This window comes from Psychrobacter urativorans (genome assembly GCF_904846695.1).
Classification (GTDB): domain Bacteria; phylum Pseudomonadota; class Gammaproteobacteria; order Pseudomonadales; family Moraxellaceae; genus Psychrobacter; species Psychrobacter urativorans.
Map to the genome: position 1 here is coordinate 1 of NZ_CAJHBR010000018.1, position 57,671 is coordinate 57,671.

Annotated in this window: 41 protein-coding genes (1 of these 41 running past the window's edge); 25 read left to right on the top strand and 16 right to left on the bottom strand. The window is 41.6% G+C overall.

Annotated features, from left to right (window positions below; translation table 11 throughout):
• The first annotated feature begins 162 nt into the window (after positions 1-162).
• Positions 163-600: a hypothetical protein gene (locus JMY09_RS11195; RefSeq protein WP_201623679.1), complete on the top strand. Its 438-nt coding sequence runs from the start codon at positions 163-165 to the stop codon at positions 598-600.
• Entirely contained in the window at positions 591-3,239 is a 2,649-nt protein-coding gene (locus JMY09_RS11200) for a DEAD/DEAH box helicase (RefSeq protein ID WP_201623680.1), read from the top strand. Before JMY09_RS11195 ends, JMY09_RS11200 begins: the two co-directional genes overlap by 10 nt.
• Positions 3,240-3,615: 376 nt before the next feature.
• Here JMY09_RS11200 and JMY09_RS11205 read toward each other — a convergent pair whose 3' ends face one another.
• Positions 3,616-5,052 (bottom strand): dihydrolipoyl dehydrogenase family protein, encoded by a 1,437-nt coding sequence (locus JMY09_RS11205; protein ID WP_201623681.1) that lies wholly within the window; start codon positions 5,050-5,052, stop codon positions 3,616-3,618.
• A 380-nt stretch (positions 5,053-5,432) separates the two neighbouring features.
• Positions 5,433-7,040 carry a glutamine-hydrolyzing GMP synthase gene (gene guaA / locus JMY09_RS11210; RefSeq protein WP_201623682.1) on the bottom strand — a complete coding sequence of 536 codons (1,608 nt, stop codon included), beginning with the start codon at positions 7,038-7,040 and terminating at the stop codon, positions 5,433-5,435.
• Positions 7,041-7,415: 375 nt separating this feature from the next.
• On the opposite strand from guaA, the gene JMY09_RS11215 reads away from it, so the two are divergent.
• Positions 7,416-9,485: a YadA-like family protein gene (locus JMY09_RS11215; protein WP_201623683.1), complete on the top strand. Its 2,070-nt coding sequence runs from the start codon at positions 7,416-7,418 to the stop codon at positions 9,483-9,485.
• A gap of 177 nt (positions 9,486-9,662) precedes the next feature.
• On the opposite strand, the gene JMY09_RS11220 is transcribed toward JMY09_RS11215, so the two are convergent.
• The 4 genes from JMY09_RS11220 to JMY09_RS11235 all read right to left on the bottom strand — a co-directional run bounded on the left by JMY09_RS11220 (position 9,663) and on the right by JMY09_RS11235 (position 13,885).
• A complete protein-coding gene (locus JMY09_RS11220) occupies positions 9,663-10,823 on the bottom strand; it encodes a MalY/PatB family protein (protein ID WP_201623684.1) in 1,161 nt (386 codons plus the stop codon).
• Between the two features lie 866 nt (positions 10,824-11,689).
• Positions 11,690-12,703, bottom strand: coding sequence for an SEL1-like repeat protein (locus JMY09_RS11225; RefSeq protein WP_201623685.1), 1,014 nt, complete (start codon positions 12,701-12,703; stop codon positions 11,690-11,692).
• 64 nt (positions 12,704-12,767) lie between these two features.
• A complete protein-coding gene (locus JMY09_RS11230; RefSeq protein ID WP_201623686.1) occupies positions 12,768-13,001 on the bottom strand; it encodes a hypothetical protein in 234 nt (77 codons plus the stop codon).
• 95 nt (positions 13,002-13,096) lie between these two features.
• Positions 13,097-13,885: a crotonase/enoyl-CoA hydratase family protein gene (locus tag JMY09_RS11235; RefSeq protein ID WP_201623687.1), complete on the bottom strand. Its 789-nt coding sequence runs from the start codon at positions 13,883-13,885 to the stop codon at positions 13,097-13,099.
• A 218-nt stretch (positions 13,886-14,103) separates the two neighbouring features.
• Between JMY09_RS11235 and rlmF the strand changes: the two genes are divergently transcribed.
• Entirely contained in the window at positions 14,104-15,111 is a 1,008-nt protein-coding gene (gene rlmF / locus JMY09_RS11240) for a 23S rRNA (adenine(1618)-N(6))-methyltransferase RlmF (RefSeq protein ID WP_201623688.1), read from the top strand.
• Positions 15,112-15,305: 194 nt separating this feature from the next.
• On the top strand, positions 15,306-15,431 hold the full coding sequence (locus tag JMY09_RS14705; protein WP_265088018.1) for a hypothetical protein: 126 nt from the start codon (positions 15,306-15,308) through the stop codon (positions 15,429-15,431).
• Here JMY09_RS14705 and JMY09_RS11245 read toward each other — a convergent pair.
• From JMY09_RS11245 to dnaA, 6 genes are all read right to left on the bottom strand, one after another.
• Positions 15,420-16,031, bottom strand: coding sequence for a manganese efflux pump MntP (locus JMY09_RS11245; protein WP_201623689.1), 612 nt, complete (start codon positions 16,029-16,031; stop codon positions 15,420-15,422). The genes JMY09_RS14705 and JMY09_RS11245 overlap by 12 nt on opposite strands.
• A 266-nt stretch (positions 16,032-16,297) precedes the next feature.
• A complete protein-coding gene (locus JMY09_RS11250) occupies positions 16,298-17,800 on the bottom strand; it encodes a DUF6880 family protein (protein ID WP_201623690.1) in 1,503 nt (500 codons plus the stop codon).
• A 438-nt stretch (positions 17,801-18,238) separates the two neighbouring features.
• Entirely contained in the window at positions 18,239-20,860 is a 2,622-nt protein-coding gene (gene gyrB, locus JMY09_RS11255; RefSeq protein ID WP_379606718.1) for a DNA topoisomerase (ATP-hydrolyzing) subunit B, read from the bottom strand.
• Between the two features lie 621 nt (positions 20,861-21,481).
• The gene (gene recF, locus JMY09_RS11260; protein ID WP_201623692.1) at positions 21,482-22,774 is read right to left on the bottom strand and encodes a DNA replication/repair protein RecF; all 1,293 of its coding nucleotides are present in this window, start codon (positions 22,772-22,774) and stop codon (positions 21,482-21,484) included.
• Positions 22,775-22,965: 191 nt separating this feature from the next.
• Positions 22,966-24,141, bottom strand: a complete 1,176-nt coding sequence (dnaN, locus tag JMY09_RS11265) for a DNA polymerase III subunit beta (RefSeq protein WP_201623693.1) — start codon at positions 24,139-24,141, stop codon at positions 22,966-22,968.
• Positions 24,142-24,312: 171 nt separating this feature from the next.
• The gene (dnaA, locus tag JMY09_RS11270; protein ID WP_201623694.1) at positions 24,313-25,797 is read right to left on the bottom strand and encodes a chromosomal replication initiator protein DnaA; all 1,485 of its coding nucleotides are present in this window, start codon (positions 25,795-25,797) and stop codon (positions 24,313-24,315) included.
• A 713-nt stretch (positions 25,798-26,510) separates the two neighbouring features.
• On the opposite strand from dnaA, the gene rpmH reads away from it, so the two are divergent.
• The 8 genes from rpmH to JMY09_RS11310 all read left to right on the top strand — a co-directional run bounded on the left by rpmH (position 26,511) and on the right by JMY09_RS11310 (position 33,960).
• Positions 26,511-26,645 carry a 50S ribosomal protein L34 gene (gene rpmH, locus JMY09_RS11275; protein ID WP_007394757.1) on the top strand — a complete coding sequence of 45 codons (135 nt, stop codon included), beginning with the start codon at positions 26,511-26,513 and terminating at the stop codon, positions 26,643-26,645.
• A 224-nt stretch (positions 26,646-26,869) separates the two neighbouring features.
• Positions 26,870-27,241, top strand: coding sequence for a ribonuclease P protein component (gene rnpA / locus JMY09_RS11280; protein WP_201623695.1), 372 nt, complete (start codon positions 26,870-26,872; stop codon positions 27,239-27,241).
• 1 nt (position 27,242) lies between these two features.
• Positions 27,243-27,620, top strand: coding sequence for a membrane protein insertion efficiency factor YidD (gene yidD / locus JMY09_RS11285; RefSeq protein WP_201623696.1), 378 nt, complete (start codon positions 27,243-27,245; stop codon positions 27,618-27,620).
• Positions 27,621-27,818: 198 nt separating this feature from the next.
• On the top strand, positions 27,819-29,507 hold the full coding sequence (yidC, locus tag JMY09_RS11290; RefSeq protein ID WP_201623697.1) for a membrane protein insertase YidC: 1,689 nt from the start codon (positions 27,819-27,821) through the stop codon (positions 29,505-29,507).
• Positions 29,508-29,734: 227 nt separating this feature from the next.
• Positions 29,735-31,177, top strand: coding sequence for a tRNA uridine-5-carboxymethylaminomethyl(34) synthesis GTPase MnmE (gene mnmE / locus JMY09_RS11295; RefSeq protein ID WP_201623735.1), 1,443 nt, complete (start codon positions 29,735-29,737; stop codon positions 31,175-31,177).
• A gap of 157 nt (positions 31,178-31,334) precedes the next feature.
• On the top strand, positions 31,335-31,802 hold the full coding sequence (gene nrdR / locus JMY09_RS11300; RefSeq protein WP_201623698.1) for a transcriptional regulator NrdR: 468 nt from the start codon (positions 31,335-31,337) through the stop codon (positions 31,800-31,802).
• 52 nt (positions 31,803-31,854) lie between these two features.
• Positions 31,855-32,910, top strand: coding sequence for a bifunctional diaminohydroxyphosphoribosylaminopyrimidine deaminase/5-amino-6-(5-phosphoribosylamino)uracil reductase RibD (ribD, locus tag JMY09_RS11305; RefSeq protein WP_201623699.1), 1,056 nt, complete (start codon positions 31,855-31,857; stop codon positions 32,908-32,910).
• Between the two features lie 387 nt (positions 32,911-33,297).
• On the top strand, positions 33,298-33,960 hold the full coding sequence (locus JMY09_RS11310) for a riboflavin synthase (protein ID WP_201623700.1): 663 nt from the start codon (positions 33,298-33,300) through the stop codon (positions 33,958-33,960).
• Between the two features lie 209 nt (positions 33,961-34,169).
• On the opposite strand, the gene JMY09_RS11315 is transcribed toward JMY09_RS11310, so the two are convergent.
• Positions 34,170-37,022, bottom strand: coding sequence for a response regulator (locus JMY09_RS11315; protein ID WP_201623701.1), 2,853 nt, complete (start codon positions 37,020-37,022; stop codon positions 34,170-34,172).
• Between the two features lie 565 nt (positions 37,023-37,587).
• Between JMY09_RS11315 and fmt the strand changes: the two genes are divergently transcribed.
• The 9 genes from fmt to JMY09_RS11360 all read left to right on the top strand — a co-directional run bounded on the left by fmt (position 37,588) and on the right by JMY09_RS11360 (position 51,445).
• Positions 37,588-38,616 carry a methionyl-tRNA formyltransferase gene (gene fmt / locus JMY09_RS11320; protein ID WP_379606717.1) on the top strand — a complete coding sequence of 343 codons (1,029 nt, stop codon included), beginning with the start codon at positions 37,588-37,590 and terminating at the stop codon, positions 38,614-38,616.
• Between the two features lie 69 nt (positions 38,617-38,685).
• On the top strand, positions 38,686-40,230 hold the full coding sequence (locus tag JMY09_RS11325; protein ID WP_201623703.1) for a transcription antitermination factor NusB: 1,545 nt from the start codon (positions 38,686-38,688) through the stop codon (positions 40,228-40,230).
• A 54-nt stretch (positions 40,231-40,284) separates the two neighbouring features.
• Complete coding sequence (locus tag JMY09_RS11330) at positions 40,285-43,533, top strand: VPA1262 family protein (protein WP_201623704.1); 3,249 nt, start codon at positions 40,285-40,287, stop codon at positions 43,531-43,533.
• A 76-nt stretch (positions 43,534-43,609) separates the two neighbouring features.
• Entirely contained in the window at positions 43,610-45,031 is a 1,422-nt protein-coding gene (gene thrC, locus JMY09_RS11335) for a threonine synthase (protein ID WP_201623705.1), read from the top strand.
• Between the two features lie 438 nt (positions 45,032-45,469).
• On the top strand, positions 45,470-46,567 hold the full coding sequence (locus tag JMY09_RS11340; RefSeq protein ID WP_452596421.1) for a LysM peptidoglycan-binding domain-containing protein: 1,098 nt from the start codon (positions 45,470-45,472) through the stop codon (positions 46,565-46,567).
• A gap of 79 nt (positions 46,568-46,646) precedes the next feature.
• Positions 46,647-47,900, top strand: a complete 1,254-nt coding sequence (dprA, locus tag JMY09_RS11345; RefSeq protein WP_201623707.1) for a DNA-processing protein DprA — start codon at positions 46,647-46,649, stop codon at positions 47,898-47,900.
• A 98-nt stretch (positions 47,901-47,998) separates the two neighbouring features.
• The gene (locus JMY09_RS11350; RefSeq protein ID WP_201623708.1) at positions 47,999-48,724 is read left to right on the top strand and encodes an L-threonylcarbamoyladenylate synthase; all 726 of its coding nucleotides are present in this window, start codon (positions 47,999-48,001) and stop codon (positions 48,722-48,724) included.
• A gap of 435 nt (positions 48,725-49,159) precedes the next feature.
• Positions 49,160-50,152 (top strand): TIGR01777 family oxidoreductase, encoded by a 993-nt coding sequence (locus JMY09_RS11355; RefSeq protein WP_201623709.1) that lies wholly within the window; start codon positions 49,160-49,162, stop codon positions 50,150-50,152.
• Positions 50,153-50,350: 198 nt separating this feature from the next.
• Positions 50,351-51,445 carry a metallophosphoesterase gene (locus JMY09_RS11360; RefSeq protein WP_201623710.1) on the top strand — a complete coding sequence of 365 codons (1,095 nt, stop codon included), beginning with the start codon at positions 50,351-50,353 and terminating at the stop codon, positions 51,443-51,445.
• Positions 51,446-51,590: 145 nt separating this feature from the next.
• Here JMY09_RS11360 and JMY09_RS11365 read toward each other — a convergent pair whose 3' ends face one another.
• Positions 51,591-51,770 carry a hypothetical protein gene (locus JMY09_RS11365; protein ID WP_201623711.1) on the bottom strand — a complete coding sequence of 60 codons (180 nt, stop codon included), beginning with the start codon at positions 51,768-51,770 and terminating at the stop codon, positions 51,591-51,593.
• A gap of 261 nt (positions 51,771-52,031) precedes the next feature.
• Between JMY09_RS11365 and JMY09_RS11370 the strand changes: the two genes are divergently transcribed.
• Positions 52,032-53,168: a metallophosphoesterase gene (locus JMY09_RS11370; RefSeq protein WP_201623712.1), complete on the top strand. Its 1,137-nt coding sequence runs from the start codon at positions 52,032-52,034 to the stop codon at positions 53,166-53,168.
• On the opposite strand, the gene JMY09_RS11375 is transcribed toward JMY09_RS11370, so the two are convergent.
• A complete protein-coding gene (locus JMY09_RS11375) occupies positions 53,145-54,455 on the bottom strand; it encodes an alpha/beta hydrolase (RefSeq protein ID WP_201623713.1) in 1,311 nt (436 codons plus the stop codon). The two genes, JMY09_RS11370 and JMY09_RS11375, sit on opposite strands and share 24 nt — an antisense overlap.
• 87 nt (positions 54,456-54,542) lie before the next feature.
• Positions 54,543-55,979, bottom strand: coding sequence for an alpha/beta hydrolase (locus tag JMY09_RS11380; RefSeq protein ID WP_201623714.1), 1,437 nt, complete (start codon positions 55,977-55,979; stop codon positions 54,543-54,545).
• A 642-nt stretch (positions 55,980-56,621) separates the two neighbouring features.
• Here JMY09_RS11380 and grpE point away from each other — a divergent pair.
• Positions 56,622-57,227, top strand: coding sequence for a nucleotide exchange factor GrpE (gene grpE / locus JMY09_RS11385; RefSeq protein WP_201623715.1), 606 nt, complete (start codon positions 56,622-56,624; stop codon positions 57,225-57,227).
• Between the two features lie 241 nt (positions 57,228-57,468).
• Positions 57,469-57,671, top strand: the beginning of a protein-coding gene (gene dnaK, locus JMY09_RS11390; protein ID WP_201623716.1) for a molecular chaperone DnaK. 1,741 nt of this gene lie beyond the right edge of the window; the window shows 203 of its 1,944 coding nt (coding positions 1-203); it begins with the start codon at positions 57,469-57,471; the stop codon falls past the right edge of the window.

Below are 57,671 nucleotides of genomic sequence, written 5' to 3' on the forward strand. Positions count from 1 at the left end.
TGAACCCTATTGAGAAAAAATGGGCTCAAGTGAAGTTTCTACGCCAAGGGTGGATGGAAAATGACTTATCCAAATTATTTTATGATGTTTGTCCTAGCTATAACATTTTTGTTTTGAACTGACTATATATCTCTGTATGGAGAGATTGATATAACGCAAGAAATGCCAGGACTAGGATGCGGATTTCAATTTTGTAAGTTGTCTAATGAACCATTATTCAATTCTGATGGTCGAATTCGTTCTGATGTCACTTTTGAGCAGTTATCAGAATTTGTCTGGTTTATAGAAACCGGAACTGGCTTAAATCAATCTAATTTACAATCTATAGATAAGAAAAAAAGTAGTACACATTATCTAGGACAGTATAAAGATCGAGCAATATTTTTGCTTTATAACGAAATTCTAAAGGATAAATCTGACACTGGCGGTAATGTCCTCAACAGTAGGACTCTTGAACTATTAGAAGAGGCTTCACCAGACTTTAAAAGACAAAAAGTTATTTACGGTGCTCGCACACGATTTGATAAAACAAAACTAGCCAGACTCAATATTACTTTTCACCAACTCCCTTACGAATTGGCGGTTAAAACATGGTTCTAAATAATAAATCACTAAAAAACTATCAGGAAATCTTACTTGAGGACTATTCAAGTTATTTATCTCGCTGTAGAGAACTAAGAGATCCCGCTGCTGCTTTTGCAGAATCTACCAAACTGATGACTTCAGGTTTAGCTCAACCTTACTATCCATTACCAGAGATGGATCATGTTCCTTATGTCTGTCTTCGAGTACCTACAGGTGGTGGGAAAACTCGTATTGCAGGACAATCTATTAAATGTGTTAACGATGCGTTCTTAGCTACAGAGCATTCGTTAGTACTCTGGCTAGTTCCCTCAGATCCTATACGTGAACAGACGCTATATGCGCTTAAAACCGAGGGAGAGTTACTTCATCAGGATATGCGTGACCTCTTTGGTGCGGTTAACGTATTAGATATCAATGAAGCACTGTATATGCAGCCTGCTACGCTGAATACTGGCAATACTATCGTTGTCGCTACCATGCAAAGCTTTAAGCGTGATACAGCGGACGGCTTACGAGTTTATCGTCAGAATGGTGCACTTATGCCACATTTTGAAGGTGCAAGTACCGAACAAAAAGGTGAGCATTCGTTAGTAGACGTTATTCGCTTGAGACGACCCTTCGTCATTGTGGACGAAGCGCATAATCAAGGTACTCAATTAGCATCTGATACTCTTAAACGCTTTAATCCTAGCTGTATTTTAGAGCTTACCGCCACACCAGATAGATCTCATCAGCCCTCTAATGTATTACGTAGCATTTCTGCCGCTACTCTACAGTCAGAGGATATGTTGAAGCTGCCCTTAGAGTTAGCTATTCATCCAGAGTGGCGCGTTTCATTGACAGAAGCGATCGCTCGGTTACGTCAGCTAGAAAAACATGCTGAACAAGAGAAACAACTTACTGGAGAAATAATAGATCCAGTAGTGATGCTAATTCAGGCCGAACGAACTGCTAAAGAAAAAGAAACATTTACGCCAGACAAAGTAAAAAAGCACTTAATTGATGACTTTAATATTCCCGAAGAATCAATAGCTATCGCAACTGGCGCTGTTGATGAATTAACAGGTAAAAGGCTAGGCGACCCTGACTATCCGCAGTTTATTATTACCGTTGATAAACTACGTGAAGGCTGGGACTGTCCGAATGCATACGTTTTATTTTCTTTTAGAAACACAACTTCTGCTACAGCTGTAGAGCAGGTACTCGGTCGTATATTACGTATGCCTCACGTTGTACGAAAAAACACAGAAGCACTTAATCGTAGTTATGCTTATGTTGTTTCAAATGAGCTTGCTAGTACCGTTCAGAATTTAAAAGATGGTTTAGTTCAAAGTGGTTTTGAGCGTTTAGAAGCGAAAGACCTAATAGTCGCTCGTGGCGAAGAAACTAGTGGAGATTTATTTTCGCAACCTACCGATTTGATTATTCCACTACCTGAGCATGATGGGTTTTTGTCTCTTCCTGATGAAGACTCAGTTTTAGCGTTACCAAAATCTTTGCGTGATAAAATTGAAATTTCACCAGAAACCTCTACATTGACCGTAAAACAGGGAGCGACTTCTAAACAAATTCAGCAGATATCAGAAACTTTTAAACGACCCGAAGTAGCAAAATCGGTAAAGGAACAACTTAATACTGCACTTGCAATTCAAGCAGCACCACCCACGCAAGAATTAACGCCTGCAGAAAAAGGAGTCTCGGCTAAAATACCTTTACTTAGTTATACTCAATTTAGTTTTTTTGATATTTTTGATGAAACTCCGTTATTAGATGCTGACTGGGAGATTTCAGATTTTGATTACAAGCTAACAGATGGTGAATTTTCTCCAGACATAGAGACTATGCGCCGCGCTTCATTAAGTATTTCTCAATTAGAAAAAGTAGAGTGTGATATTTATGATCAAATGGATAGCCAACTAGCGATTTTTGGTAAAGAGGAAGGCTGGCAAGTAACAGATCTCGTATATTGGCTAGATAGAAATCTATATTTTCCGTATTCAGAACGTGATGTAAAAGTTGCTTGGTTGAATGCTGCCGTTTCTTACTTAATGAATGAAAAGAATTTCACATTAGATGAATTAGCTTACCGTAAGTTTCGTTTACGAGGTGCATTACAACGGAAAATGGCTGCGGGACTAGTAGAAGTGAAACAGCGTGTTTTCGACGACTTATTTTCAGATGAAGATAAATTTGAAGTTAGAAACGAGCATGCTATTACTTTTGAGCAAGGTCGATATGGCTATGACAGTGTTTATAATGGTTTGATTCCTTTGAAAAATCACTTTTTTAAAGTTATTGGTAATTTAAAAGATAAAGGAGAGGAGTTTGAGTGCGCCGAATACATTGCACATCAAATGCAAGGAGTGGAATGGTGGGTACGGAATGTAGAGAAGAAACCTACGTCTTTTTGGTTGCAGACAGCCTCTGATAAATTCTATCCTGACTTCGTTGTTAAGCTTAAAAGCGGTGTAATTTTAGCTATTGAATATAAAGGAAAAGATCGCTCTGTAGAGATTGGTAATCGAGATAGTATAGAGAAAAAGCGAATCGGTGACTTATGGGCAAAAAGAAGTAATGGAGCTTGCGGTTTTGTATGGGTAGAAAATAAAAACTGGCAAACATTAAAAGATGCTGCGGTGCAATACGGTTCTTAATAAGACGTTTATTATACTAGGTAAGGTATTTTCACAGGTCACTGGGTTTTGATAACCGCTTAATCTACGACCTGTAGAGCGTTTTAGCCTCGATTGCAGCGGTTATTCTTGTTTAACTACTATATTGCAGCGACTTGGCCCTTTTAGAAAATCATAGATTTTCTCTTGCGTCCGACCCAGTGTCTCTCAGACACTCGCTATTACCCTCCTCATATCGCGGTAGCAGAAACAAGGCGGGCTTTAGTCGCCGCTCTAGTGGGCAGACAAGATAATAGCGAAAAGCGAGATTAGCTCCAGAAATTTTAAACCAAAAAAAACACTCAACCAAGTTGAGTGTCCTCGCAAAACAGCAAAGCTAATTAAATAAGCCAAACCATTACTCTTCGATTTTCTTGTCTTCTACTCGTAGGTTTCTACAGATGCGTTGAGCCGCCATGCCCAAAGCTTCGGTAAACGTCGGAAAGGCCAATTCTAAATTAGCGATCTCATTAACGGTCATTTTAGTCGCCAAACAAGTGGCCGCGACCTGAATCACCTCAGCAGAGTAAGAACCGAGAACATGCGCGCCTAGTAGCTGTTGCGTCTGTTTATCAATGATAATCTTACAGAAGCCATCGGTACGCCCATCCATAACCGCACGAGGTAGATTTTCATAATCGATAATCTCAACGATGCACTCATGCTCTTCTTCTGCTTGGGCTTGCGTCATACCTACCGATGCGTATTCTGGCTCAGTAAGACTACCCGTTGCAATAGCTCGTGGAGCGTATTTCTCAGCGGTATCAGATAAAGCATTTTGCGTGGCAACTCGAGCTTGATGGGCGGCACTTTGGACGAACATACTGACGCCGTTCGCATCTCCGGCGACGTACACGCCCTCTACGTTAGTCTGCAAATAGTCATCAACTTCGATGTAAGGGCCGTTCACTTTAATATCAGTGGCCTTTAGATTTAGCCCATCCAAGTCAGCTGGCCAACCCACCATCAAGAACACCGCATCGGTCATCAGTGAGTCTACTTGCCCAACATGCTTATAGGTCACTTTTAACTGACCGTTTTCCTTGGAGATTGACTCACACCCAGTACTGGTTAGAACATTCATACCCCGTGATTTAAAGGCCTCCTCAAGCTTACGCGATATATCAGCGTCGCTCGGCGGGCTCAAGCGGTCAGCAAACTCAATGATATCGACCTGCGCGCCAAAATCAATGAGGATGGAGGCAAGCTGGCAACCCGTTGCAGAGCCACCGACTACCGTTACCCTCTCTGGCAGTTCAGTCATTGACCATAAGTCATGAAACGACAGTGCTAACTCATTGCCCGGAATAGACAGCTTTTTGGGTTTGCCACCGACGGTCAAAATGATTTTGTCGGCACTAAACTGGCATCCGTCAGCAATCTCTAAAGTGTTGTTATTGACAAAATGTGCTGAACCCACCTCATCTATTACCTCAATGCCCTGATACTCAACAATCTTGGTCAGATGCCATACCTGATTAGCATGAGCGGCAACCCGATTAGCATTGTCGATGGCGGCTTTAAAATCGACGGATGGCGCATCGCCTTGTAGTCCAAACTGAGAGTACAGCGCCGTATCCGTGCGCAGACGTGCTGCTCGAGCTAGCGTTCGAACAGGCGCTGGGCCTTCATTAAACGCAGTACCACCGAGTTTATTGGCTTCAAGCAGGGTTACTTTTGCGCCAAGTTCATGCGCTCGCAATGCTGCTTGTACCCCTGCTGGGCCGCCACCGACTACGAGGACTGTTTTCTTATTCTCTGACTCGTTACTCTCTAAATAGTTATCTTGTTTCATATTTTTTCCAATTTAAGCTATAACTTAAGGTCTGTTTGATCTGTCACACTGAGTGCTGCTGATAGCTACTGATAGCTACTGATCTATAAAAGCTGTGCTCTAGTGTCAGTGCAGATCGTCAGTAATTAAGTAAAACACACAATAATGCTGACTATTGCGCCCTTTGTGACCTTTTCTGTTAGCGTATGTTCGATATGATAGGTTACGGTAACTCAGCTAAACCTAGTTTTAAGATAGTATTAACACCATAGGCTTTAGTCGCATTTAATAAACACACAATATGATGGCGAAGAGCTAAATTGGCTATAGAAATTTTAAGAAAAAAAAACACCCAACCAAGTTGAGTGCTTTTTTATTTTAGCTAAAGGCTAGGTAGAGAATTATTCCCACTCAATAGTAGCCGGCGGCTTGCTAGACACATCATAAGTCACCCGTGATACTTCAGCGATCTCATTCATAATGCGATTCGATACGGTTTCGATCAAATCATAGGGCAAATGGGCAAAGCGCGCAGTCATAAAGTCTACGGTCTCAACCGCACGTAGGGCGATAACCCACGCATAACGGCGGCCATCGCCAACCACGCCGACAGATTTGATCGGTTGGAATACCGCAAAGGCTTGCGCCGTCTTCGCATACCAGCCTGATTTTTCTAACTCATCCATAAAGATCGCATCAGCTGCACGCAGGATATCAGCGAACTCTTTGGTTACTTCACCTAAGATACGTACGCCTAAACCTGGTCCTGGGAACGGATGACGGTTGATCATCTTCGCTGGTAAACCTAAAGTCAGACCCAATTTACGGACTTCATCTTTAAACAAATCACGTAACGGCTCAACCAATTCAAAGGCCAAATCATCTGGCAGACCACCCACATTATGATGGCTCTTAATCACGTGAGCTTTACCTTGATGCGACTTAGCTGATTCAATAACGTCGGGATAAATAGTGCCTTGCGCTAAGAATTCGATGACTTTACCATCGCTTTGCTCGCTGATTTCGCGCGCGCTATTGGCAAATACATCGATAAAGGTTTTACCGATAATCTTACGCTTAGCTTCTGGGTCAGACTCGCCAGCCAATGCCGTTAAGAATAACTCTTCAGCATCCACACGAATCACTTTTACGCCCATGTTTTCGGCGAATACTTGCATCACTTGATCGCCTTCATGCAGACGTAACAAGCCAGTATCGACGAACACACAAGTTAGCTGATCGCCGATGGCCTTATGCAACAATGCGGCGACGACTGAACTGTCTACCCCACCTGAAAGACCGAGCAACACTTGCTTGTCACCGATTTGCTTTTTCAGCTGCTCAATACGCATATCGATGATGTTATCAGCCGTCCAGCTACCCGCGCAGCCGCAAATTTCATGAACAAAACGACCTAATAAAGCTTGGCCTTGCGCAGTATGAGTGACTTCTGGATGGAACTGTAAACCATAATAATCGCGAGTATCATCAGCCATAATCGCTATCGGACAGCTTGGCGTGCTAGCAACGATATTGAAGCCTTGTGGCAAATCGATGACTTTATCGCCATGGCTCATCCATACATTTAGCTTGCCAGCTGTGTCTTCGATGCCGTCTGTAAGCTTGGAAGTGCTATCAATATTGATCGTCGATGCGCCAAACTCGTGGATGTCGCTAGCGTGAACTTTACCACCGAAGCGCTCTGCCATCGCTTGCATGCCGTAGCAAATACCTAATACTGGTACGCCTAACTCAAACACCGCCTCATTGATACGTGGGCTATTGTCAGCATGAACACTCTCAGGGCCACCTGACAAGATGACACCTTTGGCACCAAAGTCGATGATACGCTGAGTATCGATATCATAAGGGAACATCTCACAGAATACGCCTGAATCACGTACACGGCGGGCGATAAGCTGGCTGTATTGCGAGCCAAAATCAAGGATTAGGATGCGATCTTCTTTAATGGTAGGTGTGGCAGCATTAGGCGTAGTGGCAGTGGTCATAAATAGATGTCCATCAATAGATAAAATTGGTGGCCTATTTTAACAAGTTTCGGGGTAGTAATGGCGGTTGGTATGATAATTAATAATGACTATTTTTATTATTGTTTTAATTATACCTTTCATGGTTACTTAGAAATAAAGGCTTTGAACAATAACCGCTTGTAGTAAATAACTTTTAGCTATTGATTTAAATGTAATTTTTGCAAATAGTAGTAAAATAATAGTCGAATCTAACTACACAATAGTGCTAAAGTGTTAAGGCAAGTTTAACAGTACCAGCTGACCATTATGCTGTTACTTCAAGTGCTCTGACCTCTATCAGCCTTTAGCCGAATCGACTAAAGTGCCTAATACCTTTAAAAAGGATGAACGATAATGAAAATGGAATTTCTATCAGGCTCAGCACTCAAAATCAGCGCACTTTCACTAGCAATCGCTGCCATTTCTTTTAGCAGCTCCACCGTGATGGCAGCTGAGTGTCAACTGGCAAGTGGCGATTCAGGGGGAGCAACCAGCTTTGGAACAGATGCTTTGGCTTGTGGTCCGAACACTAGCGCCTTTGCTGATAACGCCACTGCAGTAGGTCAAAACTCCTTTGCGGCGGCTGAAAATGCCTTGGCGATAGGTAATACTGCTTTTGCCTCTTTCGAAAACTCTATTTCGATTGGCGCTAACTCACAGGCTGATGGTATTGACGCTGTGGCACTTGGTGGCGGTGTATCTGAAAACGGTTCGCGTGCAGGTGCGCAGGCTTTAGGTAATTCGACCACGGCAATTGGTGGCGAGAGTCTAGCGAACACTCCAGGAGCAACCGCTTTGGGCTGGCAGGCTCAGGCTTCTGGCGCTATGGCTACGGCAGTTGGTCATCAAACTACTGCATCAGGTGCTCAAAGTTTTGCTGGTGCTGAAGATGCTGTTGCTTCAGGTACTAACGCTGTTGCGATTGGTAATACTGCCGTTGCTTCAGGAGAGGATGGCGTGGCTATAGGAGGAGACCGAAGTGGTGCACGTAAAACTACCGCCTCTGGCACATCTTCAACTGCTATCGGTGCGCAAGCCCAAGCCACTCAAGCAGGTGCGACTGCCGTAGGTTGGCAGTCAACTGCCAGTGCTGAGCGAGCACAAGCTTTTGGTCATTTAGCCAATGCTAGTGGTGTACGATCTACCGCTGTAGGGGAAGCGGCAGTTGCATCGGGTGAAAATGCAGTCGCCATCGGTAACCAAGCAGATTCTGGCTCTTTCGCCGATAATACTGTGGCAATTGGTAACAAAGCTACTACTGGTTTTGGCGCTAGTGGAGCGGTTTCTGTTGGCAGTATGTCAAGCGCTTCAGGTCAGCAATCAACTGCTATAGGTGAAAACGCTAAAGCATCAGCTGGTAGCTCAGTTGCTTTAGGAGCTGAATCAAGCGCATCAAATATTTTTGCAACAGCAACAGGTGTTTCATCTCAAGCTTCTAACGCATTTAGCGCGGCTTATGGATCTAGATCAATCGCATCTGGCTTGGGTTCAACAGCAGTTGGTGATTCAGCAGCAGCAACTGGTGGTAGTAGTACAGCAGTCGGTAGTGTGGCGGCAGCTGGAGAAAATTCAGCAGCATTAGGCTCGCGTGCTAATGCCTCGAATGCCAATTCAATTGCTATAGGTAGCAATTCAACCGCAGCCAGCGAAAATAGCACTGCTATTGGCTTTTTAGCTAATGCAAATGGCACTGATGCATTGGCTATAGGGGATACGGCTAATGCAACAGGAAAATCAACTACTGCAGTAGGCGGCGAATCAGTAGCAACTGGCGCAGGAACTACAGCGATTGGGTGGCAGTCAAAAGCAACGGCTGAACGCGCTCAAGCCTTTGGACACTTGGCATCAGCAACTGGTGTACGTTCAACAGCAGTAGGGGAAGCGGCAAATGCTGGCGGTTTAAACAGTATCGCTATCGGCAACCAAGCAGCAGCTGGTAGTGATAACCAGATTGCTCTTGGTGGTGCAGGTCAACTACAAGCGAGTACCGCCTCACAAGCAGGCAGTACTAATATAGTAACTACCAATGCTAACGGCACTTTAGGGACTAGCGTTACTGTACAGTCATTAGCGACTGCCAATCAGTTAGCCAATACTAATGCGCAAGTTGCAAACTTTGGGGCAGCTACCGCTAGTAACACTAGACAAATAAGTGATTTACGCAGTGAATACAACCGTCAATCAGATCGTTTAGATGAAGCCGAAGATGGGATCGCTATGGCGCTGTCGTTAGAGACTCCAGTTATTCCTTCAGGGAAGCGCTATGCTATGTCTTTCGGTACAGGTTATTATAATAGTAGCTCAGCACTGAGCACCTCGTTTGCTGGTCGACTTAGCGATAGCATGACTATCTCAGCGGGTGCAGGAGTTGGTCTTGATACCGGGAAAGTAGGCGCACGTGGTGGCGTAACTTTTGCTTGGTAAGTAGCTGATAGACATCTAGTTAATCCCTAATGTTTAGGTAGATGGGGTTAACTGGATATAACTAATCTCGATAAAACTAGCCAAAATTAATAAAAACCCTGCACTTGCAGGGTTTTTGCTAGTAGCCGAAGCAGTATTAAGTAATGGGCAATCAGTATGAAAGTCTTATCTGCCTGATTAAGATTTTATGTCATTAAAGGCAGCATGAATACGATTTAGACCCTCTATCAGCAGCGCTTGAGGGCAAGCTACATTCAAGCGCATTTTAAACTGCCCCTCATTACCGTATTGGATACCTGCACTGAGCTCGACTCTCGCAGCGCGAAGCTGGTCATAAAGAGTCTGATCGTCTTGAGCATACGCTGAGCAGTCGAGCCATATTAGATAGGAGGCCTCTGGGCGCATAACTCTAATATCAGGCAGATGCTGCGCTAAAAAATCACAGACTAAGTCTATATTGGCTTCAATATACGTTAACGCCTGCGCCAACCATTCATCGCCTTGCTCATAAGCACTACGCATGACCTCATAAGCAAATAGATTTAGATCATGCTCGTCACTTAAGCGCTGCTGTTGGCTGATTTGTTCAATTAAGGCCTCGTCTTTAGCAAAGATCATTGAGCCTTTAATGCCGGCCACATTAAAAGTTTTAGTCATTGAGGTGATGCTCACTACTTTGTGCTCGTAGTCTTTTGCTAGGCCTAAAAACGGTATAAACTCATGACCGCTCAAGGTCAAATCTTGATGAATCTCGTCACTAACAATCGCTACATCGTGCTTTTTGCAAATCAAAAGCAGCGACTCAAGCTCATCTACTGTCCATACCCGTCCGCCTGGGTTATGCGGATTACATAGCAGAAAAAGCTTCACTTTATGCGCCACTATCTTAGCTTCGATATCAGCCAAGTCTAGCTGATAGCGTCCTTCTCCTTCTTTTAGGGCAGAGAGGATAAGCTGTCGCCCGTTATCGTCAACTTTAGTCATAAAAGGTGCGTAGATAGGGTCATTCACTAGCACGGCGTCCCCTACCTCAGTGAATATTCTCATCATCAGCGCCAAACTTGGTACTACGCCGGGGGAGAACAAGATATGTTGTTTATTCAGTGCTAACCCATAACGATTGCCATGCCAGTTAATAATTGACTCGTATAAAGCTTCAGTAGGTCTGGTATAGCCCAATACCCCATGCTGCCCCACTTGTTCAATGGTCTTTAGAATGGGCTGCGCTGCTCTAAAATCCATATCCGCCACCCATAGCGCAATGGTGTCATCGCTATAGTGCCATTTCAGCGATCCGGTATTACGTCGGTCGATTATCTCATCAAAGTTATACAACATAAGTGTTCTCTTAGCGGAGGGTTTTAGCTGATTACAGGCGCAAGTTTAAACAGGTTTATAGGATAAACCTATAAAGCAAAATGATAGTTTAGGGTATAGGATGACTGCGCTGATTACCAGTGGCTTTGTTGGGGTTACGTAGAGGTGTTATGGAATAACTAAAGAGGTCATTTATGTGCGGGTACTATAGATTTGGGATGAGGATATAGTAGCTAATCCTGCCATCTGCTATTATCTGCTTAGCCAATGGCGTGCGGACTAAAGTAGCTGGTAGCGTTGCTGTTACCTCGACACCCCTTCCAGCCACAGTCTCGCATCACCATTGTCGTCAGCAGGATAGCCGCTACTGTCAAGGCTAAACCGCTTTTTGAAGCAACCTTTGTAGATATATTAAAATTTAGCAGATTCTTTGTGGACTTTGTAGGCTGTGGCTTTAGCCCAGCAACAGCTAGGCAAAAACACTGTTTTAGGTGATGAACATCAGTTTAGCTAACAGCTGATAGGTCATGCTAAATAATATAAATAACAGCGCTGAGCTAAAAGCGCCAGCCTACGGTAGAGCTAGCCTTATAGCCCCAACAATGCATTAAAACTAAAACCTAGATATAGTAGGTTGGCGGAGCTTGCGACCCCCAACAGCTTGCTATGCAATAACCATAATTTGCCAGCATAAGAGAGTCTGTGAATATTTCTGTGCTTGCAGCATACCTCAAGACTCAAATTTCAGTGCCGCTTTTTAACTTTTCTAGTGCCAAGGCTAAACCGACTCAAAGAGTTATACTAGTTATCTATGAGTTCCACTCCGTTGCACCACACGCTACCACATCGTTTAAACATAAATTCTGCTGTATATAGACAGAACAGGATTATTTTTTTAAAGTTTTTAGGGTAGCTAACTGTTGACAGGCAGTTTGATGACCACTTTGACAAGCAAGGTTATACCAATACTTCGCCTTGCTATAATCATGTGGTTGAGTATCATCCTGATGATATAGCAGCCCTAGATGATATTGAGCCTCCATAAAGCCCTGTTCTGCTGCTTTTTGATACCAAAATATCGCCATCGCATTATTATTTTCAGTACGTTTAAAAGTCCCAGCTAGATCAGTTTGCGCTTTGGCATTGCCTTCCATCGCTAATATTTCCACGGATTTCTTATCGGTAATAGGTTTATCAGCTGATTGACGCTGGTTGAATTGAATGACTTTAGCAGATGCTGGGGGAAAGCTTTGCTTTGCAGCTTCATAATACCAATAAAAGGCTTGCTCATAATCTTGTTCAACTCCACGACCCTTTTCATACGCTAGCCCAAGGTTAAACTGTGCTTCTTTATAACTTTGCTCCGCTGCCAGTCGTAACAACATTACCGCTTTTTGATGGTCTTGCTCAACCCCTTGCCCATAAGTGTACATGGTGGCTAATAAGTTTTGCGCTTTTGCATTATCTTTATTAATTAGTAGGTCTAACCATTGTTTCGCCTTACTATAGTCTTGGGGAACGCCATAGCCACTATAGTATATTAGTGCCATCATCTCTTGTGCATATTCATAGTCTTGCCGCGCAGAGGCTTCAAACCACTTAAATGCCGCTTCGTAATCCCTTTCTACCTCTATCCCATTAAAATACATATGAGCAAGATCATATTCTGCCTCCTTATCTCCCGATTGCGCTTTTGCTTTAATTTGGCTAAGCTCAGAAGTTGAGTTCTCACTAGTGACCATAACCTTATTAGCTAATGACGACTGCGTCTGGTTGACTGATTTAGGTACTAATAATGATATTGATTGTGTCGATGGCTTTGACTGACAGCCGGTGAATAAAACGGTCATCAAAGTAGCAGATACCATAAGAGAAGCTGAAGAGAGTCGCGATGAAAACATAAATTTCCCTTAATATTTAAACACTTTATTTGTAGATATTTATATTCTTAACTTAATCTATCTATCATCTTGTGATCGCAATATTTATCAAAAGCTCTAATGTATTAGGATCAAAACTATCAGTTATTTTCAACATTTTAGTATTGCCTGTATTAGCGCTGATATCAATACCAGTCTTAAAAACTTCAAAGCCTACTAATTGAGCAAATGTTAAGGAGAAATTATTTTTACCACCCTTAAAGATTAATTGTTTCCTAACGTCATCAATCTTATTTGTTATTTTACAAATAAAAGCCATGAAAATACCCTTATAAAATCAACCAGCTAGGTACGAGTTTATTCTTAATTCAACGGTATTTTTCCAAATAATTTACTATCAGAAAAACTTACCATTTATTTCCCAACAAACTCAGCCTGACGCCTCTCAACCATAGCCATAACCCCTTCTTTAGCATCCTCAGAGTGAAACAATGGCGGCAAAAAGCTATGAATATTCGCCATAGCGACTGCTGCGCCATTACGACTGGCATCTTGCGCTGAAGATAGTAATGCTTGCACGCCAAGCGGTGCCGACTGGCAAATCTCTTTTGCTATAGTCAGTGCACGCTCATATTCTTCACCATTAGCCACCACCTCACTGACCAGATTAAGCTTATCAGCGGTCTGCGCATTAAAGGGCTTACCCGTTAATAGATACGGCATGGCTTTTTGCCAGCCAGCAGCCGCTACAAAGCGTACGGTTGCGCCACCAAAAGGCATAATGCCACGCTGAACTTCCATTTGGGCAAAGTTGCAGTTGTCACTGGCGATCACCACATCGCTATTGAGCATCAGCTCGATGCCCGCGGTAAAGCAAGTGCCTTGCACGGCTACAACGATAGGTTTAGTACGTAATTTGCCACTAATACCCCACGGATCGACTTGGTCATCAGCGAATTCAAACACCCCTTTATCTAGCTTATCTTGCAGCTCCATCAGATCAAGACCAGCAGTGAAATGCTCACCATGAGCGAAGATTAAGGCACAGCGCAGCTCGCTATCATGGTCATAGCGGGTCAATGCTTCAGACAACTGCGCAATCATATGGCTATCAAAAGCATTGCGTTTATCAGCACGATTAAAGCCAATCAAACAGATGTGATCTTGCACTTCATAACTGATGCGCTCGTTTACCGTAGTCATATTATCGTCCTTGAGAGTTTATTATTGTGCTGTACAAAGCGGTTAGCGATCTGCTCTGCTCTTGATAAATCTAGTTTTAATATAGCTAGCCCCGCAGCACAACGCAAGTGGCTTAATTGTGTACAGCATTCACCTCTATAAGCTCACGATATCTGCGTAGTTTGGCGCTAAATCTGCTACACTTGCTCGTTATCTCCCTATATCGTAAGCCCGTTACTATGACAACTCCACACAGAAATAGATCTCCAGCCTCAATCAAAAAACTAGGCCAGCTACATCCGCGTAATGCGCATCAAGGTCGCTATGACTTTGACGCTTTAACTCGCGCTTTACCTGAGTTAGCTGACCATACCATCACCAACCCTAATGGCGAGCCGACGATTAACTTCTCGGATCATCAAGCAGTACGTACCCTAAACAGAGCACTATTAGCGAATTTTTATGGCGTTAAGTTTTGGGATATTCCAGAAGGTTATCTGTGTCCGCCTATCCCAGGTCGTGCCGACTATATTCACTATGTCGCCGACTTATTAGCGCAGACCACGCATATTAATGAAGACAATACCCCACCAACAGGCAAGCAGATTCATGTGCTCGATATCGGTACTGGTGCTAGTGCTATCTATCCGATCGTTGGTAGCCAAAGCTACGGCTGGCGCTTCACGGCTAGTGATATCGACCCTATATCAGTGAATACTGCTGCGCTTATTTGTGAGACTAATCCTAAGTTAAAAGGCGCAGTGAAAGTTAAACTGCAGCCTAATCCTAAGAAGTTATTCGCTGGTATTATTGGTCGCCAAGATTACTTTGACTTAGTAGTTTGCAACCCTCCTTTCCATGCTTCAATGGAAGAAGCGGTAGAAGCCAATAGCCGTAAGCAACATAACTTGCAAAGACATCGTGGTAAAAACGAAAACGAACAGGTCAGTCGTAGCTCAAGCAAATCGGGCAATGCAGCACAAAACCTGAACTTCGGCGGTCAGCATAAAGAGCTGTGGAGTGAAGGTGGCGAGATTACTTTTTTGACTAATATGGCCAAAGAGAGTCAGAGCTTTGCTGAGCATGTTGGCTGGTTTACTACTTTGGTTTCTAAGTCTGAAAACGTTAAGCCCTTGCAGCTGTTACTAAGTCAGCTTAATGTTGCTCAAACACGCATTATTGAGATGAGCCAAGGTCAAAAGAACACGCGCATATTGGCATGGCGCTTTAATAGCGATGACGAGTAATAGTTAAACTTAGTATTGATGATCAGTATTGATAATCGGTACTGATAATCCGTACTAATTATTCATAAAAAGGTTTCACATGAAACACTAACTTTGCTATTTATCCTTGCTAGTACTGTTGCTACTGGTATTGCTACTGTTGTTATTAATAGGATTGATAGTTTATGATAAATCCTTATTAAAAGTAGTTTCACGTGAAACATAAACACCGTCTTGAATGTCAAGACGGTGTTTTTTATGGCGCTATTTATAATGCTTTTTATGGCACTGTTTATACTATTAGTTACGCTATTATCCATAGTGCTAAGCTAGCTAAATAACATTACTTTGAACCCGATAGCGATAAGCACTACCCCACCTAATATCTCTGCTTTATCTTCTAGCCAAGTACCAGAGCGCTTACCTAGATAAACTCCAAACCAGCTAAACCCAGCGGTGACTAGCGCTATTATTAGACAAGACAACCAAGCATTGAGTGCCAATAGATTCAGGGTGAAGCCCGCTGCCATAGCATCAATACTAGTAGCGATGGCTAAAGTAAACATAGTGCGATGATTGATCACGCTAAGCATTTGCTTATTATTACTATAGCTAACGCTACCCTCAAGGCTTTGAGCATCGTCTATAGCCTCTTGATCATCAGGTTTTAAGGCTTCATACAGCATTTTACCACCTAGAGCAATTAGGATAAAACCACCTATCCAAGGAGCAGCCGAGGCTAGCCAGCCTAATAATGCCGCCCCTAGTAAATAACCAATGAGGGGCATGACGCCTTGAGCAATACCAAAGTATAAGGCTGAAATAAGCGCTAAGCGCAAAATATAAGACTGAGTTTGCTTTGGTGATTTTGCACCTAGTCCTATAGCTACGGCAAAGGCATCCATCGCTAAAGCAATAGCGAGTAAAATTACTTCGATCATATTACTAGTCACTTATTAATTAAGAGTTGTTATGTTGCTGGGTGAACTGCTTAAGCTTTACTAGAGAACTCTCGTCAATAAGGTTTCATGTGAAACATTAAAATGACTTTATATAGTGAACGAGTATTCATCACTAGTTGAGATTTTTAGAAGCCTATCCCTGTAGAAGGCGCTACTTTTAAAGAGATATATTTTTAGAAAGAAAGTTATTTACAAGCCTGAAGCTCGACAAGCCTAAAAGCTTACTTGACCGAAAAAATCACCAGCTAATCACTTATTCGCTGCCAAAAATCACTTCTTTCATTATACTTTTGACTTAACAGCTCAGTATATTGCTGATGGGTAGCGAGACTATTATAACCATCTGTAGATTTATTAATAGTGCTATCTAAAGGCGATAAGCGCTTGTAATAGCGGGCAGCATAACCGTAAGCTCTACTGCGATCATTAGTCAAAATATCATCGATTAAGCTGCGATAGATAATCATTTGAATGATAGCCGTGTCTTCTGGCAAGCCCTTTAACAGCTGGGTCAAGGTTTCATAATGGATGTCTGCAAACTCATGATGACGAGTAATTGCTACTTGATTAGCTAGCTTGATCTCCCCTATTTCTAGTAACAGCAAAATTGCCGTTATGATATCTTGTTGATCCTCAGCCAGCTTATAAGCTTTTTTGCGCCAGCCTGCTTGCTCGGCTGGGCTAGCTATAGCCATGATTGCCTGTAGCCTTTTAGCAGACGACTGCAACTCGAATACTTCGCCAAGCACTTTTAGTTGCGCCTTACTGTCACCTTGCTGTTGATATATTTGGCTCAGCCAGTCCAAACGTTTTATCGCATCTTGCTGAGCCTTACTCTGCCAGTCATGGTTTAGATATTCTAGGGCTAGCTCATAGGCTTGATGATCTATCATAAAGCTAACTAGCCCATTTAGTTGTTGCGGGCTCAAAGGTTGCTGAGGATAGATAGTCCGATAAACTGCTATAAATAATGCCACATCTCCCAAAGCTTGAGCTACCCCTAACAGAGCCGTTTCGGTCTTTAGCTTTTCTTGATGGTTAGCTCGATCATGACCATAAGATAGTGGTATTCGCGGATTAGCTGCAGTGTTGATAGTATTCTCAGCACTGCCTTTACCCTTGTTTTCCGTAAATAAACTTTGATAGTAGTGTAGATAGTCGTCGATTATTCCTCGTATTTCCAACTGTGATAACAGCTGCTTAAGCCCTGCCATTAGCGCATCTTTAAAGCCGTAATCGTTATCGTCGATTAAATTTTTGACCTTTGTTTGCCATGCTTGACTCAGAATATCTTGCTCATCGACTGGCAAAATCTGTTTTTGCTGGTTATAACAATCCCTAGCAACCATCAGCCAACTCTGCGCCAGATTGCTATATATCTCTCCTATTTCACCACTAGCATCATCACAACGCTGCAAGCTCGTATTACTCGATTCAATAAATAACTCTAGTAGCTGTAGACAAGTCTCAGCTTGCTCTGGATAGAGACTCATAATGTCACTGGCTAGATACTGCAGCTCGGTGGCAAACTCACTGACTTTCCAATGATCTATATATTTATGTCGTCTGTTAAGCCCTTTTAAAGTAGTAGTCAGCTTCTTTATTAGCTTGGGTTTATCCGACTGTAATAATAGCCGCTCTATCTTTTTATCCAATAACTTATCTACCCCTTGCACTTCAGCGATAAAATTGACCAAAGTTGCTTTAGGAAGTTGCGCTAGACAGTGCTTTTGTTGCAAATTTAGCATGATAGAACCCCTACTAGTTGTCCACAATGTCGTTGATAGCTTGTTTAATAACTTATTTGATATAGTCAGTTCATTATAAAAACTCTACAGCGAGATTGAGATCAGTTTTTTGTAGCCTCTGTCAGCCTAGGCACAGCAAGCCAAAAAAACTCACCATAGTCTCGCATTATAAAGTGATGTATCTATTCTATTTGATATCGACTATAGCTTTTAACCATAAAAAAGTACTACTAAGCTCAGCTGTTTAGCGACTATCAATAGGGGGTAGCAACTAATAAGTTATTACTAACAGCGCATTATTGCCATCTGCATAGGTTATTTTAAAGCAACTAGCGGGACAAGTTATTATTATAGTGTTTCATGTGAAACAAAAAAGCCACCTTGCGAACAAGATGGCTTTTTATTATTAAGAGACTCTTCGAGCTTTATAGCTATCCGTTAGATATCTAAGTTAGATACCGTCAAAGCGTTCTCTTCGATAAAGATACGGCGCGGCTCGACATCATCACCCATCAAGCAAGTGAACATATGGTCAGCTGCGATAGCATCTTCGATAGTGACGCGTAGCATACGACGATTCTCAGGATCCATAGTAGTATCCCATAGTTGATCGGCGTTCATCTCACCTAGACCTTTATAACGCTGTACAGATAAGCCACGACGCGCATCTAACATCATTTGCTGCCAGAGATAATCAAAGTCACGTACCGGGATATCTTTGTTGATACCAGCACTAGCATCACGACGGATAAAGGCACTCTCTTCAAGCAAAGTATTCCACTCACTTGATAAACGTAGCAACTTGCTATACTCACCAGAGTTGATAAAGCTAGCATCTAGCAGGTAATTATGAGCTAGTTGATGCACATAGACGGTTATGCGTGGTAGCCACTGTGGCTTCTTCGACAACGCTTCAGTACTAGATATAGATTCACCAACGATACTAGCTTCAGAATCCCCTATAAGTGCAGGTTGCGCTGGCGCTTTTGGCTTCATACCTAGTAAGTCAGCAGTCACCGCATCCATAGTCGCCGACACTGGCGCATGAATGTCAACCAACTCAATCTCAGGATTTAGATCGCTACCAAAACGATCTAATTGCAGCTGCAACGAGTCTTTCCATGCTTGCATGGCTGACAGATCATAAGTCATATCAGTGCTAAGTTTTGGCGTATGAGTCAATGCATCTAACAATACTGCTGGATAACGAATTTGCAGACGTGCTTTGATCAGCTGAGTTTGGTTATAATCGTTTAGCAGCGTCTCTAGTGCTTGGCCTGTGATAGCGGGTGCATCCAAACTAATATGCAATCTAGTATTATCAATAGTCGACGACAATAGATAGGCTTTTAATGCTTCATCGTCTTTTAAGTATAATTCTTGACGGCCTTTCTTAACTTTATAAAGCGGTGGCTGGGCGATATAAATATAACCACGCTCGATCAACTCAGGCGTTTGACGGAAGAAAAAGGTCAATAGCAAAGTTCTAATGTGTGAGCCATCCACGTCCGCATCAGTCATGATAATGATTTTATGATAGCGGGCTTTATCAGGATTGTACTCGTCAGGACCGATACCACAACCTAAAGCAGTGATTAAGTTACCAACCTCAGCCGAGGACAGCATTTTATCAAAACGGGCACGCTCAACGTTAAGAATCTTACCCTTTAGCGGTAGGATTGCCTGAGTTTTACGACTACGACCTTGCTTAGCTGAACCGCCAGCAGAGTCCCCTTCCACAATATAAAGCTCTGATAATGCAGGATCTTTTTCTTGGCAATCCGCCAACTTACCTGGTAGACCAGCGATATCTAAGGTAGTCTTACGACGGGTCATTTCACGCGCTTTACGAGCCGCATCACGAGCTCGCGCCGCATCGATAATTTTACCAGCGATAGCTTTAGAGGCGCCTGGGTTCTCTTGCAGATAGTCGTTAAACTTATCATGCATTGCTGATTCAACAGCAGATTTAACCTCGCTCGATACTAGCTTATCTTTAGTTTGGCTAGAGAACTTAGGATCAGGAACCTTCACCGAAACAATAGCAGTCAAACCTTCACGAGCATCATCACCTGTGGCAACTACTTTTTCTTTTTTGAATAAGTTTTCACGATCCATATAAGTGTTCAAGCAACGCGTCAATGCTGAGCGAAAACCAGATAGATGCGTACCACCATCACGTTGTGGAATGTTGTTGGTGAAACACAGTACTTTTTCGTTGTAAGTATCAGTCCACTGTAACGCGACTTCGACACTAATGCCGTCATCTTGCTCACTGTTGAAATGGAATATTTCATTAACATTATCTTTGCCAGCATTGATATAGCTGACGAACTCAGATAAACCACCTTTATGCTCAAATTCATGACGCTTATCGATGCGCTCATCAGTTAGCACGATACGCACACCTGAGTTTAAGAAAGATAACTCACGCAAGCGCTTAGCTAAAATATCGTACTCAAAAATGGTGCCAGTGAACACATCGGTACTCGGATAAAATCGAATCTGAGTACCCGTTCTGTCGGTGGCTTCCATTTGTTGAATATCGCCATCTGGTACCCCATCAGTATAAGTCTGATTATAATGATAGCCTTCACGCCAGATATTCATCTCTAGAGTTTTGGATAAAGCATTGACTACTGACACCCCTACACCGTGTAGGCCGCCTGAAACTTTATAGCTATTATCATCGAACTTTCCACCCGCATGGAGGACAGTCATAATGACCTGGGCAGCTGATACGCCTTCCTCAGGATGGATATCTACTGGCACACCGCGACCGTTATCACTGACACTGACCGACTCATCTTCATGAATGATGATGTCAATCTGATCGCAATGACCAGCGAGTGCCTCATCGATAGAGTTGTCCACCACTTCAAAAACCATGTGATGCAGGCCGGTACCGTCATCGGTATCACCGATATACATACCCGGACGCACACGTACCGCCTCAAGTCCACGCAAGACTCGAATGTCTTTGGAGCTATAATCGGAGGGGTTGCTTTCAGGGGCGATAGTCTGAACGGTACTATCGGTATTTACTTGCTCATTATCGATAGATGATGACTCACTCATGTGCATTCCTTAATCAAGCCGTAATCAGCTATCCATCACCTGCTCGCCACTACGGCGAACATCATGAGGTTATCTTAGACTCAGCATAACGCTGCGATGTTTATTAGATACCTCTAATTAAGAGGTAACGAAAGGATATAAAAGCGTAAAAACACAATGTTATTATTGCGCATACTTTAGTGAGAATACCTCGATATATTTATAGACAGTATCAAGAGACATATCACGAAATAAAACCTAGTATTATCAATCATTTAGTAATTTAAATACGCTACTAAAACCTTAGTCAAAACTATAAGATAAATTGCTGAAAATAGGACAAAAATAAAGCCTTATTTTAGCATTTTTTTGTCTCTAAGTCACTGTTTGCTAGTGTTTTTATAAATATAGGCTTAATCGAATATGTTGAGGTTGTCTAGGAGTTTTTAAGTAGGTAAGTGGTAGTAAGGAAAAGTCTAGGTTAAGCCAAGATTAGCACAGGCTTAATGAGTTAGTGGCGTCAGCCAGCTAGATCATCTAGCTGACTAGTTAAATCGCTGAACTAAGTAAGTAGCTAGATTAATAATCACTAAACCAATAATTATTAAACCAATAACCACTAAACTAATAATCAGTGAGCTCACCTTGTTTCATGTGAAACACTTTAGAAGTTGGCCAATATTTATCGATCATAGGTAAGATATCAGCAGTTAGACTAGTTATAAATACTTGGCAAGGCAGCGTTGCTAAGGTCGCTAATAAAATCTCCAACGCCCTACTATCCAACTCTGCGGTTATATCATCCAATAGCACTACTGGCGTCATGCTAGCCTCAATACTGCCCTGTTTGTCGCTACTAGCTATGGTTTTATCATTATCTAGTAATAGCGGTAGCTGTGACAGTCGTAACGCTGTGATCAGTAGTTTTTTTTCACCACGTGATAAGACGTTAGCGGCTTGCTCCTTGAGGATAGGCTGTGCTGAAGTTTTAGTGGCTGACTTAGAAAAATCAGGATCAATACTCTGCTGAATATCGCTATTTATTGTGTCAATGTCAGTGCTGGCCCTAAGATCAGTTGTCGACGAAACAGCGCTTATCTCATCAAGCGCTTGCTTGCTATTATCTGAACGCCAATGCACATGAACATCTGCGCGATGACTGCCAATACGAGTATAGCCTAATTGCAAATCTTGGGTTAGACGCTCACTCAACTGCAGATCAAGAGCAATACTAGTATCGTATCCAGCCGTATAACTCAAGCTTAGTTGCTGGACATACGCTGGTAGTAGCTGAGCGATACTAGCGGCAAAATAGGGCTGCCAGGCTGTAAAGATATGCTGACGATAATGATCAATTAGCGCTGCATGATTGGCTAAGCCTTGATCCCAAGACTTTAGCTCAGACAGCTGGTTTTGCGACAAGCTTTTAGCTTGTTTCAACAGAGTGTTACGTTGCTTTAGTAAGCGTTGATAAGCCACCCACTGGGGATGAAACCCTTGTTTCATGTGAAACACTAACCAATCTAATAGCTGACGACGGCTAGCACTACCCTGCTCTAGCATATCCATAGTCGAGGGATCTATCAGTAACGTAGGTAGCTGTTCGGTAAGGATACTTTGGTTGTAAACAGTAGTTTGATTCAGGCGCAATAGCGTACTGGCGTCGCTTTGCTTTTGGATAGCAACCGTGCTGCCATCAGTGAGATGAGCATGAACCGTCACCGCTGGCTGATGATGCTGGATATAGCGTTTGGGTTGATGATGACGGAAGCTTTTACCACGCGATAATAAGAATATAGATTCTAATAAGGAGGTCTTGCCACTACCATTAACGCCAATAATGACATTGCATTTGGCTGTCTGCATATCTATTTGGTTGATATTACGCAGATGTGAGACTTGTAGACGTCCAATCATAGTGCTTTTACGCCTGTTTTTATCGATCAGCAGCTAGAGAATGAGACCACGATTAGGGTCATTACTACAGAGTAAACTTAACCACTGCCAATCTACTAACTTTCAATAAACCGCCTGTTTATCGAAACTTAAGATTATTAATACTTGAGATTAGCAGCGTTTAAGATCAGCAACTACAGGCTACTGCCCTACTATATACGCATTGGCATAATGACATACTGATGAAATTCATCGTTGAGCTGATTGACTAATACTGAAGCATTAGACTGGCTCATGTGCATTTGTAAATCGCCTTGAATAACGCCCAATACGTCCTGCAGGTAAGCAGCATTAAAGGACAGCTCCATTGGTTCGCCTTGATATTTGGCTTGGATCATCTCCACTGCTTCATCTTGCTCAGCGTTATTAGCTCGTACTTCTACCATGCCATCACTAGCAAAATTAAATACTACGCCGCGCGACTTCTCATTACTCAAGATAGCGACTCGGCGCAGCACATCAGTCATTTTCTCTTGATTAAATAAAGCCAGTTTGTCAGTGTTGCTTGGCATTACTCGGCGATAATCAGGGAACTTACCATCGATAAGACGAGCGGTAAAAGTCACCATCAAGTCTTGACTGATTTGCCCAGTACTATCTACCTCACCAAAAGGTAGACTCACTTGTAAAAACTCACGGCCAAAACTTAAAGTCACTACGTTGTCTTGGTCGCCAAGCATTTTACCTAGCTCAGTCGCCAATCGCTCAAGCTCAATGACGGCTTTACGCGGCAGGATAGCCTGCATATTTAAATCAGCGCTGATATCAATAACGCTGCGCGCCAATGCCAATCGATGCCCATCAGTAGCGACTGTAGTTAGTTGCTGCTGTGAAACGTCAAATAACATCCCTGTTAAATAGTAACGCACATCTTGAATAGCCATCGCAAACTGAGTTTTGTGAATAAGATCAGTCAGACGATTGCGACTGATAGTCAAAGGGGTGATACTTTCAGGATTACCCAAACTTGGGTAGTCCTCACTCGGTAAAGTACCTAAAGTGAAACGACTTTTGCCGCTAGTTAATAGACAGCGCTCGTTTTCTTGGCTAGCAAGGTTGATCTGTGCTTGCGCAGGTAACGATCTACAAATATCTTTTAGCTTTATCGCCGGTAAAGTAGTTGCACCAGCTTCAATACAAGCACCTGCTGGCAATTTGAGGGTTGACGTTAGCTCTACTTCTAAATCAGATGCGGTCAAAATCAGTTCAGAATCAGACAGTTGCAGCTTTATATTGCCCAAGATCACCATGTTGTGACGCTTATCGGCGGCCTTGGCTATCAAGTTAATGGCTTTTAGTAACGATTCTCTGTTAATCGATAATTGCATGCTAGATACTCTTAAGTAAAGGACATTTATTTAACGTGGTATTGTTAGTTTTTTTAGAGGTATAGCACGTTTTGTTAATAATATTACTAATCATTATAAACCATAAATAGCCGCTACAACATAGTGAAACTAACCACTATTAGTGACTATTAGAATGGCAAAATACTGAGGCTATCCAGCTTGGAGCATCATCGCTAGGGCCTTATAGTCTTTATCAACAGTAGGATCTTCTGCTCTTAACTGTGCAACTTTATCACAGCCATGCATCACCGTAGTATGATCTCGTCCACCAAAAGATTGGCCGATATCTGGGTAACTGTCACCCGTTAACTCACGTGATAGTGCCATTGCTATCTGTCTTGGCCTAGCAATAGTACGCGTACGTTTACGACCCATTAAGTCTTTTACCGTTATATCGTAATACTCAGCAACTACTTTACGGATATTGTCCATATTGACGGCTTGTACCCGCATAGCGACAATATCTTTTAGAGCATACTGCACCATCTCTAAAGTAATAGGTGCGCCAGTCAAATTAGCATTAGCAAATACTTGGTTCAATGCACCTTCTAGGCGTCTAACATTCGAAACCACATTCTGAGCTATGAATAGAGCGCATTCTTTTGGTAACACCATACCGTAGGAGGCAGCCTTCTTTTGTAGAATCTGTACCCGAGTATCAATCTCAGGAGGCTCAACAGCCACGGTTAAACCCCAAGAAAAGCGCGAACGAAAGCGCTCATCAAACTCAGTCATTTGTGAAGGATGTCGATCTGAGGCCAAAATAAGTTGCTTGTCACCACTAGTAAAATCAGCAAACAAAGTTAAAAACTCATTACTACTTTTGGTCTTACCTGCAAGAACATGAATATCATCAACAATGAGTAAATCCACTTTTTTTATTTTCTTTTTAAAATCTTCTATTTTATTGTTTCTTAATGAATAAACTAATTGATTAATAAATTTTTCAGAAGTGAAATAATAAAAACTTCTATTATTTTTTAAATAGCGTTGAGCTACAGAATGCATTAAATGAGTTTTTCCCAAACCTGATGGGCCGTATATAAATAACGGATTGTGACGATTTTTTGATTGTGGCTTAGTAAGCTCATAACAAGCTTTGTACGCTAAGTTATTAGACTTACCAGTGACAAAGGTTTCGAAGGTAAAATCAGGGTTCAGATAACTTAACGACTTAGTATCAGCAGAGTCAATAAGTGCGGAGTGCGCACTGCTCATTTGCGCATTGATACTAGAATTTACGCTGTTATTATTTGCTGACGCTAGGGTAGGGGAGTGCTCATCATTTGGAAATAGTGAGCCTGAGGCATTGAAAACATTGAAAGGATTATCTTCGATATTATTTACACTATCATCAGCATCGCGACTAATACTTTCACTATGACTAGTGTTGTCTACTCGAACAATGACTTCCTCAATGCTCCCTTGACTGTGTTTAGTCACTAATTGCTGAATATCCGCTAAGTGATTCTTTCTTATGTAAGAAACGAAGTAATCGTTGGGCGCACGGATGACTAAAGTTTGAGCTTCTTGATGTACCGATAAAGGTCTCAACCACATAGTAAAGACATTATCTTTAACGTTATAGCGCAAGTCATCTAAGCATTTGTCCCAAAGCGTGGCAGTATCTATCATGAAAAATGCTAACCTCAAAATTTAGATTTATTGTTAAATAACCAGGATTAAAAACAAGTATAAAAAATAGTAATTAAATAATGTTTTTCAACACTTTTACTGAGCTTAAGGCCGATTATCAGCCCTAAACCTTAGTTTTGGTGACTTTCAATGCGTACTATTAATCACTTTGATCATCGCTAACGCTCAGAGTAGAAGACTGGCGCTTATTGGCTAGAGTAACTTAAAAATTAGCAGCATAACTAGCTGGCTAATTTAACACAATTAGCCTGTGGATAACATCCTGTTTTTTGGGGATAACCCTGTGGATAGTTTTGGGGATAACTTTAATTAGTGAGTTACCCCCATTTCATCCACAGCTTGTCCACAAGGTTATCCATAGTTTAAGATTTTGATAATTAAAGATAATTCCGACTTATCCTCAGATTATAGGGCTCCCAATAACAACAATACTAATATATATTAATCTTTAGTTATTATGGAATTCAACAAAATCTGTGGATAACTATTTCAAAACAGTCGATAATCTATAAATCAAAATTCAATTCAGAGCGATCAAAGAATGATAACCAAGCACCCATCAAAGAGCTAATCATTAGCAGTTATCGATAACCCATTAGCAAAACTATTAATTAGTTTATTGACCTATATTTTCTGTAATGATATAATCCTGCATTATTGCGAATTTAGTCCATTATTTTGATAGGTGAGTTATGAAACGTACATTCCAACCAAGCGTGATCAAACGCAAGCGTACTCACGGTTTCCGTGCTCGTATGGCCACTAAAAAAGGTCGTCAAGTACTGGCTCGTCGTCGCGCTAAAGGTCGTCATCGCCTAACTGTGTAGATCAATTCCATACAGATATAAGATGATTATGGCTTATAGTGATTGTTGAGGCTGTGGTGATTTGAAATCTGATAGCTTTAGAATATGATAATCATTGTCCAAAACTTACTTGTAGCCCTATATTAAAAGCGCCCATATCGGCGCTTTTTTTGTCGCTTTATTTTATACTACTGGCTTTAACGCTAAGCTTATCGCTACTACTAGCCTCTACTTTAGGTTGTATTATGTCTAATAATCAATTAACGCTGTCTACTACACGCTTCACTAAGGCGCAACGCTTGCTTACTCCAGCAGCCTTTAGAGAAGTGTTTGATGCCCCTGAGCGCAAGCTACATCAAGGCCATCTAATGGCCTTTGTGCGTAGCAACAACTGTGAGCAACCACGAGTAGGTATGGCTATTACTAAGCGTAAAGTACCTACTGCAGTGATGCGTAATTTGATCAAAAGACAGATTCGTGAAAACTTTCGAGTACAAGCTTCTAAGTTAGAAAACAAAGATATAGTTTTTATAGTTAAAAAATCTGTAAAAGAATTGAATAATAAAGATTTAAAAATTGAAATAAATAATATATTTAATAAATTAAAAATCAAATAGAATGAAATTTATAAATAATTTTATATATTTTGTTTTATTTAAATTAATTATTTTTTATCAAAAAATAATTAGTCCTATAATACCTGCGCGCTGTCGTTATTATCCAACTTGCTCAAATTATGGCAGACAGGCTTTGCTTTGGCATGGAGGCCTAGCAGGTAGTTGGTTGCTCCTAAAACGAATTGGGCGTTGTCATCCTCTAGGTGGACATGGCATTGACTTTGTGCCGTTGCCACTAGCTTCCTATAAATATTTTTTTATCAGCAGCAGTAATGACGTCAATAAGCGCTCTTTTAAAACTTATGTAGGCAGTAATGTTTATCGCGACAACACTAGTTATACGGTGCGTTTGAACCAGCTAATGAGTAGATATCAATGAGCCTTGTGGATAACTATGGTAAGTTATCCACAAGTTATCCACACTGTTGGTATCATTTAGAGTGGTTTTTTAGTAAAATGATGCACATTTTATGTAAATGATTGCGGATATAGTAGTTTGTTTTTTTTGCCTGCTTATCTGTTAGTCATGACACATGCCTAATTTTTCATTCCCTAATTTTTAATGTAGGAAAGGTTTATGCAAAAGATATTTCGGGTGATGATCATCATAGCGATGCTAATCACCGCTTATCTGCTGATTTTGGCATGGCGAGATGATTATGCCGATGCACCTGCGGTAGATCCTGTGCAAGAAGCGACGAGCTCATTAGGCGCTGATATTCCATCGACTACCGGTGCAGCTGGTGATGTTCCGATACAAACGCTACCTACTAGTACTAGTAGTGCAGTAGTATCGGCAGCGGCTAAAGACGCCGGATTAATCACAGTTACTACTGATCGCTATGACATCAAAATCAGCCCAGAGGGCGGTGATATCGTCTACGCTGCACTTAAGCAGTATGATGCAACACTCGATAGTGATGAGCCTTTTGTATTGCTAGAGAACGATAGCAATCGCGTTTATGTAGCACAATCAGGATTGATTGGACCGAACGGTATCGATACCGCTGCTGGTCGAGCTAACTATAGTCATAGTGCTACTAGTTATACTATGCAAAGTGGACAGCAGACTTTGTCAGTACCGCTTACTTATCAAAAAGATGGGGTGACGATTACTAAGACCTTCACTTTTACCGCAGATAAGTACCCTATCGATGTCAGCTACCAGATTCAGAATAAGTCTGCAACTGCATGGCAAGGTCAAATGTTTGCTCAGTTAAAGCGTGATGCTAGTAAAGATCCTGGTATGTCTGATAAAGGTGCGCTAAGTATGGCAACTTACTTAGGCGGCGCTTGGGGAACTCCTGATGACCCATACAATAAGCTTAAGTTCAAAGACTTTAGTGATGGTAAGTTAGCCGTTAGTAGTGATAGTGGCTGGGTTGGTATCGTGCAGCATTATTTTGTATCAGCATGGACACCGCAGAACTTTACCGGTAGCTTTTTTAGCCGTGAAACCGCAGGCGACTACTTTATTGGTTTTAACAGCCAACCTATTAATGTAGCTACCAATAAGCAAGTCACCTTGAATGCGACTCTTTATGCGGGGCCAAAAGTACAGTCTGAGCTCAAAGATTTGGCGGTTGGCCTAAATAAGACCGTTGATTATGGTTTGTTATGGCCGATATCTAAGGTGTTGTTTGCTATCCTACAGGGTATTCATAACCTCATTGGTAACTGGGGTTGGTCGATCATCTTCTTAACTATCTTAGTTAAAATTGCCTTGATGTGGTTCTCTAATAAGAGCTACTATTCAATGGCGAAAATGCGCGCTATCGCTCCAAGATTGCAGGCTCTAAAAGAAGAGCATGGCGATGATCGCATGAAGATGTCACAAGAGATGATGGGGATTTACAAAGAAGAAAAAGTAAATCCTATGGCTGGTTGTTTGCCTATTCTAATGCAAATGCCTATCTTCTTAGCGCTATATTGGGTCTTAGTTGAGAGCGTTGAGCTACGTCATGCACCATGGATTCTATGGATTCATGACTTATCAGCGATGGATCCTTGGTTTATATTACCGTTACTGATGGGCGCTTCTATGTTCGTTCAGCAGCAGTTAAACCCACAGCCTACTGATCCTATGCAAGCAAAAGTAATGAAATTTTTGCCGATTATCTTCACCGCATTTATGTTGTTCTTCCCTGCAGGTCTAGTACTATATTGGACAGTGAATAACTTATTCAGTATGACCCAACAGTACTTGATCAACAAAAAAGTACAAGAAGAGCAGAAGCATCGTACCGTGAAAGTCCTAGAAGGATAGATATATCCGCTAATAGTAAAAAACCATCGCTACGGCGGTGGTTTTTTTTATTTAAAATCTGCTAATAAGCACAATGGTTATAAGGTAGATATCTGGCTATTTGAAGTTTGCTTTGTCAGGATTAGTCTAGCCGTCTATAATAGAGTTTTTAGCTATTGAGAGTGGTTGTGAATTCTATCGCAACGGCGGCGACGTCGACTGACCTACCTGTTTTATCTGCCCCCTCTATGACCACTACCATTGCTGCTATTGCAACGCCGCTTGGCCGTGGTGGAGTAGGTATCATCCGCCTGTCTGGTAGCAAAGCTTACGCCATCGCTTGTCAGTTGACGGGTAAGACCAAGTTTAGCCCACGCTTAGCCAGTTTTTGTCGCTTTTATCAAGCTGATGGTACGATCATCGATGAAGGGCTGGTGTTATATTTCAATGCGCCACACTCTTTTACTGGTGAGGATGTGATTGAGCTACAAGGCCATGGTGGTATGATTTTGCAGAATCAGCTATTAGCACGCGTTTTTGAGCTGGGCGCGCAGCAAGCAAACGCGGGAGAGTTCTCGTATCGAGCTTTTGATAATGATAAGCTCGATCTGGTACAAGCAGAAGCTATTGCTGATGCAATCGATGCCACTAGCGCTGCTGCTGCTAGTAGCGCTATACGCTCATTAAGTGGTGAGTTTTCACTAAAGATCAATCAACTGTTAGAACAACTGATTCATCTGCGTCTGCATGTAGAGGCGGCTATTGATTTTCCTGATGAAGAAGACGTTGATTTTCTATCCGATGGCGTTATTCAAGATAAACTGGAACAAACCCAAGCGCAGATTCAACTAGTATTAGCGACGGCCAAACAGGGTCAGTTATTACGTGATGGTATTCATGTGGTATTAGCAGGCCGACCTAATGCTGGCAAATCCAGCTTACTCAATCGGCTAGCAGGGCAAGAGCGCGCTATCGTTACTGAGATTGCTGGAACTACGCGCGATACGCTACAAGAGACAGTAGTGTTGAATGGTTTGACGCTACATTTAACCGATACCGCAGGGCTGCGTGAGACTGAAGATACGGTTGAACGTATCGGCATAGCCCGTGCTCGTACCGCTATCGCCCAAGCTGACATGCTACTGTTGGTCTATGATGTGACTCGTGATATAGAAGGCGGTAGCACCCCTATTCAATTAGCAGAGCAGCTATTTGGTGAGTTACCAGAAGCCAAACGCTTACTAATTATTGCTAATAAAAGCGACTTACTACCGCAGAATAGTGATAAAACTGTCCAGCTATCTAATGGCCTTACTGAGACAAGTCAGACAAACAATATAGTTTCCACGTTTATTCATACTGATGCTAATAACGGCCAAGGATATGAGCAAGTTAATGTTTCATGTGAAACAGGGGCGGGTATTGAAAATCTTATCGAAACGCTTTGTGCTAAAGTAGGCTTTCACCCTCCCGAAAACAGTCTTATTGCCCGTACCCGCCATTTAGATGCATTGAGACGAACACTGCTTTATTTGGATGAAGCCCATGAGCAATTGGTAGTCTTTCAGGCAGGAGAGCTAGTGGCTGACAGTTTGCGTCAAGCTCAGCATAGTTTGAGCGAGATCACGGGTGCCTTTAGCGCTGATGATTTGTTAGGTAAAATATTTGGTAGTTTTTGTATAGGTAAGTAGCGGCAGCTCACTAGCTATAGATCATCTATATGCATAATTAGTACTCATACTCATACTCATACTCATACTGTTACTCATATTGATACTTGTAGCTGACATCCATAGATGAAACCTGTAACCGGCAGTTATAATTGGCACCCATAAAAAGGAACACCGCATGCACTGTCCTTATTGCAACGCTTCAGAGACTAAGGTCATTGATTCACGTTTAGCAGCAGAAGGAGCGCAAGTACGTCGTCGTCGGGTCTGTAGTAGTTGCCAAGAGCGTTTTACTACCTTTGAGATGGTAGAAGTCGTTATGCCACGGATTATCAAATCAAGTGGCAAAATTGAACCTTATGATAATGAGAAACTACGCCGCTCTATTCAATTGCCGTTACAGAAGCGTCCCATTACTATTGATGAGCAAGAAGCTATGATTAGCCGTGTTGAAAAGCGCGTACGGCAAATGGGGGAACGCGAAATCAGTAGCAAAGTCTTAGGCGAAATTATCATGAGCGAACTGAAATCTCTAGATGATGTAGCTTATGTACGTTTTGCTAGTGTCTATCGCGATTTTCAAGATATCGATGCCTTTCATCAAGAGATAGCTAATATTCGCCCCGCTGATAAAGACGATAGTTAGTTTTCACTACTTTTTTGCCAATCGATTATTTCTTATTAAGCGTGGTGCTTGTATGTCAGTTTTTAACCTTAGTCGAAATGCTAGTGATAGCTATTTTATGATGCTAGCTATCGAACAAGGCCGACGTGGACAATATACTACTCGCCCTAATCCAGCAGTAGGCTGCGTGATAGTGCAAGCAGAACAAGTAGTAGGGCAAGGCTTTCATCCACAAGCAGGACAGCCACATGCTGAAGTATTTGCGCTCAGAGACGCTGGCAGTAAAGCGTTAGGAGCAACGGCTTATGTAACTTTGGAACCTTGTAGTCATACTGGACGTACACCACCTTGTGCATTGGCGTTGATTGAAGCGGGTATCAAGCGCGTGGTGGTCGCCGGTTTAGATCCTAATCCACAAGTAGCGGGTCGCGGGGTAAAGTGGTTACAGCAGGCAGGTATTGCGGTAACTGTTGGGGTATTGACTAGCCAAGCAGAAGCGCTTAATCGTGGTTTTCTAAAAGCAATGCGTACGCAAATGCCTTATGTACGGTTAAAGATAGCTACTAGCCTCGATGGTCGTACAGCTATGGCGTCAGGAGAGTCTAAGTGGATTACTGGTGCAGCAGCGCGCGAGGATGTACAGAAGCTACGGGCGCAAAGCGCAGCTATTATCACTGGTAGCGAAACGGTTATCACAGACAATCCACAGCTGAACGTACGCTCCACGCAATTAGGGGTAGCGCTTGCGCAAATACCGCAACCAAAGCTAGTGATACTTGATAGACGTCAGCGCTTAGCTTATGATCCAAAATCTGACTACCAGTTATGTTGTGATAGTGACACCCTCTATTGGCGTGATAACGAGCTAGCAGAACTATTAACTAGATTAGTCAGCGAGCATCATTGTTATGAGGTGCTGATTGAGGCGGGTGCTAAAGTGGCTGGTAGCTTTCTTAGTGCGCAGCTAGTTGATGAGCTAATTGTCTATCAAGCGCCTTGTTTATTAGGGGCCCAAGCTAAAGCTATGGTTGATTTTAATCCTTTATCTTTAGCGCAGCAATTACGCTTTGATTATCATAGCCATGAGCAACTTGGTTCTGACCTTAAGATCACTCTCATGCCATTGTAATTAGACAATACAATCAAAGATATAACCTCAAGGAGTTATCCACAGTAGGGGTTAAATAGTCCGTTAATGTGGATAACTACTATACTGAACATAAGGTTTCACATGAAACTGTGTATAACTTTGTTTCACATGAAACTTATAGACTATGAGTAACCGTTTATAATCAGCTCAAACCTTTACTGAGCTTAACTTTGCATAGAGGTATCAGTACCATTGCCGCTACAATTTAATTTACTAGCTATTGTGGATAACTTTTGCAGATGGCTGATTTACACAGTTAAACGCTACAAACATTCCATACTTATCCACAACTTATGCCATTGAAACGCAAGCGATGAATAAGTATGCTGATGATCAAACCAACAGCGATAATACAAAGAGGTTAATATGTTTACTGGAATTATAGAAAGTGTTGGACGTGTCAAGACTATGCAGCCTGTCGGTGGTGATATTCGCTTGGTTATTGAGGCCAATGATTTAGATTTTAGTGATATTTCACTAGGCGATTCCATCGCTTCTAATGGGATTTGTTTGACAGTAGTCGATTTAGGTAGTAACTATTATGCTGTTGATGTTTCACGTGAAACTATAGCTCGTACTGCGCTGCAGGATTTAAAAGCGGGTGATGTGGTTAACTTAGAAAAAGCGATGCTGCCTACCACTCGCTTTGGCGGACATATTGTCTCTGGTCACGTTGACGGTGTGGGGGTAGTAAGCAAGTTAAAGCAAGACGCTCGCTCTATTTACATCGAAATCGAAATTCCAGCTGAGTTGGCGCATTACACAGCAACTAAAGGCTCTATTACTCTTGATGGCATTAGCCTGACTACTAATCTGGTACGTGATAATATCGTTTGTTTAAATATTATTCCTCATACTGCGCAAGTGACTAATATTGCTAAGCACTGGTTAGTCGGCGATAAAGTCAATGTCGAGGTAGATCTGGTTGCGCGTTATTTAGAGCGTTTGTTGAATAAAAAAACAGATACTTCACCAGCCCCTAGTGCTATTACTGAGAGTTTTTTAGCAGATAATGGCTTTATGAGATAACAGATTTATCAAGTTTTAGCTAAATCAAATTCAGTTAGATCAATTAACTAATTGAATGACCAACTAGCCATCAATCAGCCTAATATACGCTGGTTGATAGCTGACTGAGCAGCAGTTATTGGCTTTTAGTAGTCTAACTGCTGGAGATCTAAGAGATTATAAGCTCTATATTCAAGTGTTAACTTTTTATAGCCTAGCGGTTACGCCTATTAATTATTAATGAGTCGCTGTAGTACCTCAATAAGTTGCTGCTTATTAATAGGTTTAGTCAAAAATTCATTCATTCCGGCCTTCCTACAAGCTTCCCTATCCTCTACAGAGTCATTAGCGGTGAGCGCTACTATAGGAATATCATTGCCTTGGGCTCGAATAGTTCGTGTCGCTTCCATCCCATCCATCACTGGCATACGACAATCCATCAAAATAAGTGCAATGCTCTGCTCGGTTGCCGCTAGCTGCTGTAAGGCTTGTTTGCCATTTTCAGCAACGATAGTCTGATAACCTAACTGATCTAACAGTTTACAGGCTACTTTTCGATTAATAATATTGTCTTCAACTACTAAGATTAAGGCTTCTATAGGCTGCTTTATAACTTGATCGCTATCACTTTGGATTTCTGTAACGTTAGGAGCTTGGAGCTCTGGTGGTACCAAAGCTTTAGGGGTTACCGGTTCGTTAGTAGTCATCAGTAATGCAGATGAGTTTGCCAGTAGCTTTGGCTGAGTTAAGCGAATGATTTCAGATAATAATAAAGTGACATCTAAAGGCTTATGCAAAAACCCATCGAACTGATCTAGATAAGTAGATGAGATATTACGCACCATCTTCATGCTCAATAGAATCTTTGGTGAGGGCATGGCGAGCAGAGCCTCTAAGCTACTCTGAGGTATAGTGCCAGCTGTATTGTTATCAATACTAACATCGGCACTAGTAGCAACAGCAACTGAGTTGGCTATGCTTATGGGTTGGTTATCGTAATCAAGTAGTAATAACGGCGCTGAGGTTTCGCTTTTATGCTGCAGTTTTTCTGTGATCTCAGCTACAGCTGGCATCTCGTTAATAGAGTAGATATCAGCACTGATAGATAAGTGATGGCAAAGTCTGCGCAGGTAATCAATATACAGGTCATGTTTAACGATAGCGACCAGATAAATAGGGGTTAGGTTAGCATGGAAGTAATAAGTAGGGTGATAAGTGGGCGCTCTACAGGGTAAGTAGAGGGCAAAAGTACTGCCCGAGCGACCATCGCTATCGAGTTGGATAAATCCTCCAAGGAGTTGGGCGAAACTGTTAGATATAGCCAGTCCAAGACCTGTCCCACCGAACTTATGGCTGATCTGAGCATTGGCTTGATTAAAATAAGAAAACAGCGAGTGTTTTTCATCTTCAGCAATACCTATACCGGTATCTATAACACTGAAGCGAATCCAATGATACTGATCGGTAGCAACAGAAGAGTTATTTTGAGTAGGAGGATGTTTGGCCAAGCCTTTGGTTCTATTTTGCGTAGTTTTTTGCTGAGTGACTGGCTCTACAACTAAAGCCACATAGCCTGATTCAGTGAATTTAATTGCATTGTTCATTAGGTTGAGAATGATTTGTTGTAAGCGCTTAGCATCAGTATCGATGAAACGAGGGCACTCAGGCATAAATAAATAGAGCAGATCGATATTCTTTTTATAAGCACTGCCAGCCATAAGGTCGACCACATGCTGATTGATTTTAAAGATATCAGTAGCTTCATTGGCGATTGAGGTTTTTCCTGCTTCTATTTTTGCTACATCTAGCATGTCATTGAGCATCGCTAGCATAGAGTGACTAGATTGTTTTAGGGTATGTAAAATATCTTGTTGCTTGAGCGAAAAAGCAGATTCTTCTATTATATCAAGGGTACCGATGATAGCGCTTAGTGGCGTGCGCAATTCATGACCAATAACGGATCTAAGCTGAGCAAACTCTTTGACCTGTAGCTGTAACTGCTGGTTTTTTAACTTTTCACTTTCGAGTTGCTTGGTAAAAGTATCGACATTATTTAATAGCACAGTAAAGCCATGTACTTGACCATGCTCCCCAAACCAAGGGGTAATGTGTAACTGATAGGTTTGCTTATTCTCTAAGCCATAGACTACTAAGGTACGAGTTACCCGTTGCAATGACAGTTTTTGTAGCAGCTGTTGGGTTGTAGGGTCGATACCAGTGACAAAGTCTGTCAGATTGTAGTCATTGTCGCGCTGAAAGAGGGTATTAAAAACCTGCTCAAAGCGTTGGTTAAAAAAGCTAATTTGACCTTGACGCATCACCATTAGCATAGGTAGAGGAGCTTGATCTACTAACCGTTCTAGCCGGTGGCTCAAGGTGTTAATACGACGATAATTGGTATGCAGCTGATAATTGACTCGCCCTAGAGCATGACCTAAGCGTATGAACTCTTCAGTGGAGGGGGCTTGCGCGAAAGGAGGTAGGGTGTAGATATCTTTAGAGGTAGTGGCCATATTCTCGATATAATTGAGTAATTGTGACCAATCTAATCGGCGCTTAAGGGTATATACCAACATCACCGTAAACAAAATCAGGGCCAACAATAGAGGCAACCAGTACTGGTAAGTCAGCCAATTTATATCCATAGGCTTGTGACGCAGCACTATATAGATTTGATGTCCGCCTCGCAGTTTGATGACTCCTGTCAGCGTATTATTGGTCAACTGATAACTATTATTAGGAGCAACTGATTTGGCAAGCTTTGGAAAAACAACAGTAGTAAACCTCTTTTCTCCTGGTCTAGTATAGCGGTGCACATAGCTTTGCCCAGAGGGCAACATTAAGATAATTTGATAGCTGACGCCTTCAAAAAAAGGTTTATCTAACAGGGCCAGCATTTCAACATCGGTAAGAGTAGTGTTTTTGGATATCTCGTAATGTAGAGCCTCGTATACCGTTTGGCTATACTGCTGATTATTGGTTTTTAGCAACGAGAACATCATGACATAATACAAGGTCAGCATGATAAGCAAGCTCAAAGTATAAAATATGAGCAAGCGCGTTAGTGACCTGAATTTCCGCATATCACTTAATCCTATATCTGCCGCAAAGTGCAGTATGATAGTGATGGTCTAATAACCAGATAATACTCATTATCTGTCCTCTTAAATCTAACCGTAAAGGGCTTACAAAGTTTGTTCAAGCATTTTAACATGGACAACTATTTTCAGTGTAACTGTGGGTATGTGGACAGTTGACGAATAAACGTTGCTGATGGCTAATAGTAGATTAAAGCTATGTATCAGATAAGATACAAATTGCGGATAATGCCGATGTGTTTTTATTATTATCAACTAATATTATAATAGGTAAGGGTTGCTAAATACTATTTATAACGACTACAGAGTGATTTTAGCAGCTGCCCTAAAGACTGAACTAGCAGCGCTATAATTGAAGGTTGAACACGCCTTATCCACAAGCATGGCACAACGCGATAAACTCACTTATAATACAGCGAGCACTTATCTGCAATTTATAAACCCTACCTACTAAGCTGCGATGATAAACATGACCGCTATAAATGATTCCGACCCTAGTTTAAGCCCTACGCAAAGTTTAGATAATGAGCATCCTGCTAGTATTAATAAGATGCAACCGTTACGAGTAGTATTCGCCGGTACGCCTGAGTTTGCAGCTACTAGTCTTGAGGCCTTAATAGCTCAACAAGACGCATTGAATATAATTATAGTAGCCGTCTACACTCAGCCGGATCGAAAAGCGGGGCGTGGACAAAAACTATCAGCTTCGGCGGTCAAACAAGTGGCTTTGGCGCATAGCTTGCCTGTTGAGCAACCAGCTACTTTTAAAAAATCAGTGACAGAAGGTATAGCGGCTAGAGAAACACTACGCAGTTATCAGCCAGACTTAATGATTGTCGCAGCTTACGGACTGATCTTGCCGATTGGGGTGTTAACTATGCCTACTTATGGTTGTCTCAATATTCATGCTTCACTTTTGCCGCGCTGGCGTGGTGCTGCTCCTATCCACCGGGCAATATTAGCGGGTGACAAAGAGACTGGCATTACTATTATGCAGATGGATAAAGGCTTAGATACGGGCGATATGTTGTATAAAGTCAGCTGTGTTATAGACTCCGGCGACACTGCAACTGGCTTACATGACAAACTAGCAGCTTTAGGCGCTACGGCTATTACTACTGTGCTACAAGATCTAGCAGGCTATCAACAGCAGGCTATTAGCCAAGATAATAGTGAAGCCAATTATGCCGAAAAGTTAGTCAAAACTGAAGGCGAAATTGACTGGTCACAGCCTGCCGCAGTAATTGAAAGACATATTCGGGGTCTAACCCCTTGGCCGGGTGCGTATACCTTTTTACAAGGCCAGCGAGTCAAGATTTTGGCCAGTTTACCGGTTAATACTAGCCAACAAACCCACGAAACTGCTGGCAAGGTTGTCAGTGTTGGACGCAAAGCAATTTTAGTCGCTTGTGGGATCGCAGTTGATGATAGTCAACAAGATGATTCTATCCAACAGCCCGCTGGCACTATCGCTATCACTGAATTACAGTTTGCTGGTAGTAAGTCAGTCAATGCTGAACAAATTTGTCATGGCAATCAGCTCAATGACGGTGACCAATTTAGTAACGATGCACCTTAATAATTTATAGTTATAGCTCCCTTTAATAAGCCAACACAGATGCCCAATAGGCATAGGAAATCAAGTAATATGAGACAAACCACGTCTAATAGCCCTAGAAATAATAAAAACAAGCCATCAAGTAACTTAAAAATGACTGGTAGCGTACGTGTACGTGTGATTCGAACTTTATTAGCTATCCAAAATGGTCAGTCATTATCTAGTGTATTAGATCCGCTACTCAATAGTCTGCACGAGGGCGATAAAGGTTTTGCTCACGCATTATTATTGACCACTTTGCGCCAGTGGTATGCGCTCGAGCGCCTACTAGATAGTCTGGCTGACAACCCTATTGATGAAAAAGAAGTACGCACGACTATTCAAGTAGGTCTGACCCAGCTGCTGTATTTACAAGTGGCTGATCATGCGGCTATTCATGAAACCGTCGAAGCGGCAAAAGAGATCGAGTTTGCTCATGCTACGGGTCTAGTAAATGCTATTTTGCGCAAAGTGGCCAAGAACCCAAGCAAGTTCCGTAAAAAGTGTGATAAAAAGCACAGCTTGCCTAATTGGCTTGCTTATCAGCTTAAGCAAGATTGGAGTGCTGAATATGACGATCTTATGCAAGGTCTGCGCCAACCTGCGCCAATGTTTTTACGAGTAAATTCTGCAGTTACTGATGTTAGTATCTATCAGCAGAGCTTGTTTGATGCTGATATCAGCGCTGATTTGGTAGAGATAACCAGTGCTTTTCAACTGCCTAATCAGCAGCAGACTACTAAGGTTAATACCTCAGTGTTACGTTTAGAGCAAACCACAGCAGTGAGCGGTTTACCTTCCTTCGCTGAAGGGGTGGTTAGTATTCAAGATATGTATGCTCAATTGGCGGCACCTTTGATCAATCAAGCATTTATCAACAAGGTGAGCACTGAGAGCAATGTGGATGATTTGCAGATTTTAGATGCCTGCGCTGCTCCTGGCGGTAAGCTTGCCCATTGGTTAGAGCTATTAACTACTGATAGTCAATCACCATTGTTTCATGTGAAACATACTGATGCTAATGATACTAATGATAGCACCGATCAGAAATACAGCATTAAACTAACCGCTATCGATAATGAAGCGCCGCGTATTACTCGTATTTATGAGAACCTAGAGCGTCTAAATCTAGAGCAGTCAGAGCAAGTCAAACTGGATATTGTTTGTGCTGATGCTACGCGCTGGCAAGGAGCGAACAAGCAAGCCGATAACAATGCTCCAGTATTTGACGCCATCTTGCTAGATGCCCCTTGTACCGCTACTGGTGTTATTCGTCGTCATCCTGATATCAGTATCTTACGAACCGAGGAAGACGTAGAACAAACCGCGCGTTTGCAAGCTGAGATCTTGGATAATCTATGGCCACAATTAAAAGTTGGTGGCTATTTGTTATACATCACTTGCTCCATATTAAAGCAAGAAAACGTTGAGCAGATCCAAGAATTTATGAGACATCATACGGATGCTAGTGCTATCGAATTCACTGCAGACTGTAATTGGGGCATTGCACAAGAAGTTGGTCGTCAGTGTCTGCCAATAGATAGCGACAGCGGTGACGGCTTTTATTATGCGTTGTTGATGAAGACGACAGGATAAATAGGTTCAAAAAGTCCGCAAGCTTGATGAGTTTTAAAGGAGTACTAAATTTAAATGGCTTACGAACTTAGTGATTTATTGAATGATGATCGTTTAGAAAGATTATTTTCATCAGAAGGACTTCCTTGTGCATTCCAACTCTGGGTGCTTCAAATTCAACACCAAAACGTTATAGAAAATCGCGTAATATATGGTCGATTACTTCCATATAGTTTTTCTAACAGCAGATGGTCATTTAGTGATGACGACAGTAATTATCAGTCATTTGGAGAATCTAAAGCTAGTGTTACTCAATTAAACCTATATATAGATAGTTCACTATGTTCTAGCTTACTCACTATGATAATTGACGGAAAAAATCTTGATGATATAAGTACAGCGCTTGATTTTACGTTTCAGTCCAAGCTACAAAATAGGTTTGGAGATGTCAGTCTTTCGAATTCTTATGTAGGTTTTCGGCCTGTAGCTTATCTTTTAAATCGGGATGCACATGTGTCAGATACCCTAGCTAGTCCACTTGGAAATGCAGGAGCGTTTAGTGCATCCATTTTTCAAGGAGATAAACAAGGTTTATTCTTATATGATGAAGTGTATGATAAAAACCTTACTTCTATGATAATAACCCGATTAAATTCCGACACTGGAATGGATTTTGGTAAAAAAGACCTAGAAAGGATCGGAGATATTGAATTACTTGTATTCCCAACTATCGATGATCAGGAAAATAGCCTTTTCGCAGTTGAATGGACTGAAGAAAAGAATATAGAAGTTAAACTCAACGCCAGTCAGCTTCCTAGCTTTAATAATTTTAGCTTTATTTTGACTTTAATGAATAACAATCAAGTGTTCTATTCGTGTCGTGCAACAGCTAATAACATAGAAAACCTATTTGAATATGTTTTCAAACTTGATAATAATTTAAAAAATGTGGTTGATAGCTCTAGAGTGGATATTTATGCTTCGAAAGGAGATGAAACTGAAGAGGGTTATCTTTGTTGTAGTTGGAAGATTTATTATTGTCGTGAAATTAGCTTTCAGTTAACCGCTATGGAAAATAGTTCTAGTAGGGTGGAGTTTGACTGGCTTGAAAGAACAACTAATCCTAGTATGGGAATACGTGTAAGAAATGCTTTATCATTTTCAGGTGCGAACTATGATTCTAATAACGTAATAGGCGAGCGTGAACTCGATAAATGGGTACCTGAAAATAGAGCTATGAACTCATTGTTCAAAAAATTATATCCACCTACATCTAATGGAAGGTTTTTTTTACGCTGGGGTCAAAGCAATGGTGAGGGGCGTTTACAGTTTGTTGAGTGGTTTAAAGAAGTTCTAAAGAAAAATGAGAAATACCAAGTTACAATATTTGATCCCTATTTTGAAGATGCTGGTTCAGCTCTACTAACTTTATATGCTTCACGAGGTGCTGAGTACATAGTATTCCGAACAGTACCAGAATTTAAAGATGGAAAAGTTAAACAGGGTCTTGATAACTTATTAGAAAACTGTGAGCATAATAGAGCAAGGTTAAGTAGGAGCAAAGTTAAAATATATGGATTGAAAGAAAAGCGTTTGCATGACCGTTATATTTTAATTATAGGGAGTGACGGCCTTCCAGTTGAGGGTTATCATTTATCTAACTCCTTCCAAAGCGTAGCTCAAAACTTTCCTTTGTTAGTAACACCAATTCCTATAGATGTTTTATATCAAGTTAAGCAATACACATTTGACCTCATTCAAGAGGCTAATGAGTCGTCAAATGATAATAATATTACACTACTGTTTGATACAGAAGACTCTTCAAAGGAGTTAATAAATTTATATAATCCATTAAGCATCCTAGAAAATAGGCTATCAGGAAATCTTTTTAGTGTGTGGTTCGAAGAGTCATCGTTAAAAGGCTTATATGGCAATGAACTTAAGAAAGAACTTCAAAGTTTAGGACTTATCGAAGATGTTTCGCTTCATAGTTTGACAGCGAACGGACTATACAATTGTATTGATAATATGCAAGAAGACTTTACTAACTTCTATTCACAGTGGAATATGATAGGTCATATTCTAGCAAACTCTCACATCATTGATTCAAACCTAGATGAAATCTCTTCAAAAACTCAGTTTTTATTATTTCTATCAGAGTTTTTATCTGATTCTTTCAAGATGAAGTTTACTGACGATAGTAAAAATGTTGCAGTAATTGATCCAAGCTACCTTACTAAATCTCTAAAAGAGCTAACTAAAAACCCAATACAGATTGACTATTTTAATAGACCATCAAACAATGAAATTCTATCTTGGTCTGATTTTTATGCTATTAAGTTATTATGGCAATATAGACCAGAATGCCTTCTTCTGATTATTAGTAAACAAACTAATATTTTGGAAGTGAATCCTAAATCAAATCATATCATTAGGTTATCATTGCTAGAGCAAGTTCTATATGAAATTTCTTTAGCTGTAAATTTTGAACAAGTTTCAAATTATCAAACGAGTCTATTAATTATAAGTAATACAGGTATCATTAACTGGTTTGGATGGATCATGCTAGAACAAAATCTCAAATCTTTAAACAATTTTGATTTGAACTCCAGTTTCTTACATATATTTTCTTACGAAGAAAAGATTCAATTTGTAGGATGGAGTTTGAATCGAAATGCTTTGAGCTTTGAGTCAAAGCTTTATTATGAAAAACTTGTAGGTGAATTGCATAAATTCCTACCTGAACAAGTACCTGATAATAGTATGCAAAATCTTATTGATTCCGCTAAGGGTTATCATCAACAGCTTAAATGGTCTGAACCTTGGTTGTTTATAGATATAATTGATCCATTATTATTAGCTAACCGTGTTAACTGTGATTATATATGTGAGATTTGGATTCAAGAGCTAATAGCTCAATTTGAAAATACAGATGAAAATGAATCAGTAATATTTTCACCAGATAGAGAACAGGTAACCACGCAAGTATGTGCACACCTATGGGTTAACAGTAGTCAAGATAATAAAGATAAGTGTATTAAAAATCTTCATAAGATTATTTTAAAGCAAAAAAGGATTATACAAAGACCTCTAGCTAAATCAATAAATTGGAATAAATGGGATAAGGCACTCAAAATATCTCTCTGGATCTTAATACTTACCAAATTATTCGAAAATAATTTAGCGACTATGCAGGGTTTAATTCCGAAAAACTTAGAAGATTTGATAAACGAATCTCATATTTTGGCGTTGACTAGACCTTCTACAGAATGGTTGCCCAATAGTGATTTATTTGCATATTTAGAAAGTATAGCTTCAACTTGAAATTAAGCTACCCTTTTGCTATTTCTCATTTCTGTATTTAACAGATAAATAAAACAATTCTTTGACAGGACAAAACATGAAATATATTAGTACTCGTGGTCAGACTGAACCGATGGATTTTAGTGATGTGCTCCTTATGGGACTTGCGCCTGATGGTGGCTTGATGTTACCTGAGCACTATCCAAATGTTGATGAGGCTACTTTAGAAGAGTGGCGCTCGCTGAGTTATCCAGAGTTAGCATTAGCCATTATGCAGCGCTTTGCTACTGATATTCCTTATGCCGATTTAAAAGATATTATTGAGCGTACTTATACTGCTGAAGTATTTGGCGATGCTGAGATTGTACCTGTACGTAAGCTTGAAGATGACTTGTATATTTTAGGCTTATCTAATGGTCCAACGCTCGCGTTCAAAGATGTGGCGATGCAGTTTTTGGGTAATGCCTTTGAGTATGTACTCAAGCGTCAAAACGCGCGTATCACTATTATTGGCGCAACTAGTGGCGATACAGGTAGTGCTGCTGAATATGCACTGCGTGGTAAAGACAACATCGAAGTATTTATGCTGTCGCCGCATGGCAAGATGAGTGAGTTTCAGCGCGCGCAGATGTATAGCCTGACAGACGCTAATATCCATAATATCGCCATCGATGGTATGTTTGATGATTGCCAAGATATCGTCAAAGCTTTGCAACAAGATGCTGAGTTCAAAGCGGCTTATAACTTAGGTACCGTCAACTCCATCAACTGGGGCCGGATACTGGCACAGATTGTCTATTACTTTAAAGCCTACTTTGCCGTGACTAGTAGCAACGAAGAGCAGGTTAGTTTTAGCGTGCCCTCAGGTAATTTTGGTAATATTTGTGCCGGTCATATCGCTCGTGAAATGGGCTTACCGATTGGACGCTTAATCGTCGCTACTAACGAGAACGACGTCCTTAATGACTTCTTTAATCAAGGCGCTTATAAGCCGCGCGCAACAGATAAAACTTACATTACTTCTAGCCCGTCTATGGATATTTCTAAGGCCTCTAACTTTGAACGTTTCGTTTATCTATTGCTAGATAAAGACAGCGCTCGCGTTCATGAGCTATTTGAAGGCGTAAAAGCAGGGCAAGGCTTTGACTTATCTGATTTAGCACAAGTAGTTAATAGCCGTTATGGTTTTGCTGCCGGTAAGTCTACTCATGCCGATCGCTTACAAACCATAAAATCCTTGTATCAACAGTATGGTGAATTGGTCGATCCACATACGGCAGATGGTATCAAAGTCGCTAAAGAGCTACAGCAAGCAGGTGAAACTATCATCTGTGCCGAAACAGCACTGCCTGTTAAGTTCGCAGACACCATCATCGAAGCTGTCGGCCCTATAGAGATTGCTCGACCAAAGCACACCGAAGGTTTAGAAGCTCTAGAACAGCATGTGGTTATTTTAGATAACAAGGCAGAGCTAGTAGCTGAGCAAATTCGTCAGCAAGTTACTGCTAACCCTGCATAGAGTTTCTATAATAAAACAATAGGGCTATAGAGCAGCTCTATAAAACAGTATTTTGAATATTCTAAATCACTAACGGCTATCATTTATTGATAGCCGTTAGTCGTTTAATAATAAACATTAATCTATCAAATAACATAAACCGATAGCTATCGATGAGTTAGCCGACCAGTGCGCATAACTGTATCAGCAACCATTAGCAGCTGTTTTAATAAGATATAATGTCAAGTTCCACGTGAAACATAGTTATGTTAATTGGTTTTAATCGACATTAATCAGTAAAAATATAATTAATATTGTGCTAAGGTACAGATAGCTTACTGTAGTGTTATAAATCAGCAACCATTGATTAGCGATCATTGAAACTGAAAAAGCACTATAAGCGGCTATGATAAAAGGCGCTGATTACATCAACGTCATACCTTAATTCATATGGATATAATAAAAATGAGCTTTAAGGCTTTAGTGAAAGCACTGTTGATGACGGCCTTTAGTAGTGCATTATGGCTACCTACTGCTCATGCTAATAACCCGCCACCCACTATCAAGGCTGATGCTCCTAATCGCTATATCGTCAAAAAAGGCGATACTTTGTGGGATATCTCAGGCCGCTATTTAGATAGTCCATGGCGCTGGAAAGATATTTGGGCGACCAATACCCAAATAAAAAACCCTCATCTTATTTATCCTAACGATGTACTTATCTTATGCATCATTCAAGGTAACACCTTGCTTGGGGTTGATACTGGGGAAGGTTGTGCAGGGATAGAAAAGCAGCTGAATGGTGGTTTGCCTGCTAGACCAGTGACGGTGACATCGACAGTCAACAGCATCCCTGCTATTCCACGCTCAGCTATCCAGCATTGGTTAGATAAAACCACTATAGTAAATCCTAAGGACTTCAATACTACCCCTTATATCTTAGCTTCTAAGAACCGCAACTTGATTACGGCTAGCGGTGATACAGTTTATGCTAAAGGGGTAGCGCTTATTGTTGGTCAGAATTATGGGGTATATCGCCAAGGTGAACGCTATGTTGATCCAAAGACCAAAACAGTTATCGGCTTAGAGGTTACCCAAGTAGCGACAGGGCGAGTTACTAGCTCTACTCCTGAGGGAGTCTCTAGTTTGCATTTGAATGCTAGTTACGGTAAGGAAGTACGTGAAGGTGACAGAGTCTTTGTTGAGCTAAATAATAGTATTGCGCCGGTATTCTATCCTAAGCCTGCGACAGTCAGCCGTGGCGGTACCATAGTGCGAGTAATGGACTCCATTAGTTCCGCCGCCCGAGGCAGTGTAGTAGCGATTAATTTAGGGACTAGGCAAGGCGCAAAGCTAGGCGATGTATTGACCGTTTATCAAAAAGGTCCGTTAGTGCGTGACACTATCGATAATGACAATCCAGTACGCTTGCCCAGCGAACTTAGTGGAATGGTCATGGTATTTAATAGCTTCGCTGATATCAGCTATGCTTATGTTCTAAGCTCAGATCTACCATTAGGCGTGGGTGATCAGTTACTACCACCGCCCCATTTATAAGGGTTATTTTAATAAGGTATTATTGCAATAATTTACTAACGCCTAAAATGCTATAAAACAAACTAAGAGCCAGACTACTATGACGGTATCTAAGCTTATATTATCGGAAGAGCAGCGTGCCTCGTTGGCACTATGGTATGAAGTGAATGGCTCATTATCTGCTTATTATAAACTAGTCAGTAGTTTTGCTAGTATGCAACAAGCCTGGACAGCTAAGCTGAGTGCTTGGCGTGAGCTAGGTCTTCATCATACTCATCTGAAACGTCACCAGCAAACTGAGCAGACTATTGCTAGTATAGATACTATTATGGCGGCGCTAGAATCGGGTGAGTACCAATTAATATTTGCCGATCAGCCCCAGTATCCTACGCAACTATTACAAATCTATGATCCACCCCCATTATTGTTCTGTCGGGGTAATAGCGCGCGCTTGCAGCAAGCACAGATTGCTATGGTAGGTAGCCGTAAACCTACTGCCCATGCCCAAAAAACCACCTTCGATATGGCGCAATATTTAGCTCGGGTAGGTTATGTGATCACTAGTGGTTTAGCAGTGGGGGTAGATAAATGTGCTCATCTAGGGGCACTAGCTCAAGCTGAGACTAGCTATCACGGGCGTACCATAGGCGTGATGGGGACTGGTATTGACGTCTGTTATCCTAGTCAACATCAGCAGCTATTTGCTCAAATAATTGAGCAAGGTGGCTGTCTTATCAGTGAGCTACTTCCGGGTACACTACCACATAAGCATACCTTTCCTCGTCGCAATCGTTTAGTGGCTGGACTTAGTTTGGCCACTATCGTTACTGAGGCGGCTATTAAAAGTGGCTCACTAATTACTGCCAGACTGACCTCAGAGCAAGGCAAGCAAGTCTTTGCTATTCCTAGTCATATTGATAATACTAACGCTGAGGGCTGTTTACATTTGATTCGAGAAGGCGCTACTTTGATTTATCACCCTGAGCAAGTGCTAGAGGATGTCAATGCGCAGCTTAACTCGCCAGTAGATTATGCTAAAACAGAGGCAACTAAAGCTGTAGTAAACCCTGCGTCTCGACTCAATAAGCGCTCTGCTAAAGACGAAAGCCTGCCGATAAGCTTAGCTAACCCGCCAGTTCAATCAGCATTCGATGCTGATATTACTATCAAAACTAAGGTGATAATTCCTGAGCATTTGACCGCAGTCTATGAACAGCTTGATTGGCATGGACAAGATTTAGAGGCGCTATTAGTGACTACTAAGCTGAATACCGCGCAACTGATCGGTAAGTTGATGGAGCTTGAGTTGCTAGGAACTATTAGCGAACAAGGGGGTCGCTATTTACGCTTATAACAAAAATAAAAAACCGACCTAAAAAGTCAGTCATTCACTATCTTATTAACCCCTCAAAGCGTTATTATTCCTATCTCTCCTTTTTATCTTTATATCTTATGAAAACAGATGATTTTTCAGCAGAGCCTGTGGCAGTAGAGCAGATAGTTACTAGTAGCCCAAACAAAGCGGCTCAATGGTTAAACTCTGGTAAGCTTTTGGCATATCCTACCGAAAGCGTTTGGGGCATTGGCTGCAACCCTTTTAATCAGTCAGCTGTAGAGCAGTTGTTGGCCATCAAACAGCGGCCCATAGACAAAGGTATGATCGTAGTCACTGACCATATCGACCGTATTGCGCCATTACTTAATACCCTTACTAGCGCGCAACGCCAGTCTATTATTGATAGCTGGCAGATGATGGCTAATCAGCAAGCGCAAACTTGGCTATTACCGCTATCTACTGAGTTGAGTGTACCTATCCCGTATTGGATTACTGGAGCACATAACAGCGTTGCCGTGCGGGTCATAGCTCATCCCCTTATTCAACAGCTTTGCAGTCAAATGGTTAGCGCAGATAACCCTTATGGTTTCATTGTCTCCACTAGTTGCAACCCATCGGGGCAGCCCCCAGCATTGTCCCTAGAGGAAGCTCGCCGTTACTTCTTCAGTACTGATAAACAAAGCCCTGATAAACAAAGCACTGATGAATTAAGTGTTGATATAGAAGCCATTGATAAACAGCGCAGTGCGTCCAAGCAGATGAGATATTTATCAGGGCCTACCTTAGAATATCAGCTACCAAGCCAAATCAGTGATGCCTTAACTGGACAAGTAATTCGTTAATAACCGATCTGCTTGATCATAGGGTATAGTCGAGATTAAATAACATAGATACATCGCTTTATGAAACGAGACTGTGATGAGTTTTTCCAGCTTGCTTTGACTATGCCGACAGAGGCTACAAAAAACTGATCTCAATCTCTCTATATAGTTTTTACAATGAACTGACTATAGAATGATGCTAATACTTTAAAGCTTCCTACTAGCTAATACTTCAATGTTTTGAAGCTATCCTACTGATAGGGCTATTCGCTAACTTGATCATAAATCTCTTCAGTAGCAGCAAGTGGGTCATTGCTAGTGCTTTTGCCTTACCAAAAGCCTGTACAACCAATTTTGACAAAGTCAGTAAAAAAGAACAGGATAATTAGAACGATATACAACAAGTTTAATAGCACTATACCAGCCGATTTTAGCCGAAATTATAAGGATAAGCTCATGAATATTTTAATTAGTGGTGGCTCAGGATTTTTAGGTAGTGCATTGAGTAAAGAGATGATTGAACGCTATCGTCAAGCTGGAAGCGAAGTCAATATTACTTGGCTGACTCGTGATAGTAATCAGGCACATCCTGATAATATTCAGATGATTAGTTATGATGAATTGGCTAAAACCGACCATAGCTATGAGGTGATAGTAAACCTTGCTGGAGCAGGTATTGCTGACTCGCGCTGGACTGATGATCGCAAGCAAGCATTAGTTGCCAGTCGAGTAAAGCCAACAGAGTCGCTACTAGCTTTTATCGCTCGCACAGCTAATAAGCCCAAGCTACTAGTTAGCGGTTCAGCTATTGGCTGGTATGGGGCACAAGGGGACAAACCTCTGACGGAAAGTAGTGACTCTAAGACTGATTTTGCCCATCGCTTATGCCAGGAGTGGGAGCAGTTAGCGCTGAAGGCTTCTGAGTATAATGTACCAGTGGCTATATTACGTACTGGCGTGGTCATCCATCCTGCAGGTGGTATGCTTGGCAAGTTGTTGCTACCCTTCAAGTTTGGAGTAGGCGGACAGTTGGGTGATGGTCAGCAGATTATGAGCTGGATTAGCCGTGATGACTGGGTAGGGGCCGCTATTTTTATTATTGAGCAACACCTATCGGATAAGTCCAAAGCGCTGTCAGCACAGAGTACGGTTCCTAATGATAATAATATAAAACCCGCGAATTCTTCTATTAATAATACTACACCAGCCGTAGTTTATAACCTAACCGCTCCTAATCCCGTGACTAACCATAATTTTACTAAGGCTGTTGGCTCATGGCTACATCGCCCAACCATTTTTACTTTACCCACCCCCTTGTTAAAGCTGATGTTCGGTGAGATGTCGACTTTACTGATTGATGGACAAAAGGTACTGCCACAAGCGTTACTGAATGCTGGTTATGAGTTTAAACAATCAAGTCTGGAAAAGGCACTAGCAGAGCAGCGCTAAACAAGCTATAACAATATCACTGAGCAACGTTTCATGTGAAACATTAAAGATTAGCTATTAATAAGTAGTAATACTTAGATGTTTCATGTGAAACTTAATGCTGTAAATTATGGAATTTTTATGGAATCTAGCCAGCTTATACAGCTTTGCAGAAATCTAGCATAAGATGACCTTACATTAATCAATCAGACCTTTATTATGTGGCTTTTTATCATCGCAACTCAGCTGCTAGCGCTAATCACTAGTGCCCTTTTATGGTGGCTAATACAGCCTAAAAGCCCTGCTAAAACCTTAGCGTTGATCACTATAGTATTTGCTATTAATAACCTGGCATTGTTCTATGGAATTACTGAGTTTTGGCGTGAACGTTTTCATATCTATTTGGTTGTTAGTATCCTACAAGGGTTTATGGTTTATGCCGCCATAATAACAGCCGTTATTGGAGTCACTTACACTAAGTTGTTAAAGCAACCTAGTCGTCCTAAGTTATTACGGATACTGGCGGCTAGCGTTTATGTAGGTATTGTAGGACTATCAGTATTTAATGCTTACGCACCAGTAGTCAAGCACCTGACAGTAACGACAGCTAAGCCAATGAAAAAGCCCTTAAATATGGTACTGATATCTGATACTCATTTAGGTAGATGGTTCGGCAATCGTCAGTTAGATAAACTGGCCAGTCTCGTCGAGGCACAGCAGCCCGATGTAGTAGTGATAGCCGGTGATATCATGAATGACAGCACCTTTTATTATGATAAAAATAGCATGCAAGAGCAGTTGTCCAAATTGCAGGCACCGCTTGGGGTTTATGCAGTATTAGGCAATCATGATTATTCAGGTAACCAACTAGCCATTACCACAGCAGTTGAAAAGGCGGGAATAAAGGTATTAGATAATGAAAACGTACTGCTAGAGGATTCGGTCTGGCTAATTGGGCGCTCGGACATTACTGACCCAGCACCGCGCATATCAGCAAAAGATTTAGTCGCGCAAGTGGATACCGATAAGCCAGTGATATTTTTGGAACACAGTCTTGAATCTATGGATGAGTTAAAGCAGGCCCCCATAGATGTACACTTATCAGGCCATACTCATGGTGGGCAAATATTTCCCCTAACCGCGCTGATGCAATGGTTTTATCCATTAATACAGGGGGCTAAGCAGATAGGTAACACCCAATTTTTAGTAACTTCAGGTTATGGGTTTGGTGCGGTCCCTTTTCGATTAGGTACGCGTTCTGAGATATGGGTAATTACCTTGCAGTCAGTCACTGAGCAATCAGCAACTAAATAGCGGCGGTCTACGAGGTGGATAAGCGTTTTGATAAAATGGATGTTATAAACAGCAGTCAGTTATGGCAGTAAGCTATTAGAGCTATGCTTTATTAGAGCTAATGTTTAAGCTATAGCCTTTATTTTTATGGTGCTATAACGCTTGTTTATATACCAGCAAACGCCTTAAAGCTAGCCTCATCGTAGTCATCATCATGAGTGACCATAACAGAACCTTGGGTAATATTGACATCGACCCAGCGCACCCCTGTTAGGCTGATAGTATTAGCCACCAATTTATCAGCACTTTCTCTATCGGTAATAGTGGTTTGATATAGTGTTTGCATCACAATAACCTCCAGTTTTGCTCAAACAAAGCAAAGGTTCGCCAAAGCCAATCTTATAACCTCAGCAGAATCCAAAACATCGTTACCACTATTCTTGGCAACTATTATTACCCTTATAAAGAGTATAACCCTTTATCTCGCTACTAGAGTATGACTATTAAGGCGAGCTGCGCTTTGACAACGCTAACTGCACGAGATTAAGTCGTTTTTTTGTGCCGTTGCTACTATTATATTAGTCATAAATCTATTACAGGACAGCGCATGCGCTACGTATTTTTTATTGTCATTATTTTATTATTAGAGCTGTTTAGTCTAGGCGCAGCGCTAAGTTTACAGTGGTGGATTGCGCCGTGGACTAAGCTGGCATCGCAGACAATGGCGATGATAGTAGTGTTCTTAATAAGTAATGGCTTGTTATTATTAAGCGTTAGCAAGCTGCTAAAAAACAGTTATCGCTGGGTCAGTGGCTGGATGCTGGCGATGCATTTTATGGTGCTCACTGCTGCGATTATCAGTTTGATATATGGCGCTGGTTGGGTGACTATGACCATGTTTGATAGTGCTACTATCTTCGCTATGCCTGCTATTAGCGTAGCACTAGGTCTACGTGGCTTAGCTTTGCTAGTGTTTATAGGCTTGTTCGTTTACGCTCTATATAGCGCTTATATACCGAAAGTACGTCATCTTACCGTAACTATCAATAAACCTTTATTGAAGCCGCTACGTATCGCAGTAGCTAGTGATTTACATTTGGGTCGTCTGTTTGGTAATAAGGCTATCGATAGATTACAGCGTCTAATCACTCAGTCACAAGCCGATATGTTGCTGATGCCAGGTGATATTATGGACGATAATACTCAGGCATTTAGTGACTATAATATGGCAGCTAACTTAGCTAGATTGTGTGCCAGCCTGCCTTATGGGGTCTATGCGACGTTAGGCAATCATGATTTATATGGTCATGAGAAACCGATCACTGAGTCGCTACGCAACGCTGGCGTACAGTTGTTAAACGATGAAGTGCTACGCCTCGATTATAAAGGTCAGCCAATGTGGCTAGTAGGGCGCTTTGATAATCATAAACGTCAGCGTGTGGCAACGACAGAGTTGTTGGCGCAAGTAAATACTGAAGAGCCGGTTATCCTATTGGATCATAGACCGAGCGATATTATTGAACATAGCCTGTTGCCTATTGATTTGCAGCTGTCAGGGCATACCCATAATGGGCAGATATTCCCTGCCAACTTCATTGTCAGCTCGATCAATCGTCTGGGCTATGGTTATGAAGCCATTGGCAAAGGCCACTTTGTAGTCTCCTCTGGCTATGGCTTTTGGGGCATACCATTTCGCTTAGGATCACGTTCTGAGATTTGGTTAATTAGCCTCAGTGGTCAGTAACTTGCGCACGAATTTAGCGAACTGGCTGATGATATGGCTAGTTTCAGTGTTAAGACCTTGATGCACCCCTATTAAGTTAATAAAACCATGCGGTGCCCCTAGCACAGTATAAGTCTCTACTTGAGTAGCGTTATTTTGCAAGCGTTCAGCGTAAGCTAGTGCCTCATCACGCAAGATATCTAATTCAGCAGTGACGATATAGCTTGGACAGATATTGCTATTGTCCCCATTCATCACTGAAACCAAAGGATGTCCTTGCGGTAAAGCACTCTGTGTGATGTAAGCAGTATTAAAGGCTTCCGCTTCATCATTATCCAGTAATAATCCTTGGCCATAAAGCTTCCAGCTTGGATAATCAGACCCAAAGTCAGTCACCGGATACAAAGGTAGCTGCGCCAATGGTAGCGGTAAGTTACTGATACTTTCTACAAAGGTTGATATAGAAGTACCCGTAGAGTCTTTATCTTCACTAAGCTCTAGCCAGAGTGCTGGCGTTGGAGTCGTCACTTGCTGGGCTACCAATATCGCTAGGCAGCCACCAGCACTGTCGCCTGCTAACACAATACGTGATGATGAAGCCCCCAAGGTTTGCGAATTCTTAGCCACCCAAGCATAAGCTGCCATACAGTCTTTGAGTGCCGTTGGTGCCCGATACTCTGGGGCCAATCGATAATCAACGCTAACCACTGCCCAACCAGTTTGGCTACAGACAGTATGACAAAACTCGTGATGAGTGTCGATATCACCAATACAAAATCCGCCACCATGAAAAAACAGCATCACTACATTCTTATTAGGATCATCAAGGTTAATGCTTGCAGCAGCTAGTTGATGCCGAGGGTGTTGATAGCAGCGAATGGCCATATCACCCCCCTCGCCATTAGCGATGACTTTATCTTGCCAGTTAACATCAGCATTTTTGCCAGCAGTAGTCAGGTCAGTATTAACATTAGCACTGGCCTGTCGCCAAACCTTAGGCGCTTGTATAGACACCACATCAGTCGCGAATTTCTTACGTAGTTTAAGCAGTTTATCTACGCTTAGCGGCTTTTTAAGCTGATTATTCATCGCCATAATTAAGCGTAAATGAGCATCAGCATGTGGATATTGCTCAGCAGTAACAGCGTTTAAGCGCTGGTTGAGCTGCTTGACTACTGGTGCTGGCAGCTGACCTAAGCCTTTAAATAAATAGTGTAATCTATGCTGATAAACAGTCCGACTAGCAGCTACAGTTTTCATGGTCTTAGTCACTACAGCATTCAGCGATGGTAACGATAAAATAGACATAAACTCACCTTTATTGGTTCAGCTAAGGAATAAAACGGATGCTAGTAGCGCTGTAGAACTTTTTTGAAACTAGCAATCACAACGCTACTAAGCCGCCTGTGCTTTTTGCATACTCAGCACTTGATAGACGAAGCAGGCAAACTGCTCAATAATATAGTCAGTCTGTTGCTCAAGCCGTTGATGTACGCTCATAAAATGCAGAAATCCATGCGGCGCGCCAAGCACAGTATGAGTCTCAACCGCCACGCCATGACCTTTTAGTTGCTCAGCATACGCAAAAGCTTGGTCACGTAGCACATCCAGCTCAGCGGCTACAATATAAGTCGGGCAGACTTGTCGGTTATCACTAGTCATCGGAGAGATCAGAGGATGCTCGCGGGTGAGAGAACTGTGCTGCAAGTAAGCGACATCGAATACCGCAATATCAGCATGGTCCAATAGTAAGCCTTCACCGTATAACGCCCAGCTAGGATAGTCGGTTTCGATATCTGTCACTGGATACAGTGGCATTTGCGCCATAGGTTGCGGCAAGTGCTGTAGTAACTGGTAAGTACTTTGACCCGATAAACCTAGATCTTGCCATGAGCTGGCCGTTGGTGCAGCTATTTGTTGGGCTAGCAAAGAGGCCAGACAACCGCCAGCACTGTCACCAGCCAACACAATACGTGCAGGTCGAGCTCCGAGCGTATGACAGTGCTCAGCTAGCCAAGCGTAAGCAGCAATACAGTCTCTAAGAGCAGTTGGTGCAGGATGTTCAGGAGCTAAACGATAATCAACGCTGACTACGGCCCAGCCCGTTTTTGCACAAATAGCATGGCAGAACTCATGATGAGTGTCGATATCACCAATACAGAATCCACCACCATGCATAAATAGCATGACTATTTCATCAGCATTGGAGCGGTGGCTAGCCTTTGGGCCCGCTTGGTAGCAGCGAACCTTCATAGTAGCTTGATCACTGCCCGTATCTCTATCCTCGTCAGCATTAGCAATAAGCTTATCTTGCCAACTAACAGCAGCAGCGCTACGTTTAATAATAGGCTTGATAGCCAGCAGCTTATTGGCACGATATTGCCGCCATACTTTTGGGGTTTGCATCGCAACCGCATCAGCAGCAAACCTTTGGCGTAAACCGCCTAATTCTGCAAGCTGTAATGGAGTTTTGAGCTTAGCATTGACTGCCAGTATCAAGCGTAAGTGCGCATTAGCATGCAGATATTGCTTGGAGGTTGGGCCTTGTAAATAACTCACAAAGCCTTCTAAAAAAGGCGCAGGAACATAGCCTATAGTTTTTAGCACATAGTGCAAGGTATGCTGCTTATATTGGGCAATAGGTTTATAACTGAGTACTTTGCTAGCCATAGCATTAGTCACAGAGCGCTTGTTGATGCAGATGACCATATCAGCGCTGCTGTCTTGTAGCTGCTCATTAGTAGTACCACCCAAAACTGCAGGGTTAAAGCTGCTAGCGGTCCTATTGAACACTTTGCGCAATGAGACTGAGCTCGTAGATAGAACTGACATAACATTTCTTCCTGATAATTTTTTAACGGTCATGCTTATAACTGGCCAAAGCGTTGATTGTAACTATCATCCACTATAGCTAGCATTAGTTGCCAATAGAGTTGATGATAGCTATACACTGATATAAATCTCTAGTTGCTGCATGCCAAAATATAATAAGACAATCTACAAAAATATTAAGTGTCATTTAGTAAAAGTATGCGGCTAAAAAAGTCTAATAATACTTTTGAGCATAGTTGTAGTGCTAATAACAGCCAGCTTATATAAGGTCTATTACTGACTAATATAACGGCTAGTTGCCAACCTCACTAGTCACTCTAGCCACTGACTATAAAGCTCTACTTGTTAGTCTTTTTACCGCTTTTATTACTATATTAGTGAATATCTAGCATTAATTAAAAAAATTCCTCTACTTTAGGCTTGAAATTGATGACCATCACCTTTATCAAGCAGCTATCGAAAGGTATTTCAATCAAAGGACTAACGATGCTAGCGTTATTAAAAAATAGCTAGCCAAATAAATAGCTAAATAACACTTGTGAGCGTACAAGTATCTGCATCTGAAAGTTCTGTTTTTATCTGCTTTATCAGTTTTTAAAATTAACTATTTGCACTCAATTATTCAAATCACAAGGAGTTATCATGAGCGAACAAACCCCAAACCATGAATTCGATACTAAAGATCCAAAGGCAGCACAAAGCAATATCGATCGTGAAGGTAGTGTCTTAGAAGAGACGATTGAAGAATTTAACCCTGAGGTTAATGAAGGCGACAATCAAACTATCGATAATGACATTAGCATTGAAGCCTTTCAAGCACGTATTGCTGAGCTGGAAAGTGAAGTCAAAAAGTCTAAAGAGAGTACTGCTCGCGCTAATGCTGAGACTTATAATGCGCAAAAACGTATGGAGCAAGAAGCTGATAAGAGCAAAAAGTTTGCTTTGCAGAAATTTGCCAAAGAGTTATTAGAAGTGGTTGATAACTTAGAGCGTGCTATTGAAAACGTTAATGATGATGACGCTGTTAGCGAAGGTATCAAGCTTACTCATAAAGCGCTTATAAGCGTATTGAACAAAAACGGTGTCGAAGTGGTTGACCCAGCTGGCGAAAAGTTTAATGCTGATCTTCATGAAGCGGTTGGTATTGATCCACAAGCTGCTGCAGACACAGTAGGCGTAGTGCTACAGAAGGGTTATAGTTTAAACGGTCGTCTATTACGTCCAGCTATGGTGCAAGTCGGTCAATAGTTTTAGTCAAGGCTACTTTACTTCTGTGGGTAGATAACCCTTGTTAAAGGTAAGGGTATTGACAAAACTTCACATAAAAGCGAATTATTGTACTGTTAGCGACTTGAAAAAACTTAGACTCAAACCGATATAAAGCAACAAGTAACCGCTTAGCAGCATAACCAATCAGCTGATAAGCGCATTCATAATAGAATTATCAATAAAACATTAACAGACTAAAACTAATTAGGAGTAATTAACGATGGGTAAAGTCATAGGTATAGATTTAGGTACTACTAACTCATGTGTCGCTGTATTAGAAGGTGACTCAGTCAAGATTATTGAAAATGCTGAAGGTACTCGTACTACTCCTTCAATCGTCGCTTATAAAGATGATGAAACTTTAGTAGGTCAGTCAGCTAAGCGTCAAGCCGTTACTAACCCGAACAACACTTTGTTTGCTAT

Bases quoted from the DNA above. Each gene is read 5' to 3' on its own strand.
- JMY09_RS11225 (WP_201623685.1), bottom strand. From the start codon at position 12,703: ATGTTTTCATCGCGACTCTCTTCAGCTTCTCTTATGGTATCTGCTACT.
- JMY09_RS11315 (WP_201623701.1), bottom strand. From the start codon at position 37,022: ATGCGGAAATTCAGGTCACTAACGCGCTTGCTCATATTTTATACTTTG.
- yidC (WP_201623697.1), top strand. From the start codon at position 27,819: ATGCAAAAGATATTTCGGGTGATGATCATCATAGCGATGCTAATCACC.
- JMY09_RS11250 (WP_201623690.1), bottom strand. From the start codon at position 17,800: ATGCTAAATTTGCAACAAAAGCACTGTCTAGCGCAACTTCCTAAAGCA.
- JMY09_RS11310 (WP_201623700.1), top strand. From the start codon at position 33,298: ATGTTTACTGGAATTATAGAAAGTGTTGGACGTGTCAAGACTATGCAG.
- rnpA (WP_201623695.1), top strand. From the start codon at position 26,870: ATGTCTAATAATCAATTAACGCTGTCTACTACACGCTTCACTAAGGCG.
- JMY09_RS11355 (WP_201623709.1), top strand. From the start codon at position 49,160: ATGAATATTTTAATTAGTGGTGGCTCAGGATTTTTAGGTAGTGCATTG.
- JMY09_RS11230 (WP_201623686.1), bottom strand. From the start codon at position 13,001: ATGGCTTTTATTTGTAAAATAACAAATAAGATTGATGACGTTAGGAAA.
- JMY09_RS11360 (WP_201623710.1), top strand. From the start codon at position 50,351: ATGTGGCTTTTTATCATCGCAACTCAGCTGCTAGCGCTAATCACTAGT.
- JMY09_RS11220 (WP_201623684.1), bottom strand. From the start codon at position 10,823: ATGTTGTATAACTTTGATGAGATAATCGACCGACGTAATACCGGATCG.
- dnaA (WP_201623694.1), bottom strand. From the start codon at position 25,797: ATGATAGATACTGCCACGCTTTGGGACAAATGCTTAGATGACTTGCGC.
- JMY09_RS11375 (WP_201623713.1), bottom strand. From the start codon at position 54,455: ATGTCTATTTTATCGTTACCATCGCTGAATGCTGTAGTGACTAAGACC.
- JMY09_RS11350 (WP_201623708.1), top strand. From the start codon at position 47,999: ATGAAAACAGATGATTTTTCAGCAGAGCCTGTGGCAGTAGAGCAGATA.
- JMY09_RS11245 (WP_201623689.1), bottom strand. From the start codon at position 16,031: ATGATCGAAGTAATTTTACTCGCTATTGCTTTAGCGATGGATGCCTTT.
- yidD (WP_201623696.1), top strand. From the start codon at position 27,243: ATGAAATTTATAAATAATTTTATATATTTTGTTTTATTTAAATTAATT.
- recF (WP_201623692.1), bottom strand. From the start codon at position 22,774: ATGATTGGACGTCTACAAGTCTCACATCTGCGTAATATCAACCAAATA.
- dnaN (WP_201623693.1), bottom strand. From the start codon at position 24,141: ATGCAATTATCGATTAACAGAGAATCGTTACTAAAAGCCATTAACTTG.
- thrC (WP_201623705.1), top strand. From the start codon at position 43,610: ATGAAATATATTAGTACTCGTGGTCAGACTGAACCGATGGATTTTAGT.
- JMY09_RS11235 (WP_201623687.1), bottom strand. From the start codon at position 13,885: ATGACTACGGTAAACGAGCGCATCAGTTATGAAGTGCAAGATCACATC.
- JMY09_RS11205 (WP_201623681.1), bottom strand. From the start codon at position 5,052: ATGAAACAAGATAACTATTTAGAGAGTAACGAGTCAGAGAATAAGAAA.
- fmt (WP_379606717.1), top strand. From the start codon at position 37,588: ATGCAACCGTTACGAGTAGTATTCGCCGGTACGCCTGAGTTTGCAGCT.
- rpmH (WP_007394757.1), top strand. From the start codon at position 26,511: ATGAAACGTACATTCCAACCAAGCGTGATCAAACGCAAGCGTACTCAC.
- ribD (WP_201623699.1), top strand. From the start codon at position 31,855: ATGTCAGTTTTTAACCTTAGTCGAAATGCTAGTGATAGCTATTTTATG.
- JMY09_RS11325 (WP_201623703.1), top strand. From the start codon at position 38,686: ATGAGACAAACCACGTCTAATAGCCCTAGAAATAATAAAAACAAGCCA.
- rlmF (WP_201623688.1), top strand. From the start codon at position 14,104: ATGACAACTCCACACAGAAATAGATCTCCAGCCTCAATCAAAAAACTA.
- nrdR (WP_201623698.1), top strand. From the start codon at position 31,335: ATGCACTGTCCTTATTGCAACGCTTCAGAGACTAAGGTCATTGATTCA.
- JMY09_RS11365 (WP_201623711.1), bottom strand. From the start codon at position 51,770: ATGCAAACACTATATCAAACCACTATTACCGATAGAGAAAGTGCTGAT.
- grpE (WP_201623715.1), top strand. From the start codon at position 56,622: ATGAGCGAACAAACCCCAAACCATGAATTCGATACTAAAGATCCAAAG.
- JMY09_RS11380 (WP_201623714.1), bottom strand. From the start codon at position 55,979: ATGTCAGTTCTATCTACGAGCTCAGTCTCATTGCGCAAAGTGTTCAAT.
- dprA (WP_201623707.1), top strand. From the start codon at position 46,647: ATGACGGTATCTAAGCTTATATTATCGGAAGAGCAGCGTGCCTCGTTG.
- JMY09_RS11215 (WP_201623683.1), top strand. From the start codon at position 7,416: ATGAAAATGGAATTTCTATCAGGCTCAGCACTCAAAATCAGCGCACTT.
- JMY09_RS11330 (WP_201623704.1), top strand. From the start codon at position 40,285: ATGGCTTACGAACTTAGTGATTTATTGAATGATGATCGTTTAGAAAGA.
- guaA (WP_201623682.1), bottom strand. From the start codon at position 7,040: ATGACCACTGCCACTACGCCTAATGCTGCCACACCTACCATTAAAGAA.
- mnmE (WP_201623735.1), top strand. From the start codon at position 29,735: ATGACCACTACCATTGCTGCTATTGCAACGCCGCTTGGCCGTGGTGGA.
- JMY09_RS11370 (WP_201623712.1), top strand. From the start codon at position 52,032: ATGCGCTACGTATTTTTTATTGTCATTATTTTATTATTAGAGCTGTTT.
- JMY09_RS11195 (WP_201623679.1), top strand. From the start codon at position 163: ATGCCAGGACTAGGATGCGGATTTCAATTTTGTAAGTTGTCTAATGAA.
- JMY09_RS11200 (WP_201623680.1), top strand. From the start codon at position 591: ATGGTTCTAAATAATAAATCACTAAAAAACTATCAGGAAATCTTACTT.